The 46,373-nt window shown below is 69.1% G+C and carries 37 protein-coding genes (1 of these 37 only partly in view); 25 read left to right on the top strand and 12 right to left on the bottom strand.

Translation table 11 applies throughout. The annotated features are described in order from the left end of the window. On the bottom strand, window positions 1–151 hold the beginning of the coding sequence (locus FSZ13_RS10460) for a hypothetical protein (RefSeq protein ID WP_145479446.1). It extends 374 nt beyond the left edge of the window; the window shows 151 of its 525 coding nt (coding positions 1–151); it begins with the start codon at window positions 149–151; the stop codon falls past the left edge of the window. A gap of 105 nt (window positions 152–256) precedes the next feature. Between FSZ13_RS10460 and FSZ13_RS10465 the strand changes: the two genes are divergently transcribed. The 3 genes from FSZ13_RS10465 (at window position 257) to FSZ13_RS10475 (ending at window position 4,901) form a co-directional block, all read left to right on the top strand. After that, window positions 257–2,410: a RelA/SpoT family protein gene (locus FSZ13_RS10465; RefSeq protein ID WP_145479447.1), complete on the top strand. Its 2,154-nt coding sequence runs from the start codon at window positions 257–259 to the stop codon at window positions 2,408–2,410. Window positions 2,411–2,439: 29 nt separating this feature from the next. Then, complete coding sequence (locus tag FSZ13_RS10470; protein WP_145479448.1) at window positions 2,440–3,999, top strand: hypothetical protein; 1,560 nt, start codon at window positions 2,440–2,442, stop codon at window positions 3,997–3,999. A 65-nt stretch (window positions 4,000–4,064) separates the two neighbouring features. Beyond that, the gene (locus tag FSZ13_RS10475; protein ID WP_145479449.1) at window positions 4,065–4,901 is read left to right on the top strand and encodes an SDR family oxidoreductase; all 837 of its coding nucleotides are present in this window, start codon (window positions 4,065–4,067) and stop codon (window positions 4,899–4,901) included. Between the two features lie 28 nt (window positions 4,902–4,929). Here the strand turns inward: FSZ13_RS10475 and FSZ13_RS10480 are convergent, their stop codons facing one another. Further along, a complete protein-coding gene (locus FSZ13_RS10480; RefSeq protein ID WP_145479450.1) occupies window positions 4,930–7,029 on the bottom strand; it encodes a glycosyltransferase in 2,100 nt (699 codons plus the stop codon). A 95-nt stretch (window positions 7,030–7,124) separates the two neighbouring features. Here FSZ13_RS10480 and mrcB point away from each other — a divergent pair, with 95 nt between their 5' ends. Genes mrcB through tsaB form a run of 4 tightly spaced genes read left to right on the top strand, consistent with a single transcriptional unit; the run spans window position 7,125 to window position 12,924 of the window. Next, window positions 7,125–9,563: a penicillin-binding protein 1B gene (gene mrcB, locus FSZ13_RS10485; RefSeq protein WP_145479537.1), complete on the top strand. Its 2,439-nt coding sequence runs from the start codon at window positions 7,125–7,127 to the stop codon at window positions 9,561–9,563. 23 nt (window positions 9,564–9,586) lie between these two features. Continuing rightward, a complete protein-coding gene (locus FSZ13_RS10490; protein WP_145479451.1) occupies window positions 9,587–10,117 on the top strand; it encodes a tetratricopeptide repeat protein in 531 nt (176 codons plus the stop codon). Window positions 10,118–10,168: 51 nt separating this feature from the next. Then, on the top strand, window positions 10,169–12,214 hold the full coding sequence (locus tag FSZ13_RS10495) for an ATP-dependent DNA helicase (protein WP_260844144.1): 2,046 nt from the start codon (window positions 10,169–10,171) through the stop codon (window positions 12,212–12,214). A 5-nt stretch (window positions 12,215–12,219) separates the two neighbouring features. Continuing rightward, window positions 12,220–12,924, top strand: a complete 705-nt coding sequence (tsaB, locus tag FSZ13_RS10500) for a tRNA (adenosine(37)-N6)-threonylcarbamoyltransferase complex dimerization subunit type 1 TsaB (protein WP_145479452.1) — start codon at window positions 12,220–12,222, stop codon at window positions 12,922–12,924. A 4-nt stretch (window positions 12,925–12,928) separates the two neighbouring features. On the opposite strand, the gene FSZ13_RS10505 is transcribed toward tsaB, so the two are convergent. After that, on the bottom strand, window positions 12,929–13,816 hold the full coding sequence (locus FSZ13_RS10505) for an energy transducer TonB family protein (RefSeq protein WP_145479453.1): 888 nt from the start codon (window positions 13,814–13,816) through the stop codon (window positions 12,929–12,931). After that, a complete protein-coding gene (gshB, locus tag FSZ13_RS10510; protein ID WP_145479454.1) occupies window positions 13,813–14,763 on the bottom strand; it encodes a glutathione synthase in 951 nt (316 codons plus the stop codon). Before gshB ends, FSZ13_RS10505 begins: the two co-directional genes overlap by 4 nt. Before the next feature lie 248 nt (window positions 14,764–15,011). Between gshB and pilG the strand changes: the two genes are divergently transcribed. The 7 genes from pilG (at window position 15,012) to FSZ13_RS10545 (ending at window position 26,780) form a co-directional block, all read left to right on the top strand. Then, entirely contained in the window at window positions 15,012–15,413 is a 402-nt protein-coding gene (gene pilG / locus FSZ13_RS10515; RefSeq protein WP_145479455.1) for a twitching motility response regulator PilG, read from the top strand. 18 nt (window positions 15,414–15,431) lie between these two features. Then, window positions 15,432–15,794, top strand: a complete 363-nt coding sequence (locus FSZ13_RS10520; RefSeq protein WP_145479456.1) for a response regulator — start codon at window positions 15,432–15,434, stop codon at window positions 15,792–15,794. Then, window positions 15,794–16,324, top strand: a complete 531-nt coding sequence (locus FSZ13_RS10525; protein ID WP_145479457.1) for a chemotaxis protein CheW — start codon at window positions 15,794–15,796, stop codon at window positions 16,322–16,324. Before FSZ13_RS10520 ends, FSZ13_RS10525 begins: the two co-directional genes overlap by 1 nt. Window positions 16,325–16,367: 43 nt before the next feature. Then, the gene (locus tag FSZ13_RS10530) at window positions 16,368–18,404 is read left to right on the top strand and encodes a methyl-accepting chemotaxis protein (RefSeq protein ID WP_145479458.1); all 2,037 of its coding nucleotides are present in this window, start codon (window positions 16,368–16,370) and stop codon (window positions 18,402–18,404) included. 94 nt (window positions 18,405–18,498) lie between these two features. Continuing rightward, window positions 18,499–24,969, top strand: a complete 6,471-nt coding sequence (locus tag FSZ13_RS10535) for a hybrid sensor histidine kinase/response regulator (protein WP_145479459.1) — start codon at window positions 18,499–18,501, stop codon at window positions 24,967–24,969. After that, the gene (locus FSZ13_RS10540; RefSeq protein WP_260844145.1) at window positions 24,956–26,275 is read left to right on the top strand and encodes a chemotaxis protein CheB; all 1,320 of its coding nucleotides are present in this window, start codon (window positions 24,956–24,958) and stop codon (window positions 26,273–26,275) included. Before FSZ13_RS10535 ends, FSZ13_RS10540 begins: the two co-directional genes overlap by 14 nt. A gap of 34 nt (window positions 26,276–26,309) precedes the next feature. Beyond that, window positions 26,310–26,780, top strand: a complete 471-nt coding sequence (locus FSZ13_RS10545; RefSeq protein WP_145479461.1) for a chemotaxis protein CheW — start codon at window positions 26,310–26,312, stop codon at window positions 26,778–26,780. 95 nt (window positions 26,781–26,875) lie between these two features. Here FSZ13_RS10545 and FSZ13_RS10550 read toward each other — a convergent pair whose 3' ends face one another. Together FSZ13_RS10550 and bioA are read right to left on the bottom strand one after the other, a co-directional pair. Next, window positions 26,876–27,610 carry a 16S rRNA (uracil(1498)-N(3))-methyltransferase gene (locus tag FSZ13_RS10550; RefSeq protein WP_145479462.1) on the bottom strand — a complete coding sequence of 245 codons (735 nt, stop codon included), beginning with the start codon at window positions 27,608–27,610 and terminating at the stop codon, window positions 26,876–26,878. Further along, window positions 27,601–28,992 (bottom strand): adenosylmethionine--8-amino-7-oxononanoate transaminase, encoded by a 1,392-nt coding sequence (bioA, locus tag FSZ13_RS10555; RefSeq protein ID WP_145479463.1) that lies wholly within the window; start codon window positions 28,990–28,992, stop codon window positions 27,601–27,603. The genes FSZ13_RS10550 and bioA overlap by 10 nt, the downstream gene beginning before the upstream one ends. Before the next feature lie 62 nt (window positions 28,993–29,054). Between bioA and nudE the strand changes: the two genes are divergently transcribed. From nudE to gcvH, 8 genes are all read left to right on the top strand, one after another. Further along, window positions 29,055–29,603 (top strand): ADP compounds hydrolase NudE, encoded by a 549-nt coding sequence (nudE, locus tag FSZ13_RS10560; protein ID WP_145479464.1) that lies wholly within the window; start codon window positions 29,055–29,057, stop codon window positions 29,601–29,603. Continuing rightward, on the top strand, window positions 29,600–30,403 hold the full coding sequence (gene cysQ / locus FSZ13_RS10565; protein WP_145479465.1) for a 3'(2'),5'-bisphosphate nucleotidase CysQ: 804 nt from the start codon (window positions 29,600–29,602) through the stop codon (window positions 30,401–30,403). The genes nudE and cysQ overlap by 4 nt, the downstream gene beginning before the upstream one ends. An 11-nt stretch (window positions 30,404–30,414) precedes the next feature. After that, a complete protein-coding gene (gene mazG, locus FSZ13_RS10570; protein WP_145479466.1) occupies window positions 30,415–31,227 on the top strand; it encodes a nucleoside triphosphate pyrophosphohydrolase in 813 nt (270 codons plus the stop codon). Further along, window positions 31,224–31,547 (top strand): YnfA family protein, encoded by a 324-nt coding sequence (locus tag FSZ13_RS10575; protein ID WP_145479467.1) that lies wholly within the window; start codon window positions 31,224–31,226, stop codon window positions 31,545–31,547. The genes mazG and FSZ13_RS10575 overlap by 4 nt, the downstream gene beginning before the upstream one ends. A gap of 58 nt (window positions 31,548–31,605) precedes the next feature. Then, window positions 31,606–32,568 (top strand): SPFH domain-containing protein, encoded by a 963-nt coding sequence (locus FSZ13_RS10580; protein ID WP_145479468.1) that lies wholly within the window; start codon window positions 31,606–31,608, stop codon window positions 32,566–32,568. A gap of 1 nt (window position 32,569) precedes the next feature. Continuing rightward, window positions 32,570–33,001 (top strand): NfeD family protein, encoded by a 432-nt coding sequence (locus FSZ13_RS10585; protein ID WP_145479469.1) that lies wholly within the window; start codon window positions 32,570–32,572, stop codon window positions 32,999–33,001. A gap of 226 nt (window positions 33,002–33,227) precedes the next feature. Next, window positions 33,228–34,340, top strand: coding sequence for a glycine cleavage system aminomethyltransferase GcvT (gene gcvT / locus FSZ13_RS10590; protein WP_145479470.1), 1,113 nt, complete (start codon window positions 33,228–33,230; stop codon window positions 34,338–34,340). Between the two features lie 100 nt (window positions 34,341–34,440). Continuing rightward, a complete protein-coding gene (gcvH, locus tag FSZ13_RS10595) occupies window positions 34,441–34,836 on the top strand; it encodes a glycine cleavage system protein GcvH (protein ID WP_145479471.1) in 396 nt (131 codons plus the stop codon). Between the two features lie 716 nt (window positions 34,837–35,552). On the opposite strand, the gene FSZ13_RS18865 is transcribed toward gcvH, so the two are convergent. The 3 genes from FSZ13_RS18865 to FSZ13_RS10610 form a co-directional block, all read right to left on the bottom strand. Then, a complete protein-coding gene (locus FSZ13_RS18865) occupies window positions 35,553–36,002 on the bottom strand; it encodes a hypothetical protein (RefSeq protein WP_428999989.1) in 450 nt (149 codons plus the stop codon). A gap of 350 nt (window positions 36,003–36,352) precedes the next feature. Continuing rightward, the gene (locus tag FSZ13_RS10605; protein WP_145479473.1) at window positions 36,353–37,729 is read right to left on the bottom strand and encodes a serine hydrolase domain-containing protein; all 1,377 of its coding nucleotides are present in this window, start codon (window positions 37,727–37,729) and stop codon (window positions 36,353–36,355) included. Window positions 37,730–37,870: 141 nt separating this feature from the next. Further along, complete coding sequence (locus FSZ13_RS10610; protein ID WP_145479474.1) at window positions 37,871–39,451, bottom strand: GMC family oxidoreductase; 1,581 nt, start codon at window positions 39,449–39,451, stop codon at window positions 37,871–37,873. 119 nt (window positions 39,452–39,570) lie between these two features. On the opposite strand from FSZ13_RS10610, the gene FSZ13_RS10615 reads away from it, so the two are divergent. Both FSZ13_RS10615 and FSZ13_RS10620 read left to right on the top strand, forming a co-directional pair. After that, window positions 39,571–40,902: an NTP/NDP exchange transporter gene (locus FSZ13_RS10615; protein ID WP_145479475.1), complete on the top strand. Its 1,332-nt coding sequence runs from the start codon at window positions 39,571–39,573 to the stop codon at window positions 40,900–40,902. 29 nt (window positions 40,903–40,931) lie between these two features. Continuing rightward, window positions 40,932–41,288 carry a DUF1304 domain-containing protein gene (locus tag FSZ13_RS10620; protein WP_145479476.1) on the top strand — a complete coding sequence of 119 codons (357 nt, stop codon included), beginning with the start codon at window positions 40,932–40,934 and terminating at the stop codon, window positions 41,286–41,288. Between the two features lie 262 nt (window positions 41,289–41,550). On the opposite strand, the gene FSZ13_RS10625 is transcribed toward FSZ13_RS10620, so the two are convergent. The 3 genes from FSZ13_RS10625 to FSZ13_RS10635 form a co-directional block, all read right to left on the bottom strand. Further along, on the bottom strand, window positions 41,551–42,024 hold the full coding sequence (locus tag FSZ13_RS10625; protein WP_145479477.1) for a hotdog fold domain-containing protein: 474 nt from the start codon (window positions 42,022–42,024) through the stop codon (window positions 41,551–41,553). Between the two features lie 84 nt (window positions 42,025–42,108). Continuing rightward, window positions 42,109–44,589, bottom strand: a complete 2,481-nt coding sequence (locus tag FSZ13_RS10630; protein WP_145479478.1) for an acyl-CoA dehydrogenase — start codon at window positions 44,587–44,589, stop codon at window positions 42,109–42,111. After that, window positions 44,586–45,482, bottom strand: coding sequence for an alpha/beta fold hydrolase (locus FSZ13_RS10635; RefSeq protein WP_145479479.1), 897 nt, complete (start codon window positions 45,480–45,482; stop codon window positions 44,586–44,588). The genes FSZ13_RS10630 and FSZ13_RS10635 overlap by 4 nt, the downstream gene beginning before the upstream one ends. Window positions 45,483–45,585: 103 nt before the next feature. Between FSZ13_RS10635 and FSZ13_RS10640 the strand changes: the two genes are divergently transcribed. Beyond that, on the top strand, window positions 45,586–46,188 hold the full coding sequence (locus tag FSZ13_RS10640; RefSeq protein WP_070209681.1) for a TetR/AcrR family transcriptional regulator: 603 nt from the start codon (window positions 45,586–45,588) through the stop codon (window positions 46,186–46,188). The last annotated feature ends 185 nt before the right edge of the window (window positions 46,189–46,373 follow it).

Here is a 46,373-nt window from a genome sequence, read left to right on the forward strand (position 1 = left end):
GGTTGAGCTTGTCCAGGCCGGCAGCCTTGAATTCGGCGGGGGACATCTGCTGCTGCAGGTCGCCTCCGACAACGCGCTGGGCCAGGGCCGGCCCGGCAAGACCCAACAGCACGGCCGCGCAGGCCAATAACCTCAGACGGGAAAAACGCATGGCAGCTCTCCAGGAATGCAATTGACGGGTACGGACGACGCTTGTGATTGTCGGGCAACGATAGCAGCGCTAGTGTAGGGCTCTCTGTCTTGTCTGCATGATGCTGTGAACCGCGCTTCCGTCCCCGGCCTGGATGGCCTGTTGAACCGCCCCTCGGCCGCCGCCCTGCCGCCCGCGTTGCGCGAGGCGCTGCTGCAGCGCTGGCAGGACGCGCCGGGCACGCACGCCCCGACCGCGGCGTGGCCGGTGCTGGCCGACACCCTCGATGCACTGGCCCTGCTGTCGGCCGACGACAGCGCCCTGCTGGCCGCGTTGCTGTTCGACCTGCCCGGGCTGCGCAGCGACCTGGACGCGCTGCCGCTGGGCAGCCACAAGGCAGCGGTGGTCGGCCTGCTGGACGGGCTGGACGCAGCCGACCAGGTCTGGGCGCTGCATGCCGGCCGCGATGCCGGGCGCAACAGCGAAGGCCTGCGCCGCCTGCTGCTGTCGATCATCCACGACCTGCGCGTGGTGCCGATCCTGCTGGCGCGGCAGCTGGCGCGCATGCGCGCGGCCGACCGCCTGCCCGAGGAGGAACGTCGGGCACTGGCCCAGCTGACCCGCGACATCCACGCGCCGCTGGCCAACCGGCTGGGCATCTGGCAGCTGAAGTGGGAACTGGAAGACCTGGCCTTCCGCCACCTGGAACCGGACACCTATCGCCGCATCGCCCGCGAAGTCGATGAAACCCGGCTGGCGCGCGAGCGCTATGTCGAGCAGGTCAAGAAGGCGCTGTCGCGCGAACTGCTGGCTCAGGGCATCGAGGCCGAGGTCAGTGGGCGGCCCAAGCACATCTACAGCATCTGGCGGAAGATGCAGAAGAAGCGGCTGGCCTACGAGCAGCTGTACGACATCCGCGCGGTGCGGGTGATGGTCAAGGACGTGGCCGCCTGCTATGCCGCCCTGGGCGTGGTGCATTCGCTGTGGGCACCGGTACCCAGCGAGTTCGACGATTACATCGCCCGCCCCAAGGCCAATGACTACCGCTCGCTGCACACCGCCGTGGTCGGTCCGGAAGGGCGCACCATCGAAGTGCAGATCCGCACCCATGACATGCATGCCCAGGCCGAACTCGGCGTGGCCGCGCACTGGCGCTACAAGGAAGGCAGCAAGGGCGCGGAAAAGGCCTTCGACCGCAAGATCACCTGGATGCGGCAGCTGCTGGAGCAGTCGCAGGACGGCACGGCGGGCGAACTGGCCGGCGCGCTGGATGCGGAGCTGACCGAAGACCGGGTCTATGCGCTCAGTCCGAAGGACGAGGTGATGGACCTGCCGCAGGGCGCCACCCCGCTGGACTTCGCCTACCACGTGCACACCATGGTCGGGCACCGCTGCCGGGGCGCCAAGGTCAACGGCCGCATCGTGCCGTTGACCTACCGCCTGCGCAGCGGCGACCGCGTGGAGATCCTCACCGGCAAGGAGGCCGACCCGCGCCGCGACTGGCTGCTGGCCTCCAGTGGTTACCTGGCCAGCAACCGGTCGCGCGAAAAGGTGCGGGGCTGGTTCCACAAGCTGGACCGCGCGCGCAACGTGCAGGCCGGCCGCGACCTGCTCGATCGGGAACTGAAGCGCCTGGGCCTGCAGCAGGCGGACCTGGCTGCGGCCGCGCGCCGGTTCCACGCCGACAGCGTCGACGATCTCTACATCCAGGTCGCGCTGGGCGACACCGGGCCGCACCAGGTCAGCCGCGCGTTGCTGGAAGCCGAACGCACCGCCAGCCAGCCCGCGGTGCCGGCGATGCCGCGGCCGACCGCGCGCCGCGACAGCCTGGGCAAGTCCAAGTTCACCGTGCAGGGCGTAGGCAACCTGCTGGTACAGCTGGCGCGCTGCTGCCAGCCGGTGGCCGGCGAACCCATCGTCGGGTACCTGACCCGCACGCGCGGGGTCACCGTGCACCGTACCGACTGCGCCGCGCTGGCCCGCCTGTCGGCGGCCAGCCCGCAGCGCATCCTGCCGGTCGAGTGGGGCCAGGCGGGCGGTGGCTACGAAGTGGACGTGGTGGTCGATGCGGTCGACCGGCGCTGGCTGCTCAAGGACATCACCAACCTGATCGCGCAGGAAGATGCATATGTGCTCGACATCCACAGCGACAACGTGCGCAACAGCGGCCGCGCGCACCTGCGGCTGCGCCTGAAGGTCAGCGATTACGGGCAGCTGTCGACCCTGCTCGGCAAGCTCGACGCCCTGCCTGGAGTCAGCGACGCGCGGCGTCTGGGCTGAGCTCACGTGACCCGCGCTACGCTCAGGGAATGAGCCGTCACCCGGACCATGAGGACGCCGCCCATGCCGCCCTGCGCCGCGTGCGGCGCGAGGGTCGCTGGTGGTGGCTGCAGGCCCGGCATGCGCGGCGCATCTGGGCGTGGGCGCTGCTGGTGGCGGTGCTGGTGTTCGCGCTGCTGGTGGCCTTCGGCCGCCCCCTGGCCACCTGGTTCTGGAACGAGCCGCAGGTCGAGCAGCTGCTCGACCGCGGCGACCGGGCATTGGCCGCAGGACGATTGAGTGCTGCCGACGGCAGTGGCGCGCGCGAGCTGTACGACGCCGCGCTGGCGCTGGACAGCGATCGCCCGCAGGCCCGCGCGGGCCTGGCACGCACCGGGCGGGCCGCCCTGGTGCAGGCGCGCGCTGCGCTGGATGCCGGTGACACCGCAGGCGCGCAACGTGCGCTTGCGCTCGCGCGCGAGCTGCAGGTGCCACAGGCGGAGGCCGACGCGGTGGCCCGGCGGCTGCGCGCGCAGCAGAACAGCGGTGCCGGCATCGGCGCGCTGCTCGGTCGCGCGGAATCGGCCCTGCAGGCCCGGCGCCTGGACGGCAGCGATGACAGCGCGTTGCCGTTGTTCCAGCAGGTGCTGGCGCGCGCACCCAACCACCTGCGCGCGCTGGAAGGACGCGAGGACGCGTTGTCGGACCTGTTGCAGCAGGCGCGTGCGACGGCCGCACGCGGCGATGTCGCGATCGCGGCGGCGCAGGTCGTGCGCGCGCGCGATTTCGATCCGGGGCATGTAGACCTTCCCGCCACCGAGGCCGCGCTGAATGCAGCGCTGGAGGCGCGCCTGCGCGAGGGCCAGTGCCTGCAGCGCCGCCAGCAATGGCGACCCGCCGGCACGGCGTTCCAGGCGGTGTTGGCGGCACGGCCGGACGACGCTGCCGCACGCCAGGGGCTTTCCCAGGTGATCGACGCGCTGCTGGCGTCCTCGGCGCGGCTGGCGGACGACTTCCGCTTCGACCTGGCGACGCGCGCGCTGGCGGATGCCCAGGCACTGGGTGCCTCGACAAACCAGCTGCAGGCGGCGCGGCAGGCGATCACCCGGGCGCGCGAGGCCGATCGCGCCCTGACCGCGCCGGCCGTGCCGGCCGCGCAGCGCCAACAGAGCATACGAACCCTGCTCGCGCGCTTCGAAGAGGCAGCAGCGCGGGGCGACATCCTGTCACCGCCAGGTCGCAGCGCCTACGATGCGTTGCGTGAAGCGCAGGCGATCGCGCCACGCGACCCGCAGGTGCGCGCGGCGGCACAGCGGCTGCTGCCGGCGACCCGGCAGTGCGTGGAGGACCGCCTGCGCGAGAACCGCGTGCAGGCCGCCGGTGACTGCCTGGAGGCCTGGCAGGCGCTGTCGCCCGGCGGTGCGCAGGCCGATGCCCGGCAGCGGCTGGGACAGCGCTGGCTGGCCATCGGCAGCGAACGCCTCGGCCGCGGCGACGTGCAGTTCGCGCAGGAAGCGCTGCGACAGGCGGCGCGCTGGGGCGTGGCTGACACGTCGGCAGACTACCTGGCCCTGCAGCAACGCCTGCGCGATGTCGACGCGCTGCGCTGAGCGGTGCGGCGCGGCATGCCGGGTGGGTCCGTTATAGTGCGCGCTTGTTTCCTTGAGGAGGTGCCATGACGGTCCTCGTTTCCGGCGCCACCAGCCAGATCGGTCGATTCCTGCTGCCACGGCTGGTCGACGCCGGCGTACCGGTGCGTGCGCTGAGCCGGCATCCGCAACCGGCGCAGCCCGGGGTCGAATGGCAGGCGGCGGACATGCGCGCGTTGCCGGTGCCCGCGCAGGCGCTGCAGGCCATCGTCAGCTTCGCGCCGCTGGATGCGTGGGGCGACTGGCTGGCGCGCCAGCAGGTGGCGCCGGCGCGCAGGATCATCGTCACCAGCTCGATGAGCGTGCTCACCAAGCAGGGATCGGCGCAGCCGGACGAACAGGCGCTGGTGGCCCTGCTGCAACGCGGTGAGCGCAACCTGGCCGAGCAGGCCGACCGCCTGGGAATGCAGTGGACAGTGCTGCGGCCGACCCTGGTGTATGGCGCGGGGCTTGATCGCAGCCTCACCCCGATCGTGGCGCGCGCGCGCCGCACCCGCGTGTTCCCGATCCCGATGGCGCATGGCCTGCGCCAGCCGGTGCACGCCGACGACATCGCGCTGGCGGTGATGGCCGCGCTGCAGGGCGATGCCGCGGCCGGGCAGACGCTGCAGATCGGCGGTGGCGAGCGGCTGGACTACCAGCAGATGTTCCAGCGCGTGCATGCCAGCATTGGCACCACCACGCTGCCGCTGTATGTACCGGGCGTCGCGCTGCGCGTGCTGGCCGCGGCCGTGCCGCGTGCGCGCGGGCCGGTGTCGCGCCTGGAACAGGACCTGGTGGCCGACAACGCCGCACTGGCCGCCACGCTGGGCGTGCACCCGCGGCCTTTCACCCCGACCCCGGATACCTGGCGACCCCGCTAGCGCCGGGGTTCCATCCGGCCGGCGCCCGTCACTCCAGGAACACCCGGCGTACCGTGGCCTGGGCGGCGTCCAGCGAAAAATGCTGCTGCACGTTGCGCAGCCCGGCCACCGACAGGTGCTGCCACAGCGCCTCGTCGCGATACAGCCGCACCACTGCCGCGGCGAAGGCGTCGGCGTCATCGGCGATGAGCACATCGTCGCCATCGCGCAGGTGCATGCCTTCGACCGCGCACGTGGTCGCCACCACCGGCTGCCCATGCGCCATGCTCAGGTTGACCTTGCCCTTCACGCCCGCGCCGAACCGCAGCGGCGCCACGGCAATGCGGACCTCGTCCATGTACGGGGTCACCACCGGCACGAATCCGTGGATCTCCACGCCGGGCTGGCGCGCCGCCAGCGCCTGCACGACCGGCGGCACGTCTGCGCCGATGCAGTGGAAGCGCACCTCCGGCAGCTGCGCACGGATGCGCGCGAAGACGTCGCCGATGAACCACTGCATCGCGTCCACGTTCGGCGGATGGCGGAAACCGCCCACGAATACCAGGTCGCGGCGCGCGCTCCAGGGCGCGCCCGCACCGGCAACCTCGTGCAGGTTGGAGATCAGCTCCACCCGCACCGCGGGCGCGTCAACCTGCAGCTGCGCGCGCTCGGCATCGCTGACCAGCACGGTGATGTCGCTGCCGGCCATCACGGCCAGCTCCCGCGTGCGCGTGCGTTCGGCGTTGCGCAGCAGCCCGGCATCGCCGGCCAGTTCGGCGCCGCGGCGTTCGCGCAGGTAGTGCAGGTCGACGGTGTCGAACACCCGGCGCGCCTGCGGGGCGTAGCGGCGCAGCAGCGGCAGACACTCGCTGGCCACGTGGTGGCGCACCATCATCGCCACGGCGAAGCGCGGACCGTGTTCGCGCAGCCAGGTGCCGACGCCTTCCAGGTACGGCGCGTACCAGACTTCCACGCCCAGCTTCTGCAGGGCCTCGGTGGCGGCACCGCCATGTTCGCGCCGGGTCGGCACGAACACCACGTGCGCGCCTTCGGCCAGCAGCATGCGGATCAGGTTGTACTGGCGCAGCGAACCCGAATCGCGGTCAGGCTGCGGGACCAGTTCGTCAAGGATCAGGACCTGGCGCTGCCGGCGGTGCAACAGCGCAGGCGTGGGCACGCTGCCGGGCGCCGGGTGGTCGGCCAGCACCGGCGCCCACTTTGCGGCGAACACGCCGCGATTGCGCACCTGGTAGGCCTTGATGCCGCTGCCGGTATCGGTGCCGTTGCTGGTGCCTTCGTCGTGCACGACCCGGCTGGCCGGCTGCACCAGCACGCGGTAACCGGCGGCGCGCACCGCGAACGCCAGGTCGGTGTCTTCGTAATAGGCGGGGCGGTAACGGGTGTCCAGGCCGCCCAGCTGGTCCCACAGCGCACGGGGCAGCATCAACGCCGCGCCCGAGCAGTAGTCGGCATCGCGCAGCGCGCTGTAGCGCGGATCGTCGGGCGACTCGAAGCGACCGTAGCTCCACGCACTGCCATCGCTGAACACCACGCCGCCCGATTCCTGCAGGCGGCCATCCGGATACAGCAGCTGCGAGCCGACCAGGCCCGCCGCCGGGGTGGTCCCGAAGGTCTCCAGCAGCGCGTCCAGCCAGCCCGGTTGCGGCACCGTATCGTTGTTGAGCAGGACCACGTAGTCGCCGCGCGAGCGTGCGACGCCGTCGTTGCAGGCCTCGATGAAACCGCCATTGGCGGCGCGCACTTCGTAGCGCAGGCCCCGGACCTGCGGCATCCACTGCACGGTCTCATCGCTGCTGCCGTCGTCCACCACCAGGATCTCGCAGGCAACCTGCGGCGGGTGGGCGGCCAGCGCCCGCAGGCAGGCCAGGGTGTGCGCGACGTGGTTGTACACCGGGATCACAATGCTGACCCGCGGTTCAACGCTGGAAGGCACTTCGAACGGCGCGAAGGCTTCGGCCGGGGGCAGGTACAACGGCGCCCGCTGGGGCGGCGGCAGCGACCGGGTGTGGACCCGGATGCGCTGCCAGGTGGCCTGCCAGCCCCGGGTCCGCAGGCTGGCCACGCTGCGCCGGAACAGGCCGATCATGCGGTTCAGGAAGTAGCGTAGATCGGCCAAGGATGTCGACATCCCGTTACAACTCCAGCTAAGCGGGGAAAACCGGGGGACACGCGCGCCACCATGGCTGCGATAGACTCGCCGGACTTTTACATTCTTGCATGCCCGTGCCCCGACGCTACGATTCCGACGACATCGACGAGTTCGAAGACGACACCGAAAGCCGGTCGCCGCTGTGGCGCCGCCGCCTGGTCACCGCAGCGATGGCGGCGGTGGCGCTCGCGCTGGGCTTCCTGATTCCTTACACCGTGTACCTGAACACCCAGGTCACCCAACGCTTTGGCGAACTGCGCTGGCAGATTCCCACCCGCGTCTATGCGCGGCCGCTGGCGCTGGCGCCGGGCGTGGCGATGGATGCGCAGACCCTGAAGACCGAGCTCGCCGCCTCGGCGTACCGCGATGACGGAACCGGCAAGTCGCCGGCCACGTTCAGCCAGGAGGGCGGTCGCTTCATCGTCTCCAGCCGCGGCTACAACGATGTCGATGGCAAGGTGGCGCCCCGCCGCATCGAGCTGAGCCTGTCCGGTGGGCAGGTCGCCTCGCTGCGCGATGCCGACAGCCGCAAGGCGCTCAAGGCCGCGCGGCTGGATCCGGCGCGCATCGCCACCCTGTACGGACAGAAGCAGGAAGAACGCCGGCTGGTGCGGCTGGAGGACACCCCGGAACTGCTGGTCACCGGCCTGCAGGCGGTGGAGGACAAGGACTTCAACCGCCACCACGGCATCGACCTCAGCGGCATCGCGCGCGCGGTGTGGGTCACCGTGCGTTCCGGTGGCCAGAGCCGGCAGGGCGCGTCGACGCTGACCCAGCAGTTGGCCCGCAGCGGCCTGCTCGGGATCGGCAAGGAACAGACCGTCACCCGCAAGTTCAATGAAGTGCTGTACGCACTGATCATGGAAGCGCGGTACGACAAGCGCACCATCCTCGAGGCCTACCTCAACCAGGTCTACCTGGGCCAGCGCGGCAGCCAGGCGATCCACGGCATGTCCTCCGGCGCCGAATTCTGGTTTGGCCGCGACCTGTCCTCGCTCAACACCGAACACATCGCATTGCTGATCGGGCTGGTCAAGGGCCCGTCGTACTACGATCCGCGGCGCAATCCCGAGCGCGCGCTGGACCGCCGCAACTTCGTACTCGGCAAGCTGCATGAGAACGGCCTGATCGATGACGCCGAGCTGCAGCGGGCGCTGAAGGCCCCGCTGGGCGTGCCCAAGACCCCCGGCCTGATCGCCGCAAACCGGTTCCCCGCGTACGTCGACCTGGTGCGTCGCCAGCTCGGCCACGACTACCCGGAAGCGGTGCTGCAGGGCGCCGGCCTGAGCGTGATGACCGGCATGGCCCCGTCCGCGCAGGCCTACGCCGAAGGTGCGGTGACCAAGACCCTGAAGTCGCTGGAGAACAAGCGTCGCCCCGAGCTGCAGGCCGGCCTGGTGCTGACCGACGTGCACAACGGCGACGTGCTGGCCGTGGTCGGCAGCCGCGATGTGTCCGAACCGGGCTTCAACCGCGCCATCGAAGCGCAGCGCCAGGTCGGTTCGCTGCTCAAGCCGTTCGTCTACCTGCTCGCGCTGGCGCAGCCGGACAAGTACTCGCTGGCCAGCTTCGTCGATGATTCGCCGGTGACGGTGCAGCTCAGCCGCGGCAAGCGCTGGACCCCGGGCAACGCGGACAACCGCAGCCACGGTACCGTGCGCCTGATCGATGCGCTGGCCAACTCCTACAACCAGGCCACGGTCCGGGTCGGCATGCAGGTGGGCCCGGAGCGGGTCACCCAGCTGATCAACGTGCTGGCCGGCCTGAAGGCGGAAAGCAATCCGTCGGTGATCCTGGGCGCGACCGACCAGAGCCCGTATGCGATGGCCCAGCTGTACCAGTTCCTGGCCTCGGGCGGCGAAATCCAGCCGCTGCATGCGGTGCGTGGCGTGCTCGACCCGCAGGGCAAGCTGCTCAAGCGCTACGACAAGACCCCGGCGCCGGCGCAGGAAGGCGACTCGATCGCCGCCAACCTGATCAGCATCGCGCTGCAGCAGGTGGTCTCCAGCGGCACCGCGCAGCGGCTCAACGCCGACGGCCTGGCGCGCCTGCAGGCGGCCGGCAAGACCGGTACCTCCAATGACGGTCGCGACAGCTGGTATGCCGGCTACACCGGCGACCACCTGGCCGTGGTGTGGATGGGCAACGACCAGAACGCGCAGACCGGCCTGTTCGGCGCCACCGGCGCGATGCGGGTCTGGTCGGGCATCTTCAGTCGCCTGCCGAGCGCGCCGTTGAAGGTCAGCAACAAGGGCCTGGACTGGCAGCCGGTGGAAGCCGGTGGCAGTGCTGCCACCGACGACGCCTGCCCCGGCGCGCGCCGGTTCCCGTTCGTGGTTGGCTACGCGCCGGCCTATTCCGCCTGCGTGGCCCCGACCGCATTGCCGGAAGGCGAGGGCGGCGAGGGCAGCGAAGGCGGTGGCTGGCGCAGCTGGTTCGGGCTGGACAGGAAGCCCGACGCGCCGGCCGAACCGGCCCAGGCCGCACCTGCGGCAACGCCCCCCGCTCGATGACCCGCAACCCAAGGCAGGCCTCCATGACCACGTCCCGCACCGCTCTCCGTACTGCTTCCGTGCTCGCGCTCGGCGTCGCGCTGTCCGCCTGCATGTCGACGCCGCCGCCGGTGAAGCCGCCGGTGGATACCACCACGCCGGCCCAGCGCATGGCCGCCGTGGACGCCAGCGCCGGCAAGGACGACAAGGAGCTGGACGTGCAGCCGCTGCGCGATGCCGCAGTCGAAGACCTGCGCGTGGCAGCCCGGGCCAAGCGCCAGGCCAATGACCTGGCCGGCGCCGCGGAGGCGCTGGACCAGGCGCTGCAGATTTCCGAAGGCGACCCCTCGATCCTGCAGGATCGCGCGGAAATCGCCCTGCTGCAGGGCGACTGGGCTGCAGCCGAAACGCTGGCGCGCAAGTCGGTGGAGCTGGGTTCGAAGACCGGTCCGCTGTGCCGCCGCCATTGGGCCACCATCGAACAGGCGCGCCTGGCGCGCGGCGAGAAGGAAAACGCGGTGTCGGCGCATGCGCAGCTGGAAGGCTGCACCGTGCCGGGCATCAAGCGGTACTGACGGCACCGCGGCGGGGCAGAGCCCCGCTCGACGGGCGGGTATCATTACGCCATGTCCCGCCTTGCCCATGCCAGCAGCGAAGCCCTCAGCGAGGGTGGAACGCTCGCCAGCCAACTCGATGCGTTCGTCGCGCGACCGGCGCAGCTGCGCCTGACCACCGCGATCGCCGAGGCCTTCGACCAGCGCGAGGTGCTGCTGGCCGAGGCTGGCACCGGCACCGGCAAGACCTTCGCCTACCTGGTGCCCGCGCTGCTGTCCGGGCTGAAGACGATCATTTCCACGGGCACCCGCGCGCTGCAGGACCAGCTGTACCACCGCGACCTGCCGCGGGTCCGCGCGGCACTCGGGACCGGTCACAGCAGCGCGCTGCTCAAGGGCCGCTCCAATTACCTGTGCCGCTACCGCCTGCAGCAGGCGCGTGGCGAGCCGCGGTTCACCTCGCCGCAGGACGTAGCGCTGTTCCAGCGCATCCTGGCGTGGTCGGGGCGCACCCGGTACGGCGACATGGCCGAACTGGAAGCACTGCCCGACGATTCGCCGCTGTACCCGATGGTGACTTCCACGGTCGACAACTGCCTGGGCACCGAGTGCCCGTTCTGGCACGACTGCTTCGTGGTCCAGGCGCGGCAGCGGGCGCAGGCGGCCGACGTGGTGGTGGTCAACCACCACCTGCTGCTGGCCGACCTGGCGCTCAAGCAGGAGGGATTCGGCGAGATCCTGCCGGGTGCGCAGGCGTTCGTCATCGACGAAGCGCACCAGTTGCCGGAGCTGGCCGCCGCGTTCTTCGGCGAAGGATTCGGCATGCGCCCGTGGCAGGAACTGGCCCGCGACTGCCTGGCCGAAAGCCGCAGCGTGGCCGGTGCCCAGGCCGCGCTGCAGGCGCACGCCGGCGCGCTCGAACAGACCCTGCGCGAACTGCGCACGGCGATGGACGGGCTGCCGGCGCGCGGCACCCAGTGGCGCGCGCTGGCCGTACCGCAGGTACGCGACGGCTTCGATGCGGCGATGAGTGCGCTGACCGGATTGCGCGACGTGCTGGACGGCGTGCGCACGACATCGCCGGGGCTGGATGCATGCCATGCGCGGGCGCTGGAGGCGGTGTCGCGGCTCGCGCGCTGGCTCGGCGACGATGCCCCGCTACTGGACTTCGACGCCGACCCCGAACAGGCGCCCGCAGCAGCAGAGGTGCTGTGGTACGAGCTGACCCCGCGCGGCTTCCGCTGCCAGCGCACGCCGATGGACGTGTCCGGGCCGCTGCGTGAGCACCGCGAGCGTTCGATGGCGGCCTGGGTGTTCACCTCGGCCACGCTGACCGTGGACGGGCAGTTCGCGCATATCGCCCAGCGGCTGGGGCTGGACGATCCGATCACCCTGCTGCAGCCCAGTCCGTTCGACTGGAGCCGACAGGCGCTGTGCTACCTGCCTGCCGGCCTGCCGGATCCGGCCGCGCGGGGTTTCGGGACGGCACTGATCGGCGCGCTGACACCGGTGCTGGAAGCGTCCGGCGGCCGCGCGTTCCTGCTGTTCGCCTCGCACCGCGCGCTGCGCGAGGCCGCAGAGGCGCTGCGCGATGCGCCGTGGCCGCTGTTCGTGCAGGGGGAGGCGCCGCGCGCAACGCTGCTGCAGCGTTTCCGCGACTCGGGCAATGGCGTGCTGCTGGGTTCTGCCAGCTTCCGCGAAGGCGTGGACGTGGTTGGCGATGCACTGAGCGTGGTGGTGATCGACAAGCTGCCGTTCGCCGCGCCCGACGATCCGGTGTTCGAAGCGCGGCTGGATGCGATACGCCGCGACGGCGGCAATCCGTTCCGCGATGAGCAGCTGCCGCAGGCGGTGATCGCGCTCAAGCAGGGCGTGGGCCGGCTGATCCGCAGCGAGACCGACCGCGGCGTGCTGGTGCTGTGCGATCCGCGGCTGGTGAGCCGGGGCTACGGCCGTACCTTCCTGGATTCGCTGCCGCCGTTCCGGCGTACCCGCTCGCTGGACGATGTGCGCGGCTTCTTTGCGCCACAATGGGGCATCGACACGGCCGACGTTCCGGTGGCCCCGGTGGTCGCTGCGGCGCCGCACGACGATGTCTTTCCCACTTCCCTGTTCTGACCTTCATGAAACTGCTCGCCTTTGAAACCGCCACCGAAGCCTGTTCCGTTGCCCTGTACGTGGACGGGCAGGTGCATGATCGCTTCGAGATCGCGCCGCGCCGGCACGCCGAACTGAGCCTGCCGTGGGCGGAGGCGCTGCTCGCCGAGGCCGGGCTGGCGCGCTCGCAGCTGGATGCGATCGCGCTCGGGCGCGGACCGGGCGCGTTCACCGGCGTGCGGCTGGCGATCGCCATCGCCCAGGGCATCGCGCTGGCGTTGGACCGTCCCTTGATTCCGGTATCCACCCTGCAGGTGCTGGCGCTGCGCGCACCGACCGATGCCACCCACGTGCTGGCCAGCATCGATGCGCGCATGGGGGAGGTCTACGTGGCCCGGCAGGTGCGCGTGGGCGGGCAGTGGCAGCTGCAGGGCGAGGAACAGGTGTGCGCGCCGGAAGCGGTGACGTTGCCTGATGGCAGCCGCTGGTTCGGAGTAGGCACCGGGTTCGGCGCGGCCGAAGGCGCGCTGGCGACCCGGTTGGCCGATCAGCTGGCCGGTGTCGATGCGCAGGCCCTGCCGCGCGCATCGGATCTGTTGACCCTGGCGGTACCGATGTTCGAACGCGGCGAAGCGCTGGCCCCGGAGCTGGTCGAACCGGCCTACCTGCGCAACAACGTGGCCTTGACCCTGGTCGAACAGCAGGCTGCGCGGGCGGCTAGACAGGGCTAACCGGTCACCGGTCGTCGCGCAGTTCCCCGCCCGGCGAAAACACCCAGGTCCGGGTCACCTGCAGGATGTCCACGCCGTCATCGGTCTTCGGCAACGGTGGGAACGGCTGCGCCAGCCGGACCACCCGCAGCGCGGTTTCGTCCAGCAGCGGAGTACCGCTGCTGCGCAGGATGCGGCTGCTTTCCACGCTGCCGTCGCGGCGCACGCCCACGGTGATCACCACCTGGCCGCCGAGCCGACGCTGGCGTGCCTCATCCGGGTAATTCAGGTTGCCGACCCGTTCGGCCCGGTCCACCCAGGCGCGCAGGTAGTTGGCGTAGGCGTACTCGCGCGTGCTGGCCGAGACGAACTTACGGTTCGGGCGCTTGGCGTACTGCGCCGAACGCAGGTGCACTTCGGCGGCCAGTCGCGCCATCTCCGCATTACGCTGCTCGCGCGCGGTCGGGGCGGCGTCCGGCTGCGGGGTGTCCGGCAGCGGCTGCGTCTGCGCCTTCGCCACCTGGTCGGGACTGTTGCGGCTGGCCACTACCCGTGCCTGCGGCGGCGGCGGTCGCGCCGCGTCCTGGCGCTGCTGCGGCACCGGCGACAGGCCGGCCTGTGGCTGCGGCACGATCCCGGCCTGGTTGTCGCGCGGGCGTTGCGCCTTGTCGTGGTCGCCGCCGCCCTGCTGGCTGGCCTGGGCCAGGAAGTCGGCCTGCTTGGGCGTCAGCGGCGTCTGGGTCTGGCTGAAGATCACATCCAGGGTCGGCACGAGCGCGGCGTTGTCGCTGACCGCAAAGCCCACCCCCAGGATCAGCAGCGCATGCACCAGCAGCGACAGCGCCAGGGTCGCGCCCAAGCGCTGCGATTCGTGGGCCTGCAGCGGCACCCTCGGATCGACCACCGTGCTCATCGCGGCAGGCTGGCCTCGATCGCATCGAACAGGGTGCCGGCGATGTTCAGGCCGAACTGCGCATCCAGCTCGCGCACGCAGGTGGGGCTGGTGACATTGACCTCGGTCAGGTAGTCGCCGATCACGTCCAGGCCGACGAAGCGCATGCCCCGGCGTTTCATTTCCGGCCCCACCTGGGCGGCGATCCAACGGTCGCGCTCGCTCAACGGACGGCCTTCGCCGCGGCCGCCGGCGGCCAGGTTGCCGCGGAACTCGTCGCCCTGCGGGATGCGCGCCAGGCAGTAGTCCACCGGCTCGCCATCGACCAGCAAGATGCGCTTGTCGCCGGCGGTGATGTCCGGGATGAACTTCTGCGCCAGGGCCAGCTTGCGCTCGCCGTCGGTCAGCGTTTCCAGGATCACGTTGAGGTTGGGGTCGCCGGTGCCGCTGCGGAAGATCGAACGCCCGCCCATGCCGTCCAGCGGCTTGAGCACGGCCTGGCCGTGTTCGAGCACGAACGCCTTCAGGTCGGCATGGCGACGGCTGACCAGGGTCGGCGGGCAGCACTGCGGGAACAGCAGGGCGGCAAGCTTCTCGTTGTAGTCGCGCAGGCCCCGCGGGTCGTTGACCACCAGCGCCCCGGCCTGCTGGGCCACGCCCAGCACCTGCGTGTCATAGATGAATTCGGCGTCGACCGGCGGATCCTTGCGCATCAGGACCACCTGGCCGGGGCCGAACGTGGTCTGGCTGAATTCGCCAAGCGTGAACCAGTCACTTTTGTCGTCGCGCACCTGCAGCGGCGCGGTGCGGGCCACCGCCACGCCGTCGCGCAGCGCCAGGCCGCCGGGGCTGACGTAGTGCAGGGCGTGGCCACGGCGCTGCGCTTCCAGCAGCATGGCGAACGTGGTGTCCTTGGCGATCTTGATATGGGCGATGGGGTCCATCACCACGATGACATTCAACGGCATGGTCGCAACCTGGCGGGCAGGCGCTGATGGTAGCGGCAATGCGCCCGCGCTGCCTGCCCCGGGCGGCGGAACGCAGCATCCGGCGTCTTCACGCTTTGCGCAGTTCCGGCCCCGGTGGCGGCCCGGGAGGCGTGTCTGGCGCGGCTTGGGAAGCACACCCTTGATGACGGCCGCGTGGTGGGATATAGATACGCTTTCGCAGCGGCGCCGGACCAAAGCAGAAGCGTCGCGCGCTCGGGGAAAAGGTAATGACTGAAAACATGACTGCGGGTGGGGAACTCGCAGGGCTCAGGGTCATGGTCATCGACGATTCGAAGACCATTCGACGTACCGCTGAAACACTGCTCAAGCGCGAAGGCTGCGAGGTGGTGACGGCGAACGATGGTTTCGAGGCGTTGGCCAAGATTGCCGACCAACAGCCGCAGATCATCTTCGTCGACATCATGATGCCCCGCCTGGACGGCTATCAGACCTGCGCGCTGATCAAGAACAACCAGTTGTTCAAGTCCACGCCGGTGATCATGCTGTCCTCCAAGGACGGCCTGTTCGACAAGGCGCGCGGGCGCATCGTCGGCTCGGAGCAGTACCTGACCAAGCCTTTCACGCGTGAAGAACTGCTGGGTGCCATCCGCACATACGTAAACGCCTGACCAGGGGGGAAAGGCACAATGGCTCGAATCGTTCTGATCGAGGACTCACCGACCGACCGGGCGGTGTTCATCCAATGGTTGACCAAGGCCGGGCACGAAGTGCTCGAGGCCAGCAACGCCGAGGACGGGATCAAGCTCGTACAGGAACACCACCCGCAGCTGGTGCTGATGGACGTGGTGCTTCCGGGCATGAGCGGCTTCCAGGCCACCCGCGCGCTTAACCGCGACGAGAAGACCAAGTCGATCCCGGTCATCATCGTCAGCACCAAGGCGATGGAAACCGACAAGGCCTGGGGGCTGCGCCAGGGGGCGGCTGCCTACATGGTCAAGCCACCGCGCGAGGACGAGCTGATCGCGCAGATCAACCAACTGGTGTCCTGATGCGTTCTCCCTTCGACATCCTTGAAGCCTACGAACGGCGCAGCCTGGCCCATGCGGTGCAGCTGCCCGAGCGGCAGTTCTCCCAGGACCTGTGGCGCGGCGTCGGCTATCGGGTCGGCAAGCGCCACCTGGTGTCGGACTTCCGCGAAGTGGTGGAAATCGTCCCGATGCCGCCGATCACTCCGGTGCCCGGCGCACAGCCGTGGCTGCTGGGCGTGGGCAACCTGCGCGGCAACCTGTTCCCGGTGGTCGACCTGAAGTACTTCATGGAAGGCGAGCGCACCGTGCAGCAGGAAGGCCAGCGCGTGCTGATCATGCGCCAGGCCGGCGGTGACGTGGCCCTGACCATCGACGAGCTGTTCGGACAGCGCAGCTTCGAGCTGGAGCAGGACACCGGCATCGGCGAACTGGCCAGCGGCCGCTATGCCCATTTCGTCGACCGCGCCTTCCACGGCGACGGGCGCGACTGGGGCGTGTTCTCGCTGTCGCTGTTGTCGCGTACCCCCGAATTCAGGCAGGCCGCGGCATGAACGCTGCTGCCTTCCTTACCGTATTGAAGATCGAGGTTGAACGATGAGTACTTCTTCGGAAACCGCCAAGGCCGGCAAGCTGGGCTCGGTAGGCACCAATTTCTGGCTGGGTCTGCTGGCCCTGTCGCTGATCGTGTTCGGCCTCAACACCGGCGTGGCCACCTGGCAGGGCAGTCGCCTGGCCGGCGCCAGCACCGGCGCGGCCGACCTGCAGGTGCTGTCGCAGCAGCTGGCCAACCAGGGCCGTGAAGCGGTCTCGGGCAACGCCCAGGCCTTCACCGCCTTCAAGGACACCAAGACCCGCATCGAAAGCACCGTGAGCAGCCTGCAGGGCCGCTACGGCAGCGAAGCGAACGTGTCCGGCCCGCTCAACCAGCTCACCCAGACCTGGGAGCCGCTCGGCAAGAGCGCGGCGCAGCTGGTCGCCAGCGAACCGGCGGTACTGGCCCTGGCCGGCAACGCCAACAACTTCGTCAACGGCGTTCCGGCGCTGCAGGCCCAGCTCAATGAAGTGGTCCGCGCCATGTCGGCCGGCGGTGCGCCCGCGTCGCAGGTGTACAACGCGCTGCAGCAGGTCGTGGTGGTGGGCTCGATGGCCCGCCGCGTGACTGAAATGCGCGCCGGCGGTGGCAACGCCGCCGCCGCGGGCGACGCGCTGGCCCGCGACTCGGTGGTGTTCACCCAGGTGCTGGACGCGCTGCGCAACGGCAACGAGGAACTGGGCATCGCTCCGGTCCGCAACGCCGGCGCGCTGGCCGCGCTGGAGCAGTCGCAGAAGCAGTGGGACACCATGAAGCAGGACGCCGACGCGATCCTGGCCAGCTCGCGCCAGCTGTTCTCGGCGCAGTCCTCGGCCGCGGCGCTGACCGCCGGCTCGGGCAAGATGCTGGACGACAGCAAGAAGCTGTTCGAGGCCTTCTCCTCGTTCGGTTCGGTGCGCGACACCCGCCTGTTCCCGAACTTCTGGCTGGGCGTGATCTCCGGCGCGCTGTCGCTGATCGCCATCATCGGCTTCGTCAGCAGCACCGTGCGCAGCCGTTCGCGCGAACAGGAACTGCGTTACCAGACCCAGGTGGAATTCAACAGCCGCAACCAGCAGGCGATCATGCGGCTGCTGGACGAAATCAGCTCGCTGGGTGAAGGCGACCTGACCGTGAAGGCCTCGGTGACCGAGGACATGACCGGCGCCATCGCCGACGCAATCAACTACGCCGTGGACGAACTGCGCCACCTGGTAACCACCATCAACGACACCTCGGCCAAGGTCGCCGTGTCCACCCAGGAAACCCAGGCCACCGCCATGCAGCTGGCCGAAGCGGCCGGCCACCAGGCCAACCAGATCACCTCCGCATCGGACCGCATCGGCGAAATCGCATCGAGCATCGAACAGGTGTCGCGCAACTCGGCCGAGTCGGCCGACGTGGCGCAGCGCTCGGTGGTGATCGCCGCCGAAGGTGCCGGCGTGGTGCGCGAAACCATCCAGGGCATGGACCAGATCCGTGACCAGATCCAGGAAACCTCCAAGCGCATCAAGCGCCTGGGCGAGTCCTCGCAGGAAATCGGCTCGATCGTGGAACTGATCAACGACATTTCCGAGCAGACCAACATCCTGGCACTGAACGCGGCCGTGCAGGCAGCGTCGGCCGGTGAAGCCGGTCGCGGTTTCGCCGTGGTGGCCGACGAAGTGCAGCGCCTGGCAGAACGTACCTCCGGCGCGACCCGACGCATCGAAAACCTGGTCCAGGCGATTCAGGCCGATACCAACGAAGCGGTCAGCTCGATGGAGCAGACCACCGCCGAAGTGGTGTCCGGTGCACGCCTGGCCGAAGACGCCGGTACTGCCCTGACCGAAATCGAACGCGTGTCCAACGCGCTCAACAACCTCATCAAAAACATCTCGATCGCCGCCCAGCAGCAGTCGTCCGCCGCCTCCGACATCACCCGCACCATGGGCGTGATCCGTCAGATTACCGGCCAGACCTCGCAGGGTGCGGGACAGACCGCCGAGTCGATCGGTCATTTGGCACAGCTGGCGGCCGACCTGCGCCGCTCGGTTGCCGACTTCAAGCTGCCGGCGTGAGCCGCGGGCAGGGCGGAGAGGGAAGGAATCAGCAGATGATGCATCGCGAGAAATCACAGCACGACACGCGCGCGCCCCTGCCGGGAGAACCGGCATGAGCACGCTGCGCGATGCCATGAGCAACGCCGCCCTGGGCTGGGTCAAGCCGGAGCTGGACGAGACCCTGCGCCAGGTGCGCAACGAGGTCGAGTATTACGCCGAGGATCCGGCCGATGGCAGCCGCATGCGCTTCTGCGCCGGCTACCTGCACCAGGTGCAGGGCACCCTGCGCATGGTCGAGCTGTACGCCCCGGCGATGGTAGCCGAGGAGATGGAACAGCTGGCCAACGCCATCGGCGCCGGCGAGGTACCCGACCGCGACGAAGCCTGCGCCACCCTGATGCGCGGCAGCGTGCTGCTGCCTGATTACCTGGAGCGCCTGCAGAACGGCCACCGCGATATTCCGATCGTGCTGCTGCCGCTGCTCAACGACATCCGTGCCGCGCGCGGCGCGCCGGGCATCAATGAAAGCGTGTTGTTCGCGTTCGCCCCGGACAGCGCCACCGCCACCGAGGCCGAACTGGACCATGCGCGCGGCAGCCTGAGCGGTCGCAACCGCGAGCTGCTCGACACCGTGGGCAACGCGGTCAAGGAAGAACTGCTGCGCATCAAGGACGCGCTGGACCTGCACCTGCGTACCGGCGGCGAGCCGGCCCAGCTGCAGACCCAGGTCGATGAACTCGGCGCCGTGGCCGACACGCTGGGCATGATGGGCCTGGGCGTGGCCCGTGGCGTGGTCGTGCAGCAGCGCGACGCGCTGCGCGGCGTGGTGAGCGGTGAGCAGCAGATCGATGAGACCCTGCTGCTGGATATCGCCGGCGCCCTGCTGTACGTGGACGCCTCGCTGGACGACCAGGTGGCCCACCTGGGCGCCGGCGGCAGCGGCGAAGACGACCCGAGCGCGGCCGAGGGCCGCCGCACCGTGGAAATCCTCGCCCACGAAGCGATCGCCAACTTCGCCGCGGCGCGCGAACATTTCGTCGCGTTCATCGAGACCAACTGGAACCACCAGCAGCTGCATGAAGTGCCGCGCCTGCTCGGCGAGGTCGCCGGCGCGCTGCGCATGCTCGACCTGGCGACCCCGGCCGATTACCTGCAGGGCGTGCGCCAGTACATTTCGGTCGAACTGATCGGCCGCCAGCGCGTCCCCAGCGGGCGCCAGCTGGACACGCTGGCCGATGCCATGGCCAGCCTGGAGTATTACCTCGAAGCCCTGCGCGAACGCCGGCAGGGGCGCGAGGACATCCTCGACATCACCCGCACCAGCCTGGAAACGCTGCGCTACTGGCCGCTGCCCGACGAGAACGCGGTGCCGACCGATGCCAGCGCCGAAGCGCTGCCAGTCGCGCCGGAACACGTCGAGCTGACCGGCTGGGACGCGCCCGTGGCCACGCCGGTGGAGATCGCCGTGACCCCCGCCGCGCCGGCGCCCGGGAACGTGCCGCCGCCGTCGTTGCCGGACATCACCTTCGAGCCGCTGCCCGCAGCCGCCGCAGCACCGCCGGTCGAGCCGGCGGCCAAGCCCGCGCCCGTGCTGGTGTTCGAAGCGTCCACCGCACCGGTGGCCGTCGACGCCCCGCACTGGACGCTGCACGGCGAGCCCGCGCGCACCGATACCGCCCCCACCTTCGCCCACTTCGATCCGGTCGTGGCCGAAGAGGCCGACCCTGGCCAGGCGTGGGGCGTTGCCCCCACCGATATCGCACCGATCGTGCTGGACGGAGCCGATGCAGACGCCTCTGCCCACGACAACCATGCCAGCGTTGCGGCGACCGGGTTCGATCCGGTGGCCGCAGAGCAGGACGCGCTGGAACTGAGCGACGAGCCGATCAAGTTCACCTTCGACGAGCCGCTGCAGAACGCAGGCGATGTGCTCTCGCTGCAGATCGACGACCTGCCGGCGCAAGCGCCGGTTGCGGACGCCACGCTGGACGTGCAGGCGCTTCCGGACTTCCTGCAGGAACAGGTGGAGCAGGTGGATGCGCCGCTGGACGCGCCGGTCGAGGAGATCGAGGCGCCCGCCGCGCCGGTCGCCACCGGTGGCGTGCAGGAAGCGGTGATCGGCACGATCGAACTGGACGACGAGTCGGCCCGGTTCCTGGCCGAGCTTGATATCGCCGCATCGCAGTTCTCCACCGTGCCGGTGGTCGAAGCGTCCGCGCTGGTGGACGCACAGGCCGCCGTGCACGCCGGTGAGGCCGACGACGGCAGCATCGACGCCGGCTTCGAGGACGATGGCGAGAACATCGATCAGGACATCCGCGAGGTCTTCATCGAAGAATTCGACGAAGAACTGGTCAACCTCGGCAACCTGCTGCCGGTCTGGCGCATGGCGCCGGACAACATGGACCGCCTGCGTCCGATCCGCCGGGTGTTCCATACCCTGAAGGGCAGTGGTCGCCTGGTCGGTGCGCGCACCCTCGGTGAGTTCAGCTGGAAAATCGAGGGCATGCTCAACCGCGTGCTCGACGGCAGCCGCCCGGCATCGCCGGCCGTGGTCGCCATGGTCACCCAGGCCTATGAAGTGCTGCCGCAGCTGAATGCCGCGCTGCGCGACGGCAGCCGCGTGAGCGCCGACCTGCAGGCCATGCAGGCCATCGCCGACCGCGTGGGCGCCGGCGAAGAAACCTTCCACGTGCCGCTGCAGCGCCCGGCCCCGGTCGCTGCGCCGGTGGACGCGGTGGACGCGCTGGACACGATCGACGCCGTGGACGCCGTGGACGCCGTGGACGCCGTGGACGCCGTGGAGCCGGAAATCGCCGGTACCCCGGCCAACATCGACGACGTGCTGCGTGAGATCCTGGAGGCCGAAGTCGAAGCCCACCACGCCACGCTGCAGGCGTGGCTGCAGGAGGCCCAGGCGGCGCCGCAGCCGGTCACCGACAGCCTGCTGCGCGCGGTGCACACCATGAACGGCGCGTTCGCGATGACCGACGTGCCGGAAATCACCGCCGTCACCGGCGGCGCGGAAAGCTTCATCAAGCGCTCGCTGGCGGCCGATGCGGTGCCTGACGCCGACGGCGTCGCGGCCCTCTCGGCAACTGCCGCCGCGATCCGCGCCACCATGACCGCGCTGCAGGCCGAAGCGCCGCGCATTCCGTCGCAGGCCGCGCTCGCGCAGCGCCTGCAGGCGCTGGCCGAAACCCTGCCCGAAGCGCGCTGGCCGGTGCTGGTGGCCGACGATGGTTCGGACCTGGATGGCGACGATATCGAGGCCGTCGAGGCCGTCGAAGCCATCGAGGTTGACGTTGACGGAGAACGCGACGCCGAAGCTGACGCATCGCGCGACGCGCACGATGTCACCGCGCACGAACTGGCTGCGTTCTCGGCGCAGTTCGACGAGCGCAATGGCTTTGCGGTTGCCGACGACAGCACCGACAGCGCCGTGCAGGAGGCCATCGTCGACGCCGACGCGTTGTCGATCGTCGAGGCCGTCGACACCGACGATACGGTTGAGCTGATCGAAGCTGACGCCGAAGCCGAAGCCGAAGCCGAAGCCCCCGTCGCCGGGGATGCCCTGGTGGTCGATGAGCTCACCGGCAGCGATGACCTGTCGGCGTACTTCGACGCCGGGCTGGTCACCTCGTTCGAGGTGCAGGACGTTGCCCCGGTCCAGCCGCCGGAGGTGCCGGAAGCCGCCGCCGACGTCGTCGTCGAGCACGGCCTGGAGGCCGTGGAGCTGACCGGTGCCGACGATCTGTCGCGCTACTACGAAAACACCCTGCCCGGCACCGAAGACGCCGTGCAGGCCGTGGAGCTGGAGGCTGCCGAAGCCGACGCGCTGCACGAAGCACTCGACGCCGCCGACACCACCGACGTGGCCGAACCGGAAACCGTGGTCGCCGGGACGCTCGACGTGCTCGACGTCGCCGCGGACGACGTGGTCACCGACGACACAGACAGCGACAACACCGACAGCGACGACACCGACAGCGACGCGCTGGACGACGTGCTGCCGGCGACCCCGGCGTTTGGCGAACCGGTCGCGCTGCAGCAGGCACTGGACGACGGGCTCACCGTTGTCGAGGGGCCCGATGCCGTGGCCTCCAGCGACGATACGGTCGTGCTTGGCCTGGAGGCCTCGCACCCGGCGCTGGACGAAGTCGATGCCTTCGCGCAGGACGACGCCGCGCTGGAAGAAGCGCCGGCCGTGGTCGACGAACCCGCCGCCGATGAGGTCGACGATGCCGGCTCGCTGGACTTCAACGTGCTCGACCGCGAACTGGTCGACATCTTCGTCGAAGAAGGCAAGGACCTGCTGGATCATTGCGATGGCCTGATCAGCGAGCTGCGCGCCGCGCCGCAGGACCGCGAGGTCCTGGCGGGCCTGCAGCGCGACCTGCATACCCTGAAGGGTGGCGCGCGCATGGCCGGCATCAACGCCATCGGCGACCTTGGCCATGGCATCGAATCGCTGCTGGAGGCGGTCGCCGCCAACCGTACCGACATCGACCGCAGCGACGTCCAGCTGCTGGAGCGGGGCTTCGACCGCCTGCACCAGATGCTGACCCGCACCGGCAGGCACCGCGACGTGGCGATGCCCGACGACCTGATCGCCGCCTTCGAACAGCGCACGCTGGGACGCGACGAGGCCACCGATGTCGCGCAGCCCGAAGCCGCGGCCGTGGAGATCGACAGTGCCGTGGCTGCCGCGCCGCTGTCGGCGCCGGTGCCGCTGGAAGCCTCCAGCGACGAGGACAGCCTGGCCCGTCCGCAGCAGGAACAGGTGCGCGTGCGCGCCGACCTGCTCGACCGCCTGGTCAACCATGCCGGTGAAGTGGCGATCTACCGTTCGCGCCTGGAACAGCAGCTCGGTGCCTTCCGCGGCGCCATGGGCGAACTGGACCGCACCAACGCACGTCTGCGCGACCAGCTGCGTCGCCTGGACCTGGAAACCGAGGCCCAGATCGTGGCCCGCTACCAGCGCGAACAGGAGCAGGTCGACCACAAGTTCGACCCGCTGGAACTGGACCGTTTCTCGACCCTGCAGCAGCTCAGCCGTGCGCTGAACGAGTCCGCAGCCGACCTTGGCGGCCTGCAGGGCGTGCTGGACGACCTGTCGCGCCAGTACGACGTCCTGCTGCAGCAGCAGTCGCGGGTCAGCTCGGAACTGCAGGATGGCCTGATGCGTGCGCGCATGGTGCCGTTCGACGGCCTGGTGCCGCGCCTGCGTCGCGTGGTGCGCCAGGCCGGCCAGGACACCGGCAAGCTGGTCCACGTCACCCTTGACGGTACCCACGGCGAACTCGACCGCAACGTGCTCGACCGCATGGTCGCGCCGCTGGAACACATGCTGCGCAACTCGGTCGCGCACGGCGTGGAAACGCCGGAACAGCGCCGCGCCGCCGGCAAGCCGGAGGAAGGCGAGATCGCCATCCGCCTGCGCCGCGAAGGCTCGGAAATCGTGCTGGAAGTGGCCGACGACGGTGCCGGCCTGAACCGCGAGGCGATCCGCCGCCGCGCCGAACAGCGTGGCCTGGTCGAAGCCGATGCCGTACTTTCCGACGCCCAGCTGGACGCGATGATCTTCTCGGCCGGGTTCAGTACCGCCGACCAGGTCAGCCAGCTGGCCGGCCGTGGCGTCGGCATGGACGTGGTGCACAACGAAGTCCGCCAGCTCGGCGGTACCGTGGACATCCGCTCTGAGCCGGGCAAGGGCGTTACCTTCACCCTGCGCCTGCCGCAGACGCTGGCGGTCACCCAGGCGGTGTTCGTGCAGATCGGCGACACCACCTTCGCGGTGCCGGTGGCTTCGGTCAGCGGTATCGGCCGGATCTCGCGCGAGCGCTTCGAATCGGCCGAGGGCGGTTACCACTACGGCGGCGAAGAGTTCGTGCTGCACGACCTGGGCACGCTGGTCGGCCAGGGCCAGGCCCGCGCCGAAGGCCAGGCCCAGGTGCCGCTGCTGCTGGTGCGTGCCGGTGAGCTGCGCGCGGCGGTGGCGATCGACCAGGTACTCGGCAACCGCGAAATCGTGGTCAAGCCGGTCGGCCTGCAGATCGCCTCGGTCCCGGGCATCTACGGCGCCACCATCACCGGCGATGGCCGCGTGGTGGTGATCCTGGACGTCGCCCCGCTGGTGCGTCGTTACCAGGCCAACCCGCTCAAGCCGGTCGCCCCGGCCACCCAGGCCAGCGACCGCCAGGCGCCGCTGGTGATGGTGGTCGACGACTCGCTGACCATGCGCAAGGTCACCGGCCGCATCCTGGAGCGCCACAACTTCGAAGTCACCGTCGCCCGCGACGGCATCGAAGCGCTGGAGCGGCTCGAGGAGCGCGTGCCCGACCTGATGCTGCTGGACATTGAAATGCCGCGCATGGATGGCTATGAACTGGCCACCGCGATGCGCGCCGATCCACGCTACAAGGGCGTGCCGATCGTGATGATCACCTCGCGCAGCGGCGACAAGCACCGTCAACGCGCCTTTGAAATCGGTGTCCAGCGCTACCTGGGCAAGCCGTACCAGGAGCTGGACCTGATGCGAAACGTGTATGACCTGCTGGGGATCGCCCGTGCCCGTGAATGACCTGAACCCGCTGCCGCTGGTGGCATTGCTGGCACGGGTCGGCCCGGCGCGCGAGCGCCTGCGCGAAGCGCTGGCCCAGGCCGGTGCGACCGTGGTGCTGGAAGAAGATCCCAACAGCGTCGATGCTGAAACCCTGGGGGGCGTGGACGCCGGCGCGGTGCTGATCGCGCTGGAGCCGGCCATCGAGGATGCGCTGGAACGCCTCGACCCGGTACTGGCGTCGCCCGCGTTGACCGTGATCTTCGACGAGGCCGAACTGGCCGCGCGTCGCGAGGGCTGGGAAGCGCAGCGCTGGGCCCGCCACCTCGTGGCCAAGCTGCATGGCCACCAGGACGTGCTGCCGCCGGGCTCGGAACAGGAAGGCCTGCTGCAACCCGAACCGGGCCTGCCGCAGACCCCGGCCGAACTGCATGCGGACGCGCCGCTGGAATTCCACGTCCGCGAAGCGTTCGACGCCGCCGCCGACGTGCCCACCGACGGCCTGTACACGCCACCGGAGGCCTACAGCGAACCGATGTCGCTGGAAGAGGCGCTGGCCGCGATGCAGGCGCCCGCCGCTGCACCCGCGAGCGAGCCGCCGCCGGTGCCGGCGAGCGTGCCCGCCGCGCCGCCTGCCGCGCTGGGCGACCACAGCAGCTGGTCGCTGGTCGATGACCATGCCGCCGTGCCGCCCGCCGTGTCGGCGCCGGCGGTCAGTGCGCCGCCGCCGGCGGACGCCTATGCCGGCGAGGGCCTGTCGCTGGTGGAGCTGGAACCGGAGGCTGCGCCCGACGGCGCTGCGCCGGGCGCGGTGCTGGTGCTGGCCGGCATCGGCGGCCCCGATGCGCTGCGCCGCCTGCTCGCCGCGCTGCCGGCCGGCCTCGCCGTGCCGGTGCTGGTCTACATGCGCCTGGACGGGGGCCGTTACGGCAACCTGGTCAAGCAGATGGCGCGCGTGTCGGCGCTGCCGGTGCTGCTGGCCGAATCCGACCAGCCGGTCCAGGCCGGCAATGCCTACATCCTGCCCGACGATGTCGGCGTGGCCGTGCGCAACCGCGGCGTGTACTTCGTCGCCGATGCCGGTGGCGTCCAGGTGTCGGCACTGCCGGCGGCGCACAGCGCCGTGGTGATGCTCAGCGGCAGCGACGTGGCCGTGCTCGACGACGTGCTGGGCCTGGCCGTGGCCGGTGCCTGGGTGGCCGGACAGACCGGTGAGGGCTGCTACGACCCGGTTGCCGCCAACGCGGTGGTCGCGGCCGGCATGGCTGCCGGCGACCCGCCGCAGCTCGCCGCTGCCATCGCCGAACGCTGGGGCGTGAGCGAGTAACTCGCCGCGCCATGTCCCTTTCAGGAAGCACACCATGAGCTACGCCAGCAACGACGAAATCCGCGGAGTACTGATCCAGGCCGGCACCGAGCGCGTGCTGCTGCCGAACGCCACCGTGGCCGAAATGATGTCCAACGTACCGGTGGCCTCGATTCCCGATGCGCCCGCCTGGTTGCTGGGTCAGATCGAGTGGCACGGCTGGGAGGTCCCGCTGATGTCGTTCGCGCGCCTGTCCGGCCAGGGCGAAGAGCCGGTGGTGAGCAAGAACAAGGTGGTCGTGCTGAAGGCGCTGGGCGGCAATGCCAGGCGCCCTTACTTCGCCCTGCTGACCCAGACCTTCCCGCAGTTGATCTCGGTCCCGCGCGACGGCCTGCTGGCCGACGCCTCGGAGGAAACCCTGCCGCAGGGCGTGCACATGCGCGTGCTGCTGGGCGAGCAGAGCGCGCTGTTGCCGGACCTGGACGCGCTGGAAGCGGCGTTGGACGAAGCGCACCCGGTGAATTGAGCGGGTATCGACCAACGGTCGATACCTACCGGTGATGGGATCAGATCCAACCACGGCCCGGTCGGTAGGCCACGACCGTCGGTCGTGGCTCGCTTTCAGCCCAGGTCGCCCAATCGCGCCTGCAATGCCGCGATCGCGGCCAACCCGGCGGTTTCCGTGCGCAGGATGCGCGGCCCCAGCTGCAACCCCTGGAACCCGGCCGCCGCCAACGCCTGCCGGTCGCGCGGCGACCAGCCGCCCTCGGGCCCGATCGCGATGACCACGCCGCCCGGCGCCGACTCCAGCGTCGACAGGCGGTGTTCGCCCTGCGGATCCAGGGTCAGCTTCAGCGCCGCCCCGGGCATCGCCCGGGCCGCCTCCTGCACACCCTGCGGGGGCGCCACGCTGGGCACCCGCGCACGCCCGGACTGCCCGCAGGCCGACACCACCACGCTGCGCCAATGCGCCAGCCGCTTCTCCGCGCGCGCCGCGTCCAGCTTGACCTCGGTGCGTTCGGCATTGACCGGCACGATCGCCTGAACGCCCAGTTCGGTGGCCTTCTGCAGGATCAGGTCCATCTTCTCGCCGCGTGCGATGCCCTGCAGCAGGGTGACCGGCAGGGGCGATTCGTTGTCCACCGGCTGCGCCGCCACCACCTGCACGCGTGCCTCGCGCTTGCCCGACTCGACCAGCGTGGCGCTGTAGTCGTGGCCGTCGCCATTGAACAGCACGCAGCCGTCGCCTTCGCGCAGGCGCATCACCCGCACCAGGTGGTTGGCTACCTCTTCGGGTAATGACACGGTGTGGCCCACGGCCAGCGGAAGATCAACATGGGAACGGGTCAGGCGCATGCAACAGCTTCCTCGATGGCAGCCAGGGTGGTCTGGGCCAGCAGGTCCAGGTGTTCGTCCTCCACGCAGTAGGGAGGCATCCAGTACAGCACGTTGCCCAGCGGGCGCAGCACCACGCCCCGGCGCAGGGCCGCGTTGTAGGCCTTCAGCCCGACCCGCGCGGCGGCAGGGAAGGGCGTGCGCTTGTCGCCATTGCGGGTCAGTTCGAACGCCACCACCATGCCGGCCTGGCGCACGTCGGCCACGTGCGGGTGGTCGGTGAACGGCGCCGCGAGGGCGCGCATGACCTCAGCCGTGCTTCGGTTGCGCGCGATCACGTCTTCGCTCGCGAAGATGTCCAGCGTGGCCAGCGCGGCGGCGCATGCGAGCGGATTGCCGGTGTAGCTGTGCGAATGCAGGAAGGCGCGTTCGCGGCTGTCGTCCAGGAAGGCGTCGTACAGCGCCTGGGTGGCCAGCACCGCCGCCAGCGGCAGGAAGCCGCCGGTCAGGCCCTTGGACAGGCACAGCAGGTCGGGCATCACCCCGGCCTGTTCACAGGCGAACAGGGTGCCGGTGCGGCCAAACCCGGTGGCGATCTCGTCGGCGATCAGGAACGCGCCGTTGGCATCGCACAGTTCGCGCGCGCGCTTCAGGTACACCGGGTCGTGCATGCGCATGCCGCCGGCGCACTGCAGGCGCGGTTCCAGGATCACCGCGCAGATCTCGCCCGGGTGCCGGTCGAACAGGTCGGCCAGCCGGTCGGCCGCTTCATGCGCACGCTGCGCCGCGCTCTGCCCGGGTTCGGCCAGGTACGCGTCCGGCGACGGCGCGAACAGCGCTTCGCTCAACAGCGGCGCGTACACGCGGCGATACAGCGGGATGTCGCCCACCGACAACGCGCCCAGGGTTTCGCCGTGGTAGCCGTTTTCCAGCGCCACGAAGCGGGTGCGCTGCGGTTCGCCGCGGTTGTGGAAATAATGGAAGGCCATCTTCAGCGCCACTTCGACCCCGGCTGACCCGTTGTCGGCGAAGAACACCTTCGACAGCGGCGCACGCCCGGCCTGGCGCGGCGCGATCGCCAGCAGTCGCTCGGCCAGCTGCACCGCCGGCTCGTGGCTGAAACCGGCCAGCATCACCTGTTCCAGCTGGGTCGCCTGGCGCGCGATGGCCGCGCCGATGCGCGGTTCGGCGTGGCCGAACAGATTGGTCCACCAGCTGCTGACCGCGTCAAGGTAGCGGTGGCCGTCATGATCGATCAGCCACGGGCCTTCACCTCGTGCAATCGGCACCAGCGGCAAGGTGTCAGGATGTTCACGCATCTGCGTGCACGGGTGCCACAGCACGGCCAGGTCGCGTTGCCGCCACTGGTCGGCCAGCGTGAGGGGGGCTGGGTCTGCTAGCATTTCGGGCTCATGGACACGTTTTCACCTGCCTGCATTCTATCGATCTCCAAGAGCCAGTTCGCATGACCCGTCCGTTGCCCACCATCCACCAGATCACGGACGAGGAAAGCGGCCCGTTCCAGCGCCAGCACCTGGACCTGGAGTTCTCCAACGGCGAACGCCGCCGCTTCGAACGCCTGGTCAGCCGTGGCCACGGTGCGGTGGTGGTGGTGCCGATGCTCGACGATGAGACCGTGCTGCTGGTGCGTGAATACGCGGCCGGCGTGCACCGTTACGAGCTGGGGCTGGTCAAGGGCCGCATCGATGCCGGCGAAACCCCGGCGCAGGCGGCCGACCGCGAACTGAAGGAAGAAGCCGGCTACGGTGCGCGCCGGATCGACGTGCTGCGCGCGATGACCCTGGCCCCGACCTACATGAGCCACCTGTCCTGGCTGGTGGTGGCGCGCGACCTGTACCCCGAACGGCTGGTCGGCGATGAGCCCGAAGAGCTGGAAGTGGTGCCGTGGAAACTGGCCGACCTGGACCAGCTGATGCTGCGCGAGGACTTCTCCGAAGGGCGCTCGCTGGCTGCGCTGTTCATCGCCCGGCAGTGGCTGGAACGCGGGGAATGATCAAACTCACCACCGCGTTGCGCGAAACGGTGATCGCCATCGCCCAGGATGCCGCCGCGTCGATCATGGACGTGTACGCCCGGCCGTTCGATGTCGAGATCAAGTCCGATAGCAGCCCGGTGACCGCCGCCGACCTTGCCGCCAACCAGGTGATCCTGCGTGGACTCGGCCAGCTCACCCCGGACCTGCCGATCCTGTCCGAGGAATCGGCGCAGGTGCCGTGGGAGGTGCGTCGGCACTGGGGCGCGTATTGGCTGGTCGACCCGCTCGACGGCACCCGCGAGTTCGTCAAACGCAACGACGAGTTCAGCGTCAACATCGCGCTGATCTACCAGGGCGCACCCGCCTTCGGCGTGGTCCTGGCCCCGGTCAGCGGCGTCGCGTGGCACGCCATGCGCGGCGAACTGGCCTATCGCCGTGACGGCATGCACGACTCCGTGCTGCGCACCCGTACCCCGGCGCTGCCGCCGCTGCAGGTGGCTGCCAGCCGCTCGCACCGCAGCCCGCAGACCCAGGCGCTGCTCGAGCGCATGGGCGAGATCGAGGTGGTGGCGCAGGGCTCGTCGCTGAAGTTCTGTCGGCTGGCCGAGGGCACGCTGGACGTCTACCCGCGGTTGGGCCCGACCGCTGAATGGGACACCGCCGCCGGCCAGTGCGTGCTGCATGCCGCCGGCGGAGCGGTGCTGTCCGCCGCCACCGGCAAGCCGTTCCGCTACAACCGCCGCGAAAGCCTGTTGAATGGCGATTTCATCGCCCTGGGCGACACCCGCCTGCCGTGGCGCAGCTGGCTTCCCGACTGACCGGAGCACTGATGTCCGCACCTGCCGAACTCGACCGCCTGCTGGGCATCATGGCGCGCCTGCGCGATCCCCGGGACGGTTGCCCGTGGGACCTGCAGCAGGATTTCGCCAGCATCGCCCCGTACACCATCGAAGAAGCCTACGAAGTGGCCGACGCGATCGACCGGGGCGACCTCGACGATCTCTGCGATGAACTCGGCGACCTGCTGCTGCAGGTGGTGTTCCATGCGCAGATGGCCAGCGAGCAGGGCGCCTTCGGCTTTGCCGAGGTGGCCCGCGCGATCAGCGACAAGCTGCAGCGCCGGCACCCGCACGTGTTTGCGCAGGTCCAGGTCAAAGGGGCTGAAGACGTCAACAGCAACTGGGAAGCGATCAAGCGCCAGGAGCGCGCCGCCAAGGGCGATGCCGACCCCTCGGCGCTGGCCGGGATCGCGCGCGGGCTGCCGGAATGGCAGCGCGCGATGAAGCTGCAGGCGCGCGCGGCGCGGGTCGGCTTCGACTGGCCGGGCCCCGCTCCGGTGCTCGAGAAGGCGCGCGAGGAGCTGGACGAAGTGGCCGCCGAGTTCGCGCGCGGACCGGTGCAGGACAACCAGGCGCGGCTGCAGGAAGAACTGGGCGACCTGCTGTTCGTCTGCGCGAACCTGGCGCGGCATGCCGGCGTCGACGTGGGCGCGGCGCTGCGCCAGGCCAACCACAAGTTCGAGCGCCGTTTCCGCGCGATGGAAGCGCAGGCCGCGGCTGCCGGCCAGGCCATGGCCGCGCTCGACCTGGCGGCGCAGGAACGGCTCTGGGAGCAGGCCAAGGCTGCCGAAGGCACGCCGTGAAAACCCTGCTGCTGTTCGTGCTGACCGCCGTGGCCGAGATCGTCGGCTGTTACCTGCCGTGGCTGTGGCTGCGCCGCGATGGCAGCGCCTGGCTGCTGTTGCCGGCGGCCGCCAGCCTGGCCCTGTTCGCATGGCTGCTGACCCTGCACCCGGCCGCCAGCGGGCGCGTGTATGCGGCGTACGGCGGTGTCTATATCGGCACCGCGCTGGCCTGGCTGTGGGTGGTGGACGGCATCCGACCAGGCCGCTGGGACCTGCTCGGCGTCGGGCTGTGCCTGACCGGCATGGCGGTGATCATGTTCGCGCCGCGCGCGGCCTGAGGCGGCACCCGGCGCATTCGGCGGTATATTCGGGGTTACCCAGGGAAAGGAGTAGCCGATGTTTCCGACCGTGCTGTTTTCATTGATCCTGGCCTTCGTGGCCGTGGTGATCCTGTTCAAGGCCGTGCGCATGGTGCCGCAGGGCTACGAATGGACGGTGGAGCGCTTCGGCCGCTACACCCACACCATGTCCCCCGGCCTGCACTTCCTGATCCCCATCGTGTACGGCGTCGGCCGCAAGGTGAACATGATGGAGCAGGTGCTCGACGTGCCCAGCCAGGAAGTGATCACCAAGGACAACGCCGCGGTGCGCGTGGACGGGGTGGTGTTCTTCCAGGTGCTCGATGCCTCCAAGGCCGCCTACGAGGTCGCCAACCTGGAAGTGGCGATGATCGCGCTGGTGCAGACCAACATCCGTACCGTGATCGGTTCGATGGACCTGGACGAATCGCTCAGCCAGCGCGAGGTGATCAACGCGCAGCTGCTCAGCGTGGTCGACCATGCCACCAACCCGTGGGGAGTGAAGGTCAACCGCATCGAGATCCGCGACATCCAGCCACCGCGCGACCTGCTTGATGCGATGGCGCGGCAGATGAAGGCCGAACGCGAAAAGCGCGCGCAGATCCTCGAAGCCGAAGGTTCCCGCCAGTCCGAGATCCTGCGCGCCGAAGGCGAAAAGCAGGCGGCGGTGCTGGAAGCGGAAGGCCGCAAGGAAGCCGCGTTCCGCGATGCGGAAGCGCGCGAGCGCCTGGCCGAGGCCGAAGCCAAGGCCACGGAAATGGTGTCCGGGGCGATCGCAAAGGGGGACGTGCAGGCCATCAACTACTTCATCGCGCAGAAGTACGTGGAAGCGTTCAAGGAACTGGCCACCTCGCCGAACCAGAAGCTGGTGCTGATGCCGATGGAGGCCAGTGGCGTGATCGGGTCCATCGCCGGCGTCGCCGAACTGGCCAAGGAAGCGTTCGCCCGCCAGGAAGAGAAGAAGACCACGCGCGCGGTGCCGCCGCGCATCGGAGGCTGAGATGCGCTGGGAAGTGGTCGGGTGGGGCGCGCTGGCGCTGGTGCTGTTCGCCGCCGAGGCGCTCGCGCCGGGCGCGTTCATGCTGTGGATCGGCATTGGTGCCGCCGCCGTGTTCGTGCTGGTCGCGGTGTTCGCCGACATCCCGCTGCTGTGGCAGGTGGTCGCCTTCGTGCTGCTCAGCGTGGTGTCGATCCAGTGCTACCGGCAGTGGTGGCGCAAGCGCGCGCGTGCGAGCGACGCGCCGCTGTTGAACCGCCGCGCCGAGCAGCTGGTCGGGCGGGTGGTGGTGCTCGACCAGCCGATCATCGTCGGCAAGGGCCGGGCCAAGGTCGACGATGCGTTCTGGGTGGTCGCCGGGCCCGACCTGCCGGCGGGGACGCCGGTGCGCGTGGTGGCCGTGGATGGGATGACGCTGAAAGTCCAAGAGGCCTGACGGTGCAGCCACGCAAGGCGTGGCTCTACGGTGGCAATGCGGGCGCTGGCGTAGAGCCACGCCCTGCGTGGCTGCGCTCTACGGTGGCAATCCGGGCTCTGGCGTAGAGCCACGCCCTGCGTGGCTGCGCAATGCCGGACAACGAGGGATGGCGCACCGCCGCAGGCGTTGACGGAGCGGTTCTGGGATAATGACGACCTGCATTTTCATCCCCCGGACCGTGGTCATGACCCAGAAGACGCTACTCAACGATACCCACCGCGCGCTCGGCGCCAAAATGGTCGATTTCGGCGGTTGGGACATGCCCATCCATTACGGGTCGCAGTTGGACGAGCACCATCTGGTGCGTGCCGACGCCGGCATGTTCGACGTCAGCCACATGACCGTTGTCGACCTGCGTGGCGGGGACGTGCGCGCATTCCTGCGCCGCCTGCTGGCCAACTCGGTGGACAAGCTGAAGGTGCCGGGCAAGGCGCTGTACTCCTGCATGCTCAACGCGCAGGGCGGGGTGATCGACGACCTGATCGTCTACTACCTGGCCGACGACTTCTTCCGCATGGTGGTCAACGCCTCCACCCGTGAGAAGGACCTGGCCTGGATCCGCGAGCAGGCCGCCGCCTTCGACGTGCAGGTGACCGAGCGCGAAGACCTGGCCATCATCGCGGTGCAGGGCCCGACAGCGCGCGACAAGGTGATCGGCCTGGTCGCAGAAGGTGACCGTGCCGCGCTGCAGAAGCTGGGTCGTTTCGCCGCGGTCGAAGCCACCGCCGCCAGCGGCGCGCCGCTGTTCGTCGCCCGCACCGGTTACACCGGCGAAGACGGCTTCGAGATCCTGGTCGCACAGGACCAGGTGGTCGCGTTCTGGAACGCGCTGGCGTCGGCCGGCGTGCGGCCGGCCGGACTGGGTGCGCGCGACACGCTGCGCCTGGAAGCGGGCATGAACCTGTATGGCCAGGACATGGACGAGGCGATCAGCCCGTTCGAGGCGGCGCTGGCCTGGACCGTGGCACTGGACGAAGGCCGCGACTTCATCGGTCGCGACGTCCTTGAAGCACAGAAGGCAGCCGGCGATGCCCGCCAGATGATCGGCCTGGTGATGGACGAGAAGGGCGTGCTGCGCCACGGCCAGGTGGTTCTGACCGCCAGCGGCAGCGGCGAGATCCTGTCCGGTACGTTCTCGCCGACCCTGGGCAAGGGCATCGCGTTCGCGCGCGTGCCGGCCGGTGAGCTGGGCCAGGTGCACGTGGACATCCGCGGCAGGCAGGTGCCGGTGCGCGTGGTGAAATTCCCGTTCGTGCGCGAAGGCCAGGCCCAGCCTGGCGTGCTGGGCGACGGCTGAGCCCGCATGTTCTGCCCGGCGCCTGCTGTCGACAGGCAGGCGCCGGTGGTTACACTACCCCCGTTTCCCTGACCCCCCTGAAATTTTTCGGAGCAGTGCCATGAGCGAGATCCCCGGCGACCTCAAATTCCTCAAGTCCCACGAGTGGGCGCGCGTCGAAGGCAACGGCCGCGTCACCGTCGGCATTTCCGACCATGCCCAGGGCCTGCTGGGCGACCTGGTCTATGTCGAGCTGCCGGAAGTCGGCGCCGATGCGAAGGCCAACGAAGCGATCGCGGTGGTCGAGTCGGTCAAGGCTGCCTCGGACGTGTACAGCCCGGTCTCCGGCACCGTGGTCGAGGTCAACAGCGGCCTGGCCGACAAGCCGGAAACCATCAACGAAGATGCCTACGGCGACGGCTGGCTGTTCGTGGTCGAACTGTCCAACAAGGACGAGTTGAACGACCTGCTGGAACCGGACGACTACGCCGGAACGCTGGACGACGAGGACAACTGATCCTCGCCAGCTGGAACAGAAACGGCCGCCCGGTGCGGCCGTTTTTTTTTGCCCGGCGCCGCTCGGGACGGTCGTCGATGCACGTAACCGGCAAGATCCACGCGCCGCGAGGGCGGCAAAAGTTTGCGCAGTTGCGCGAATCCGGACGCAAAAAGCGTTGCCGGATGTGAAAAGTTTTCGCCCCTGTTGTGCTGCCGTGCGGGAAGCGTCGGCGCGCCCGACGCCGCGCACGCCGCGTCGATGCGTTGGCGCACGCGCCTCGCATGCGGCGCAGGCGAAAGTGCTTCTTTTAAGTGCTTTTCCTTCGGCGCGTCGGCGAACGCGTCGCTGCGACTGCGTGTCCGGAGCGGTTCGACCGGGTGCCGCAGGGTGCTCGACGAGGCGGCAGGCGAGGTGCATTGGACGCCCGCCATGTGAAAATTTTTCGCGGGGGTTGTTGACAGTCAAAAAAAGCGTGATTAGGTTTCGCCCAGCAGACCTTGCCTGCGAAACGAGCCAACCGAATCGACATCCAGTCGCGAAGCACAACCAGGTCATCCACCGCACGTCCGAGGACGGTGGAGTCGGGTTCGCTTCCTCCGGTGAAACGCAAGCTCACCCCACATTCGATATCTGCCTGGCATCCACTGGCCGGTATCCCCGTATCCGTCACGACGCGCATGACGCGACGGCGGTCCCCGCAGGCAACAACCGCGGGTTTGCTTTACCTGGGCGTTTCAACTCCATAGATCACTGACGAGGAGCCATCCCATGGCAACCAAGAAAGCTGCGAAGAAAAAGCCGGCCGCGAAAAAGGCCGTAAAGAAGGTCGCCAAGAAGGCGGCTGCCAAGAAGGCCGTGAAGAAGGTAGCCAAGAAGGCGGCTGCCAAGAAGACGGTGAAGAAGGCAGCCAAGAAGGCGACTGCCCGCAAGGCAGTGAAGAAGACGGCAAAGAAGGCGGTCCGCAAGGTCGCCAAGAAGGCCGCCGCCAAGAAGACCGCGAAGAAGGCAGTGAAGAAGACGGCGAAGAAGGCAGTCCGCAAGACCGCCAAGAAGGCCGCCGCCAAGAAGACCGCCAAGAAAGCCGTCCGCAAGGTAGCCAAGAAGGCCGCTGCCAAGAAGACCGCCAAGAAGGCCGTCCGCAAGGTAGCCAAGAAGGCCACCGCCAAGAAGGCTACCGCGCGCAAGCCGGCCGCCAAGAAGGCGTCGGCCAAGAAGGCAGTGAAGAAGGTCGCCAAGCGCAAGCCGGCGGTCCGCAAGAAGAAGGCTGCAGCGGTCGCGCTGCCGGCAACCCCGGCACCGCTGATCTGATCGATTCCCGATAGCCGTACCTGAAACCCCTTCCGGCGCCCAGCGGGAGGGGTTTTTTTTGCTGCGCAAAAAAATCCCCTCCCGCGAGGGATCAACGAACGTTGATCCCGACGGTAGCGCCGACTGTCAGTCGGCCCAGGCGGTCCCGGAGCCGGCCAGCGGCCGGCCCCAAAAAAAAAGGCGACCCGTAGGCCGCCTTTGTTCGAGAAGATAAAACCGTCGCCAACTACCGCGGCGAAGCCACCGCCCGATCAGACGACACGCCCTTCCTCTTGCCCGGGCTGCTGTCCTCGGTCATCAGGTTGTCGCTGCCGAAGTCGGTGTCCACGTCCAGCCAGCGCTGCGCGGGCAGGCCCATCGCTGCGTCGAGCACGGTGGGCAGCAGGCCGCTGGGCAGGCTGCTTTCGCCGTTCCACATGATGGCGATGCCGAGGTCGCGCTCTGGTACCAGCGCCACCAGGCCACGGTAGCCCTGCACGGCGCCGGCGTGGAAGACCACTTCATGCCCGGCGTAATCGAAGTTGCGCCAGCCCAGTGCGTAGCCGGCCGAATGCAGGCGCTCGCGTCGCCAGCCCGAGCGCATCTCGCCCGGCGTGTTGACCAGGGTGGAATGCAGGGTGGCCAGCAACGGCGCAGGCAGCACGTCGGGGCGGTGCCCGGTGTGCGCCAGCAGCCACTGCGCCATGTCCGCGGCGCTGGCGTTGACGCCGGCCGCAGGCGCAAGGCGGTAGTAGGTGGGCTTCGGGGTCAGCGACACCCAGCCGTTGCGGCTGCGCACGTGCGGGCGTGCCCAGCGCGAACTTGCCTGGATGCCGGCCAGGCCCATGCTGGCGTCGTCCATGCCCAGCGGTTTGAACAGGCGACGTTCCACCGACTGCTCATAGAAGCTGCCGGAGGCGGCGTAGACCACGTCGCCGATCAGGCTGAAGGCCACGTTCTGGTACGCGTAGCAGTCGCCCGGCAGGCACTTGAGCGAGGTCGAGGCCAGCTTGTGGGTGAGCGTGTAGTACTCGGCGTTGGCTTCCACGTCGCGGTCGTAGGCGTTGTACGGCAGGCCAACGCGGTGGCTGAGCACGTCGGCCACGGTCAGCCGCTCGGTCGCCTCGGGGCTGTTGAGCTGGAAGCCGGGCACGTAGTCGGTGACCTTGCTGTCCCAGCGCAGGGTGCCGTCGTTGACCAGCAGCCCGGCCATGGTGCCGGCGAAGGCCTTCGACAACGAGGCCAGGCGGAACACCGTGTGGGCGTCGACCATCTGCGGGTTGTTGACGTCGGTGACGCCATAGCCTCGCGCGCTGAGCACGCGGCCGCCCTGCACGATCGCCACGGCCATGCCGGGCACGCGTTCGCCGTAGGTGAGCTGCTGCGCCATCGCTTCGATGTTGGCCACGTTGAACCCGGCGGCCGGCGGCAGCACCTTGGGGTTGGTCGAGGTGGCGCGGTAGGCCGCAGGCTGGGTGTGCGCGATGGCAGGCGCCGCGCTGTTCTCGATGTTGACCGGGAACGCGGGGGTCTGGGCGGTGGACGACATGGCGATGGGCATCAGCATGCCCAACAACCCGGTTGCCGCCGAACGGATCGGTCGGCGCCTGCTGTTCTGATTCATCGTGTGGGGACCTGTGCGCGCTGCGTGGGCCGATTCTAGCGCCGCTTTTCGTGATTGCACAAACGAAGCGAAGATGAATGCGTATCGCATTGAAAAGGCCCGGTTTTTGCAGGGAGGGGGGCGGACCATGTAAGGGCCTGTTCAGGTAGCGCGCAGCCACGCTGCGGCGCGCTCGGCGATCATCAGGGTCGGGGCGTTGGTATTGCCGCTGACCAGGGTCGGCATGACCGAGGCATCGACGACGCGCAGGCCGCGCGCGCCGTGCACGCGCAGCTGCGGGTCGACCACGGCATCGGCGTGCTGGCCGATCGCGCAGGTGCCGACCGGGTGGTAGATGGTCTCGGCCTTGGCGCGGATGAAGGCCTCCAGCGCGGCGTCGTCCAGGTCGGCGCGGGTGGGGAAGATCGGCGCGCCGCGCCAGCGGTCGAATGCGGGCTGGCCGAGGATGTGCCGGGACATGTGCACGCAGTGCTTCATCATCGCCATGTCGTGGCCCTCGGCGTCGCCAAGGTAGTTGGGCTCGATCCGCGGCGGCGAGCGGGGGTCGGCATCGCGCAGCTGGATGCGCCCCCGGCTGCGCGGGTGCAGCGCACACGCGTGCAGGGTGTAACCGTCGCCGGGCAGGCGGTGGCGGCCGTGGTCGTCGAGCATGGCGGGCACGAAGTGGAACTGCACGTCGGCACCGGCGTCGCGGGCCAGTGGCGAGCGGGCGAAGCCACCGGCTTCGGCGATGTTGCTGGTACCGGCGCCGCGGCGACCGCGCAGGAAGTAGTCGAACGCTATCCGGGCCTGGTTGCTGCGGTCGTAGCTGATCCCGGGATGGGTGTGCACCAGGGTGCAGATGTCCAGGTGGTCCTGCAGGTTGCCGCCGACGCCGGGCAGATCGAGGCGGGTGCTGATGCCGTGGGCGCGCAGCTGCCGCTGCGGGCCGATCCCGGACAGCAGCAACAGGTGCGGGGAATGCACCGCGCCGGCGCTGAGGATGACCTCGCGCGCGGCGTGGGCATGCTGGTGCGCGCCGCGGTGGTGGTAGTACACGCCGGTGGCGGCATCGCCGCGGAAGCTCAGCATGCGCGCGCGTGCGCCGGTCAGCACGGTGAGGTTGCGGCGCGCGCGCGCGGGCCGCAGGTAGGCGGTGGCGCTGGAGCAGCGCGCGCCGTCGCGCTGGGTGACCTGGTACAGGCCGGCGCCGCGCTGGTCGGCGCCGTTGAAGTCATCGTTGCGCGGGTGGCCGGCTTCGACCGCGGCGTCGACGAAGGCGTCGGAAAGCGGATTGTGGTGGCGCAGGTCGGACACCGACAGCGGGCCTGCGTCGCCGTGGAAGGCGCTGGCGCCGCGGCTGTTGGTTTCGCCGTGCAGGAACCAGGGCAGCACCTGCGACCAGTCCCAGCCGGTGGCACCGGCGGCGGCCCAGCGGTCGTAGTCGGCGGGGACGCCGCGGATGTAGCACATGGCGTTGATGGCGCTGGAGCCGCCGAGCACCTTGCCGCGCGGCCACCATAGGCGGCGCCCGTCCAGGGCGGGTTGCGGTTCGGTGTACAGGTTCCAGTTGATGCGGCGGTTGTTGACCAGCCGGGCCAGGCCGGCCGGCATGTGGATGAAGGGGTTGCGGTCGCGCGGGCCGGCTTCGAGCAGCAGCACGCGGCAGTGCGGGTCGTCGCTGAGCCGGTTGGCCAGCACGCAGCCAGCCGATCCGGCGCCGACGATGATGTAGTCGTACATGTCCGTTCCCCAACGGTGTTCGGACCAGCATAAGGCAGTCGTTGCCGCACCGGGTCGCACTGGCGATGTTGCGGTGCATCGTTTACCGTGCGCGCTTCCTCGCCCGGATTGCCCACGCCATGACCACCGCATCCCCGACCGCGCCGACCGGCCTGCGCGCGGCGCTGCGCCAGTCGCCGCCGCTGCTCTGGGCCTGCGTGTACTTCTTCTGCCTGCTCAGCGGCTACTACGTGCTGCGCCCGGTGCGCGAGGCGATGGCGGCGTCGGCCGACCTGCAGGCGGTGTTCCCGCCGGCCCTGATCGGCTGGTTCGCGGGGCGCGGGATCGCGCTGCAGGACTTCGTGCTGCAGGTGCTGTTCACCGGTGTGTTCGTGATCATGGTGGTGCTGCAGCCGCTGTACGGGGCGCTGGTGAGCCGCTATCCGCGGCGGGTGTTCCTGCCGCTGGTATACGGCTTCTTCATCGCGACGCTGCTGGGCTTCTACGTGCTGTTCGACAGCGGGGTACCGGGCCGGGGGATGCTGTTCTTCTTCTGGGCGGCGGTGTTCAACCTGTTCGCGGTGGCGGTGTTCTGGAGCTTCATGGCGGACGTGTTCTCCAACGTGCAGGCGCGGGCGTTCTACGGCTATATCGGCGCGGCGGGGACGATCGGGGCGTTCCTCGGGCCGACGCTCACCTCGACGCTGGTGCAGCGGGTAGGGATCGCCAACCTGATGCTGGTGTCGGCGGGGTTCCTGTGCATCTGCCTGTTCTGCATCTGGCGGCTGCGGCTGTGGGCGGTGGCGCGCGAGCGGGAGCAGCAGCTGGTGTCGGGTGAAACGCCGATGGGCGGGGGCGTGCTGGACGGGCTGAAACTGATCGCGCGCGAGCCGCTGCTGCGCTGGCTGGCGCTGATGGTGGTGTTCGGGGTGGGGATCGGGACGCTGCTGTACAACGAGCAGGCGTCGATCGTGCGGCGCCTGTACACGGACCCGGCGGCGAGTACGGCGTTCTATTCGCGGATCGACCTGGCGATCAATGCGCTGACGCTGGTGCTGCAGCTGGGGGTGACGCGCTGGCTGCTGTCGCGCTTCGGGATCGCGCCAGCGCTGCTAATCCCGGGCTTTGCGATCATCGCCGGCTTTTCGGTGCTGGCGGCGTCGCCGCTGCCGGTGATGGTGGCGATCGTGCAGGTGCTGACGCGGGCCAGCGAGTTCTCGCTGGCCAAGCCGGCCCGCGAGACGATCTTCACCCGGGTGGACCGGCAATGGCGCTACAAGGCGGGTGCGGCGATCGACACGGTGGTGTACCGGGCCGGTGACCTGACCTTCGCGTGGGTGCACAAGGGGCTGTCGCTGTTCGGTTCGCGGGCGGTGTTCGCGGGCGGCCTGGTGGTGGCGGGGATCATGACGATGGCGGCGTTCGGGCTGCTGCGCGAAGAAAAGAAGCTGCCGGCCGAGCGGCCGGAGTAAGCTGTTTCCAACTTGTTCGAGGTGTGCGCATGTACTGGACCGCGGTAATCCTGACCCTGGTGGTCGCGCTGTTGCACGTGTACTTCCTGGTGCTGGAAATGTTCCTGTGGACGCGCCCGCTGGGCCTGAAGACGTTCCGCAACACGCCGGAGAAGGCGGAGCTCACCCGCGTGCTGGCGGCCAACCAGGGCCTCTACAACGGCTTCCTGGCGGCGGGCCTGTTCTGGGGCCTGTTCGACCACCTGCCTATGCTGGTGAACTTCATGCTGGGCTGCGTGATCGTGGCGGGCGTGTACGGTGCCTACAGCGTCAACAAGCGCATCTTCATCATCCAGGCCTTCCCGGCCATCCTGGCGGTCATCGCCTGGCAGTTCGTGCCGGCATAACCGCCGTCGCACGCAATCCCGTAGAGCCGGGCTCTGCCCGGCTGCCTTGACGGCAACGGCGTTCTCCGCTCTATTTTCATGCGTTACCGGGCGGGTTGGCATCATGGGCGGTCGTTTGGGAACCGACCCTACCGCAGGAGGGCACCGCCTCGGGACACGCCGCGCGTGCCTGGTTTTTCCATCCGCACACGACCCACCATCGGGGCTGCCCGACGGCCGCCCCAGCACGTATCAACCGAAACGCTGCTCTTCGCGCACAAAGTCAACCGCGCTTGACCGGCGACATCCACATATCAATCCGCGCTTCGAACACGACTGTTCCGGCGGTGTCGCAAATCTGCACGTTCACCGGCAGCGCGTAGCCTGCATCCGCGGTGACGACAGGCTGCGCCGGCGTGGCCACCGCATGCTGCGTACCGGTCGCCTTGGCCAGGTACTTCACCTCCATGCCCTTGGGGATCCAGCGCATGCCCTTGGGCAGGGAGGCATCGACCATCAGCCCGGCGGTGAGCTCGGCCAGGTTGCACAGCGCGATCGCGTGCACGGTGCCGATGTGGTTGGTGACCCGGCGCCGGTGCGCGATGCGGCCTTCGCAGCGGCCCGGTTCGAGCACGGTGATATGCGGCGCGATGCTGGCGAAGTAGGGCGCCTTGAAGCAGACCGCGCGCGAGAACAGCCATTGGCCGGCCGGCCAGCGCTGCATGCGGCGGTAGAGGGTCAAGAGGGGCGCGGACATCAGGAAGTCTCCTGGAAAAACAGCAAGGGGCAATGAAAAACGGCGGACCGAAGTCCGCCGTTTTGAGGTCCATCGAGGCTGGCGTTATGCCGCTTCCTGCGACTGCGCGTCCTTGCGTTCGCGGTCGTAGTAGCTGGCCGAACGCAGTTCGTGCGGCTCGAAATCGTCCACCGTGATCGTATCCATGGTCAGCGTGCGCAGCTCTTCCAGCAGCGTGCGCTCGTCCTGGGTGATCACGCCCTCGGCCACGGCCTCGTCCAGCTGGGCGTTGAAGTCCAGCGCTTCGATGCCCTTGGTCTTGAGCGCCTTGAGGAACTTGCGCTCCACCGGCTCGGCCATGATCGCCTTGGACAGGTAGCTGTTGATGCGGCCACCCGGGTTGTTCTCGCACGGGGTCAGGAACACCCCGCTGGCCAGGCGGTCGCGGGCCTCGTTCGGCGCCATCAGCAGCGCCGCCACGCGGTGGCCCAGGCGGTCGCCCGGAGCCTCGGCACGACGGCCGAACGGGAAGATCAGCAGCCACATCAGCCAGCCGATCGGACGGATCGGGAAGTTGCGCAGCGCCGCCGACAGCGACTCCTCGATCTTGTGCACACTGTCATGGAACGCCCAGGCCAGCAGCGGCTGGTCGGCCACCGGTGCACCTTCGTCGTGGTAACGCTTGAGCATCGCGCTGGTCATGTACACATGGCTCAGCACGTCGCCCAGGCGGCCCGACAGCGATTCCTTGAACTTCAGCTTGCCGCCCAGCGTCATCATCGAGATGTCCGCCATCAGCGCCAGGTTGGCCGAATACCGGTCCAGCTTGCGGAAGTAGCGGCGGGTGTAGGCATCGCCCGGGGCCGCGCCGAAGCGCGCACCGGTCAGGCCCAGCCAGAACGAACGCACCGCGTTGGAAATACCGAAGCGGATGTGCCCGAACAGGCTGCGGTCGAAGGACTGCAGGCCGGCCTTGGTGTCCGGATCCTGCGCCGCCTTCATTTCCTGCAGCACCCACGGGTGGCAGAGGATCGCACCCTGGCCGAAGATCAGCAGGCTGCGGGTCATGATGTTCGCGCCTTCCACCGTGATCGCGATCGGCGCGGCCTGCCAGCTGCGGCCGGCGAAGTTGCGCGGCCCCAGGATGATGCCCTTGCCGCCGATCACGTCCATCACGTCCGAGATCACTTCACGGCTCATGGTGGTGCAGTGGTACTTGGCGATGGCCGACGGCACCGACGGCACGTCGCCGCGGTCCACCGCCGCCGCAGTGGCCTGGCACAGCGCGCTGATCGCATAGGCCTTGCCGCCGATGCGCGCCAGCGCCTCTTCCACGCCCTCGAAGCGGCCGACCGACAGGCCGAACTGCTTGCGGATGCGCGCATAGGCACCGGTGACCACCGCGCCGGCCTTGGCACCGCCGCTGGCGGTCGAGGGCAGGGTGATCGAGCGGCCCACGGCCAGGCACTCGTTGAGCATGTTCCAGCCCTTGCCGGCCTTCTCGGCACCGCCGATCAGCTGGGTGAGCGGAATGAACACGTCCTTGCCGCGGATCGGACCGTTCTGGAAGGTCGAGTTCAGCGGGAAGTGGCGGCGGCCGATTTCAACGCCGGCGGTGTCGCGCGGCAGCAGGCCCAGGGTGATGCCGATGTCGCGGGTCGAACCGATCAGGCCGTCCGGGTCGTACATGCGGAAGGCCATGCCGATCAGCGTCGCGACCGGGGCCAGGGTGATGTAGCGCTTGTCGAAGGTCAGCCTGACGCCGAGCACCTGCTCGCCGTTCCACTCGCCCTTGCAGACGATGCCGTAATCGGGAATCGAGGTCGCGTCCGAACCGGCGAACGGACCGGTCAGGCCGAAGCACGGCACTTCGCGGCCGTCGGCCAGGCGCGGCAGATACTGGTCCTTCTGTTCCTGGGTGCCGTAATGCACCAGCAGTTCGCCCGGGCCCAGCGAATTCGGCACGCCGACGGTGGAGCTGACCACGCTCGACACCGACGCCAGCTTCTGGATCACCTTGTGGTGGGCCAGCGCGCTGAAGCCCAGGCCGCCGTATTCCTTCGGGATGATCATGCCGAAGAACCTGTTCTTCTTGATGAAGGCCCACAGTTCCGGCGGCAGGTCGGCATGGACGTGGGTGATCTCCCAGTCGTTGACCATCGCGCACAGTTCTTCCACCGGGCCATCCAGGAAGGCCTGTTCTTCAGCGGTGAGCTGCGGCTTGGGATAGTTGAGCAGCTTGTTCCAGTCCGGGTCACCGGTGAACAGCTCGCCTTCGAAACCGACCGAGCCGGTTTCCAGGGCGATGCGCTCGGTCTGCGACAGCGGCGGCAGCACCTTGCGGAACACCTTCATCATCGGCGCGGTCAGCAGCGGCTTGCGGATGAACGGCAGCAGCAGCGGTACGGCGATGACGGCGACGATCGCCGCTGCCACGATCGTGGCGGTCTGGTTGACCCAGGGAATGAACCAGCAGGCCGCCAGCAGCGCCAGGCTGGCCAGCGTCCAGGTGATCAGTCGCATCCGATGGTAGGCGACGATGGCGCCTGCCAGCAGGATGGCGAGGAAGGGAACGACATAGCTCATGAGCGTGCTCCGGTGACGTGCTCGGTTGTGGCGGACAGTGCCACGGCGGAGGCCGAGGGCAACACGTCCAGATAGTCCAACACAGTAGCGGTAAAGGCGTTGTTGTCGTCGCCGGCGACCATGTGGGTGGCCTCCGGAAGCTGCACGTGGCGTGCGTGCGGCACCAACGCCAGGAATTCGGCCACCGTCTGCGGGGTGACCAGGGTGCTGCGTCCGCCGCTGACCAGCAGCACCGGGCATTTGACCTGGCGCGCTGCTTCGGCGAGCGCGTCCTGGTGCTGTTCGCTGTCGCGTGCCAGTTCCGCGACCAGGCGCGGATCCCAATGCCAGCGCCAGCGGCCGTGGCCGTCCTCGCGCAGCAGCGCACGCAGCGCGTCCTCCGACTTGCGTGGACGTTGCGGCATGTAGGCCGAGATCACATCGGCGGCCTGTTCCAGCGTCGCGAACCCGTCCGGGTGCGCGGTCATGAACTGCAGGATCTTTTCGACCCCGGCCGTGTCCCAGCGCGGGGTGATGTCCACCAGCACCATCGCCGAAAACAGGCCCGGCCAGCGCGCTTCGGCCAGCAGGCCGAACAGCCCGCCCATCGAGGCGGCGACCAGCACCGGCGGCTGCGGCTGTTCGCCGGCCAGCACGATCAGGTCATCGGCGAACTGCTCGCCGTGGTAGGGCAGGGTGGCCGGGTTCCAGTCCGAATCGCCATGGCCGCGCGCATCGTAGGCCAGGGTCTGGTAGCCCGCGGCCTGCAGTGCGTGCGCCGTGCTCGTCCAGGCGTGCCGGGTCTGGCCGAAGCCGTGGGCGAACAGCACGGTGCCGCGGCGGCCGGGGTCGCTGCGGGTGGCAGCCAGCACGGTGTCGTGGGCGGCGGTCAGGCGGAGGGTGGGCGTTACCATACCGGCTAGTATGGACCTGCCTTTGGGCGTGTCAATACCGGTAGGTATGGTGGGTCGATCAATTCCACACAAACCGACCCCGGCGTATGGTTAAATCATCAGCATGAATGAACCTGAAGCTACCGCCGGCGAGCCGCGTGCCGGCCGCAACAGCCGCCTGAGCGCGGAAGACTGGGCCCAGGCCGCCCTGGATCTCATCGCTGAACAAGGTGTCGGTGCCGTGGCGGTGGAGCCGCTGGCGCGCCGGCTCGGGGTGACCAAGGGCAGTTTCTACTGGCATTTCCCCTCGCGCGATGCGCTGCTGCAGGCGGCGCTGGAGCGCTGGGAACTGTTCGAACAGGAACAGGTATTCGGCAGCCTGGAAGACGTGCCCGATCCGCGCGCGCGCCTGCGCCAGCTGTTCCAGGTGGTGGCGCACGAAGTGCAGCCGCACATCATCTACAGCGAACTGCTCAAGGCCCTGGACCACCCGATGGTGCGCCCGGTCATCGACCGTGTGTCGCATCGCCGCCTGGAGTACCTGGTGGCTTCGTTCCGCCAGGCCGGGTTGAGCCGTACCGACGCGCAGCATCGCGCGCGCCTGGCCTATGCGGCATACGTGGGCTTCCTGCAGCTGTCGCTGCAGCTGCAGCAGCCCAAGCCGGCGCGCGAGGACTTCGAGGCCTACGTCGAGCATGTGATCGAAACCCTGATCCCGATCGGATAGCTGCGGCCTGCACGCACGGAAAAAGCCGCGAAAGCGGCTTTTTTTTGGTTCTTCTCCCATCCAAGGGGAGCGCGCGCTGCAGCAGACGCGGCTGCCGGTGGGGCGAGTGCGGGGCCGCCGTGCCCTTGTGGGCGAATTTCCCCCGGCGTCGGCCTGCGGCCGCCCCCTTCCTCCTTTTAATTCGC

Source organism: Stenotrophomonas rhizophila, from assembly GCF_007667275.1.
Lineage (GTDB): Bacteria > Pseudomonadota > Gammaproteobacteria > Xanthomonadales > Xanthomonadaceae > Stenotrophomonas > Stenotrophomonas maltophilia_AE.

What these genes read in the sequence shown, in the direction of transcription:
- FSZ13_RS10470 (WP_145479448.1), top strand. Translation starts at nt 2,440, where the DNA reads ATGAGCCGTCACCCGGACCATGAGGACGCCGCCCATGCCGCCCTGCGC.
- FSZ13_RS10475 (WP_145479449.1), top strand. Translation starts at nt 4,065, where the DNA reads ATGACGGTCCTCGTTTCCGGCGCCACCAGCCAGATCGGTCGATTCCTG.
- FSZ13_RS10480 (WP_145479450.1), bottom strand. Translation starts at nt 7,029, where the DNA reads ATGTCGACATCCTTGGCCGATCTACGCTACTTCCTGAACCGCATGATC.
- FSZ13_RS10490 (WP_145479451.1), top strand. Translation starts at nt 9,587, where the DNA reads ATGACCACGTCCCGCACCGCTCTCCGTACTGCTTCCGTGCTCGCGCTC.
- FSZ13_RS10495 (WP_260844144.1), top strand. Translation starts at nt 10,169, where the DNA reads ATGTCCCGCCTTGCCCATGCCAGCAGCGAAGCCCTCAGCGAGGGTGGA.
- tsaB (WP_145479452.1), top strand. Translation starts at nt 12,220, where the DNA reads ATGAAACTGCTCGCCTTTGAAACCGCCACCGAAGCCTGTTCCGTTGCC.
- FSZ13_RS10505 (WP_145479453.1), bottom strand. Translation starts at nt 13,816, where the DNA reads ATGAGCACGGTGGTCGATCCGAGGGTGCCGCTGCAGGCCCACGAATCG.
- gshB (WP_145479454.1), bottom strand. Translation starts at nt 14,763, where the DNA reads ATGCCGTTGAATGTCATCGTGGTGATGGACCCCATCGCCCATATCAAG.
- pilG (WP_145479455.1), top strand. Translation starts at nt 15,012, where the DNA reads ATGACTGAAAACATGACTGCGGGTGGGGAACTCGCAGGGCTCAGGGTC.
- FSZ13_RS10520 (WP_145479456.1), top strand. Translation starts at nt 15,432, where the DNA reads ATGGCTCGAATCGTTCTGATCGAGGACTCACCGACCGACCGGGCGGTG.
- FSZ13_RS10525 (WP_145479457.1), top strand. Translation starts at nt 15,794, where the DNA reads ATGCGTTCTCCCTTCGACATCCTTGAAGCCTACGAACGGCGCAGCCTG.
- FSZ13_RS10530 (WP_145479458.1), top strand. Translation starts at nt 16,368, where the DNA reads ATGAGTACTTCTTCGGAAACCGCCAAGGCCGGCAAGCTGGGCTCGGTA.
- FSZ13_RS10535 (WP_145479459.1), top strand. Translation starts at nt 18,499, where the DNA reads ATGAGCACGCTGCGCGATGCCATGAGCAACGCCGCCCTGGGCTGGGTC.
- FSZ13_RS10545 (WP_145479461.1), top strand. Translation starts at nt 26,310, where the DNA reads ATGAGCTACGCCAGCAACGACGAAATCCGCGGAGTACTGATCCAGGCC.
- FSZ13_RS10550 (WP_145479462.1), bottom strand. Translation starts at nt 27,610, where the DNA reads ATGCGCCTGACCCGTTCCCATGTTGATCTTCCGCTGGCCGTGGGCCAC.
- bioA (WP_145479463.1), bottom strand. Translation starts at nt 28,992, where the DNA reads ATGCTAGCAGACCCAGCCCCCCTCACGCTGGCCGACCAGTGGCGGCAA.
- nudE (WP_145479464.1), top strand. Translation starts at nt 29,055, where the DNA reads ATGACCCGTCCGTTGCCCACCATCCACCAGATCACGGACGAGGAAAGC.
- cysQ (WP_145479465.1), top strand. Translation starts at nt 29,600, where the DNA reads ATGATCAAACTCACCACCGCGTTGCGCGAAACGGTGATCGCCATCGCC.
- mazG (WP_145479466.1), top strand. Translation starts at nt 30,415, where the DNA reads ATGTCCGCACCTGCCGAACTCGACCGCCTGCTGGGCATCATGGCGCGC.
- FSZ13_RS10580 (WP_145479468.1), top strand. Translation starts at nt 31,606, where the DNA reads ATGTTTCCGACCGTGCTGTTTTCATTGATCCTGGCCTTCGTGGCCGTG.
- FSZ13_RS10585 (WP_145479469.1), top strand. Translation starts at nt 32,570, where the DNA reads ATGCGCTGGGAAGTGGTCGGGTGGGGCGCGCTGGCGCTGGTGCTGTTC.
- gcvT (WP_145479470.1), top strand. Translation starts at nt 33,228, where the DNA reads ATGACCCAGAAGACGCTACTCAACGATACCCACCGCGCGCTCGGCGCC.
- gcvH (WP_145479471.1), top strand. Translation starts at nt 34,441, where the DNA reads ATGAGCGAGATCCCCGGCGACCTCAAATTCCTCAAGTCCCACGAGTGG.
- FSZ13_RS10605 (WP_145479473.1), bottom strand. Translation starts at nt 37,729, where the DNA reads ATGAATCAGAACAGCAGGCGCCGACCGATCCGTTCGGCGGCAACCGGG.
- FSZ13_RS10610 (WP_145479474.1), bottom strand. Translation starts at nt 39,451, where the DNA reads ATGTACGACTACATCATCGTCGGCGCCGGATCGGCTGGCTGCGTGCTG.
- FSZ13_RS10615 (WP_145479475.1), top strand. Translation starts at nt 39,571, where the DNA reads ATGACCACCGCATCCCCGACCGCGCCGACCGGCCTGCGCGCGGCGCTG.
- FSZ13_RS10620 (WP_145479476.1), top strand. Translation starts at nt 40,932, where the DNA reads ATGTACTGGACCGCGGTAATCCTGACCCTGGTGGTCGCGCTGTTGCAC.
- FSZ13_RS10625 (WP_145479477.1), bottom strand. Translation starts at nt 42,024, where the DNA reads ATGTCCGCGCCCCTCTTGACCCTCTACCGCCGCATGCAGCGCTGGCCG.
- FSZ13_RS10630 (WP_145479478.1), bottom strand. Translation starts at nt 44,589, where the DNA reads ATGAGCTATGTCGTTCCCTTCCTCGCCATCCTGCTGGCAGGCGCCATC.
- FSZ13_RS10635 (WP_145479479.1), bottom strand. Translation starts at nt 45,482, where the DNA reads ATGGTAACGCCCACCCTCCGCCTGACCGCCGCCCACGACACCGTGCTG.
- FSZ13_RS10640 (WP_070209681.1), top strand. Translation starts at nt 45,586, where the DNA reads ATGAATGAACCTGAAGCTACCGCCGGCGAGCCGCGTGCCGGCCGCAAC.